Source organism: Microbulbifer sp. ABE4_465, from assembly GCF_056160765.1.
The window spans coordinates 1-57,671 of record NZ_JBSWXV010000009.1 but is presented as its reverse complement, the minus strand read 5'-3'; the positions used below and the strand labels follow the sequence as shown (position 1 = coordinate 57,671).

At 57.9% G+C, this 57,671-nt stretch carries 47 protein-coding genes (1 of these 47 running past the window's edge); 20 read left to right on the top strand and 27 right to left on the bottom strand.

Annotated features, from left to right (window positions below):
* The 3 genes from ACXAG1_RS13980 to epmB all read right to left on the bottom strand — a co-directional run.
* Nucleotides 1-420, bottom strand: partial view of an EAL domain-containing protein gene (locus tag ACXAG1_RS13980; RefSeq protein ID WP_475120029.1) — the 5' portion only. 1,662 nt of this gene lie to the left of the window's left edge; only the first 420 of its 2,082 coding nucleotides appear in the window; its start codon is at nt 418-420; its stop codon lies off the left edge, out of view.
* 280 nt (nt 421-700) lie between these two features.
* Nucleotides 701-2,584, bottom strand: a complete 1,884-nt coding sequence (locus ACXAG1_RS13975) for a hypothetical protein (RefSeq protein ID WP_475120028.1) — start codon at nt 2,582-2,584, stop codon at nt 701-703.
* Nucleotides 2,585-2,862: 278 nt separating this feature from the next.
* Nucleotides 2,863-3,912 (bottom strand): EF-P beta-lysylation protein EpmB, encoded by a 1,050-nt coding sequence (gene epmB, locus ACXAG1_RS13970; protein ID WP_475120027.1) that lies wholly within the window; start codon nt 3,910-3,912, stop codon nt 2,863-2,865.
* 107 nt (nt 3,913-4,019) lie between these two features.
* Here epmB and efp point away from each other — a divergent pair, with 107 nt between their 5' ends.
* Both efp and epmA read left to right on the top strand, forming a co-directional pair.
* Complete coding sequence (gene efp, locus ACXAG1_RS13965) at nt 4,020-4,592, top strand: elongation factor P (RefSeq protein WP_475120026.1); 573 nt, start codon at nt 4,020-4,022, stop codon at nt 4,590-4,592.
* 182 nt (nt 4,593-4,774) lie between these two features.
* Nucleotides 4,775-5,728 (top strand): EF-P lysine aminoacylase EpmA, encoded by a 954-nt coding sequence (gene epmA, locus ACXAG1_RS13960; RefSeq protein ID WP_475120025.1) that lies wholly within the window; start codon nt 4,775-4,777, stop codon nt 5,726-5,728.
* Between the two features lie 25 nt (nt 5,729-5,753).
* Here epmA and ACXAG1_RS13955 read toward each other — a convergent pair whose 3' ends face one another.
* The 3 genes from ACXAG1_RS13955 to ACXAG1_RS13945 form a co-directional block, all read right to left on the bottom strand.
* Nucleotides 5,754-6,620: a GNAT family N-acetyltransferase gene (locus tag ACXAG1_RS13955; protein WP_475120024.1), complete on the bottom strand. Its 867-nt coding sequence runs from the start codon at nt 6,618-6,620 to the stop codon at nt 5,754-5,756.
* Nucleotides 6,621-6,683: 63 nt separating this feature from the next.
* Nucleotides 6,684-7,502 carry a serine O-acetyltransferase gene (gene cysE, locus ACXAG1_RS13950; protein ID WP_475120023.1) on the bottom strand — a complete coding sequence of 273 codons (819 nt, stop codon included), beginning with the start codon at nt 7,500-7,502 and terminating at the stop codon, nt 6,684-6,686.
* Nucleotides 7,503-7,520: 18 nt separating this feature from the next.
* On the bottom strand, nt 7,521-8,528 hold the full coding sequence (locus ACXAG1_RS13945) for a serine/threonine protein kinase (protein WP_475120022.1): 1,008 nt from the start codon (nt 8,526-8,528) through the stop codon (nt 7,521-7,523).
* A 97-nt stretch (nt 8,529-8,625) separates the two neighbouring features.
* Between ACXAG1_RS13945 and ACXAG1_RS13940 the strand changes: the two genes are divergently transcribed.
* The gene (locus ACXAG1_RS13940) at nt 8,626-8,961 is read left to right on the top strand and encodes an antibiotic biosynthesis monooxygenase family protein (protein WP_475120021.1); all 336 of its coding nucleotides are present in this window, start codon (nt 8,626-8,628) and stop codon (nt 8,959-8,961) included.
* Here ACXAG1_RS13940 and ACXAG1_RS13935 read toward each other — a convergent pair.
* From ACXAG1_RS13935 to ACXAG1_RS13920, 4 genes are all read right to left on the bottom strand, one after another.
* Nucleotides 8,958-10,103 carry a beta-ketoacyl-ACP synthase III gene (locus tag ACXAG1_RS13935; protein ID WP_475120020.1) on the bottom strand — a complete coding sequence of 382 codons (1,146 nt, stop codon included), beginning with the start codon at nt 10,101-10,103 and terminating at the stop codon, nt 8,958-8,960. The two genes, ACXAG1_RS13940 and ACXAG1_RS13935, sit on opposite strands and share 4 nt — an antisense overlap.
* 272 nt (nt 10,104-10,375) lie before the next feature.
* Complete coding sequence (locus tag ACXAG1_RS13930; RefSeq protein ID WP_475120019.1) at nt 10,376-11,386, bottom strand: hypothetical protein; 1,011 nt, start codon at nt 11,384-11,386, stop codon at nt 10,376-10,378.
* A 197-nt stretch (nt 11,387-11,583) separates the two neighbouring features.
* Nucleotides 11,584-12,474, bottom strand: coding sequence for a hypothetical protein (locus tag ACXAG1_RS13925; protein ID WP_475120018.1), 891 nt, complete (start codon nt 12,472-12,474; stop codon nt 11,584-11,586).
* 170 nt (nt 12,475-12,644) lie between these two features.
* The gene (locus tag ACXAG1_RS13920; RefSeq protein ID WP_475091037.1) at nt 12,645-13,367 is read right to left on the bottom strand and encodes a double zinc ribbon domain-containing protein; all 723 of its coding nucleotides are present in this window, start codon (nt 13,365-13,367) and stop codon (nt 12,645-12,647) included.
* A 205-nt stretch (nt 13,368-13,572) separates the two neighbouring features.
* Here ACXAG1_RS13920 and bioB point away from each other — a divergent pair, with 205 nt between their 5' ends.
* From bioB to bioC, 3 genes are read left to right on the top strand one after another with little or no spacing between them, the layout of a single operon-like run.
* Nucleotides 13,573-14,652: a biotin synthase BioB gene (gene bioB / locus ACXAG1_RS13915; protein ID WP_475120085.1), complete on the top strand. Its 1,080-nt coding sequence runs from the start codon at nt 13,573-13,575 to the stop codon at nt 14,650-14,652.
* Nucleotides 14,653-14,666: 14 nt separating this feature from the next.
* A complete protein-coding gene (gene bioF / locus ACXAG1_RS13910) occupies nt 14,667-15,869 on the top strand; it encodes an 8-amino-7-oxononanoate synthase (protein ID WP_475120017.1) in 1,203 nt (400 codons plus the stop codon).
* Entirely contained in the window at nt 15,866-17,407 is a 1,542-nt protein-coding gene (gene bioC / locus ACXAG1_RS13905; RefSeq protein ID WP_475120016.1) for a malonyl-ACP O-methyltransferase BioC, read from the top strand. The genes bioF and bioC overlap by 4 nt, the downstream gene beginning before the upstream one ends.
* 6 nt (nt 17,408-17,413) lie before the next feature.
* On the opposite strand, the gene ACXAG1_RS13900 is transcribed toward bioC, so the two are convergent.
* The 7 genes from ACXAG1_RS13900 to ACXAG1_RS13870 form a co-directional block, all read right to left on the bottom strand.
* On the bottom strand, nt 17,414-18,247 hold the full coding sequence (locus ACXAG1_RS13900) for a cyclase family protein (protein ID WP_475120015.1): 834 nt from the start codon (nt 18,245-18,247) through the stop codon (nt 17,414-17,416).
* Between the two features lie 27 nt (nt 18,248-18,274).
* The gene (locus tag ACXAG1_RS13895; RefSeq protein WP_475091033.1) at nt 18,275-18,928 is read right to left on the bottom strand and encodes a DUF6515 family protein; all 654 of its coding nucleotides are present in this window, start codon (nt 18,926-18,928) and stop codon (nt 18,275-18,277) included.
* 145 nt (nt 18,929-19,073) lie between these two features.
* Nucleotides 19,074-19,946: an agmatinase gene (gene speB, locus ACXAG1_RS13890; RefSeq protein ID WP_475120014.1), complete on the bottom strand. Its 873-nt coding sequence runs from the start codon at nt 19,944-19,946 to the stop codon at nt 19,074-19,076.
* 383 nt (nt 19,947-20,329) lie between these two features.
* Nucleotides 20,330-21,523, bottom strand: coding sequence for a carboxynorspermidine decarboxylase (gene nspC / locus ACXAG1_RS13885; protein ID WP_475091031.1), 1,194 nt, complete (start codon nt 21,521-21,523; stop codon nt 20,330-20,332).
* Between the two features lie 111 nt (nt 21,524-21,634).
* Complete coding sequence (locus ACXAG1_RS13880; protein ID WP_475120013.1) at nt 21,635-22,828, bottom strand: saccharopine dehydrogenase family protein; 1,194 nt, start codon at nt 22,826-22,828, stop codon at nt 21,635-21,637.
* Between the two features lie 83 nt (nt 22,829-22,911).
* A complete protein-coding gene (gene speA / locus ACXAG1_RS13875) occupies nt 22,912-24,834 on the bottom strand; it encodes a biosynthetic arginine decarboxylase (RefSeq protein WP_475091029.1) in 1,923 nt (640 codons plus the stop codon).
* 348 nt (nt 24,835-25,182) lie between these two features.
* Nucleotides 25,183-25,899: a DUF6515 family protein gene (locus tag ACXAG1_RS13870; protein ID WP_475120012.1), complete on the bottom strand. Its 717-nt coding sequence runs from the start codon at nt 25,897-25,899 to the stop codon at nt 25,183-25,185.
* Nucleotides 25,900-26,135: 236 nt separating this feature from the next.
* Between ACXAG1_RS13870 and panC the strand changes: the two genes are divergently transcribed.
* From panC to ACXAG1_RS13855, 3 genes are all read left to right on the top strand, one after another.
* Nucleotides 26,136-26,984: a pantoate--beta-alanine ligase gene (gene panC / locus ACXAG1_RS13865; protein WP_475091027.1), complete on the top strand. Its 849-nt coding sequence runs from the start codon at nt 26,136-26,138 to the stop codon at nt 26,982-26,984.
* A 32-nt stretch (nt 26,985-27,016) separates the two neighbouring features.
* On the top strand, nt 27,017-27,406 hold the full coding sequence (gene panD, locus ACXAG1_RS13860) for an aspartate 1-decarboxylase (RefSeq protein ID WP_475120011.1): 390 nt from the start codon (nt 27,017-27,019) through the stop codon (nt 27,404-27,406).
* 149 nt (nt 27,407-27,555) lie between these two features.
* Nucleotides 27,556-28,476 carry a LysR substrate-binding domain-containing protein gene (locus ACXAG1_RS13855; RefSeq protein ID WP_475120010.1) on the top strand — a complete coding sequence of 307 codons (921 nt, stop codon included), beginning with the start codon at nt 27,556-27,558 and terminating at the stop codon, nt 28,474-28,476.
* Between the two features lie 70 nt (nt 28,477-28,546).
* Here ACXAG1_RS13855 and ACXAG1_RS13850 read toward each other — a convergent pair whose 3' ends face one another.
* From ACXAG1_RS13850 to ACXAG1_RS13835, 4 genes are all read right to left on the bottom strand, one after another.
* Nucleotides 28,547-29,899, bottom strand: a complete 1,353-nt coding sequence (locus ACXAG1_RS13850) for a spinster family MFS transporter (RefSeq protein ID WP_475120009.1) — start codon at nt 29,897-29,899, stop codon at nt 28,547-28,549.
* Between the two features lie 15 nt (nt 29,900-29,914).
* Nucleotides 29,915-31,075, bottom strand: coding sequence for an iron-containing alcohol dehydrogenase (locus tag ACXAG1_RS13845; protein ID WP_475120008.1), 1,161 nt, complete (start codon nt 31,073-31,075; stop codon nt 29,915-29,917).
* A 127-nt stretch (nt 31,076-31,202) separates the two neighbouring features.
* The gene (locus ACXAG1_RS13840) at nt 31,203-33,842 is read right to left on the bottom strand and encodes a TonB-dependent receptor plug domain-containing protein (RefSeq protein WP_475120007.1); all 2,640 of its coding nucleotides are present in this window, start codon (nt 33,840-33,842) and stop codon (nt 31,203-31,205) included.
* A gap of 74 nt (nt 33,843-33,916) precedes the next feature.
* Nucleotides 33,917-34,990 (bottom strand): alpha/beta hydrolase, encoded by a 1,074-nt coding sequence (locus ACXAG1_RS13835; protein ID WP_475120006.1) that lies wholly within the window; start codon nt 34,988-34,990, stop codon nt 33,917-33,919.
* A 467-nt stretch (nt 34,991-35,457) separates the two neighbouring features.
* Between ACXAG1_RS13835 and ACXAG1_RS13830 the strand changes: the two genes are divergently transcribed.
* A complete protein-coding gene (locus tag ACXAG1_RS13830) occupies nt 35,458-36,855 on the top strand; it encodes an NAD-dependent succinate-semialdehyde dehydrogenase (RefSeq protein ID WP_475120005.1) in 1,398 nt (465 codons plus the stop codon).
* 76 nt (nt 36,856-36,931) lie between these two features.
* Nucleotides 36,932-37,882, top strand: coding sequence for a LysR substrate-binding domain-containing protein (locus tag ACXAG1_RS13825; protein WP_475120004.1), 951 nt, complete (start codon nt 36,932-36,934; stop codon nt 37,880-37,882).
* A 133-nt stretch (nt 37,883-38,015) separates the two neighbouring features.
* Here the strand turns inward: ACXAG1_RS13825 and ACXAG1_RS13820 are convergent, their stop codons facing one another.
* Complete coding sequence (locus ACXAG1_RS13820) at nt 38,016-39,203, bottom strand: extracellular catalytic domain type 1 short-chain-length polyhydroxyalkanoate depolymerase (protein WP_475120084.1); 1,188 nt, start codon at nt 39,201-39,203, stop codon at nt 38,016-38,018.
* A 365-nt stretch (nt 39,204-39,568) separates the two neighbouring features.
* Between ACXAG1_RS13820 and ACXAG1_RS13815 the strand changes: the two genes are divergently transcribed.
* The 3 genes from ACXAG1_RS13815 to acs all read left to right on the top strand — a co-directional run bounded on the left by ACXAG1_RS13815 (nt 39,569) and on the right by acs (nt 44,777).
* Nucleotides 39,569-41,470, top strand: coding sequence for a GNAT family N-acetyltransferase (locus ACXAG1_RS13815; protein WP_475120003.1), 1,902 nt, complete (start codon nt 39,569-39,571; stop codon nt 41,468-41,470).
* Between the two features lie 2 nt (nt 41,471-41,472).
* Nucleotides 41,473-42,399: a histone deacetylase family protein gene (locus ACXAG1_RS13810; protein ID WP_475120002.1), complete on the top strand. Its 927-nt coding sequence runs from the start codon at nt 41,473-41,475 to the stop codon at nt 42,397-42,399.
* Between the two features lie 440 nt (nt 42,400-42,839).
* A complete protein-coding gene (gene acs / locus ACXAG1_RS13805; RefSeq protein ID WP_475091024.1) occupies nt 42,840-44,777 on the top strand; it encodes an acetate--CoA ligase in 1,938 nt (645 codons plus the stop codon).
* Nucleotides 44,778-44,959: 182 nt separating this feature from the next.
* Here the strand turns inward: acs and ACXAG1_RS13800 are convergent, their stop codons facing one another.
* Complete coding sequence (locus ACXAG1_RS13800) at nt 44,960-47,509, bottom strand: TonB-dependent receptor (protein ID WP_475120001.1); 2,550 nt, start codon at nt 47,507-47,509, stop codon at nt 44,960-44,962.
* A 372-nt stretch (nt 47,510-47,881) separates the two neighbouring features.
* Here ACXAG1_RS13800 and ACXAG1_RS13795 point away from each other — a divergent pair, with 372 nt between their 5' ends.
* From ACXAG1_RS13795 to ACXAG1_RS13785, 3 genes are all read left to right on the top strand, one after another.
* Nucleotides 47,882-48,361: a YciI family protein gene (locus tag ACXAG1_RS13795; protein ID WP_475091022.1), complete on the top strand. Its 480-nt coding sequence runs from the start codon at nt 47,882-47,884 to the stop codon at nt 48,359-48,361.
* A 30-nt stretch (nt 48,362-48,391) separates the two neighbouring features.
* Entirely contained in the window at nt 48,392-48,808 is a 417-nt protein-coding gene (locus tag ACXAG1_RS13790) for a RipA family octameric membrane protein (RefSeq protein ID WP_475091021.1), read from the top strand.
* A 92-nt stretch (nt 48,809-48,900) separates the two neighbouring features.
* The gene (locus ACXAG1_RS13785) at nt 48,901-49,284 is read left to right on the top strand and encodes a VOC family protein (RefSeq protein WP_475091020.1); all 384 of its coding nucleotides are present in this window, start codon (nt 48,901-48,903) and stop codon (nt 49,282-49,284) included.
* 56 nt (nt 49,285-49,340) lie between these two features.
* On the opposite strand, the gene ACXAG1_RS13780 is transcribed toward ACXAG1_RS13785, so the two are convergent.
* Nucleotides 49,341-49,892: a PadR family transcriptional regulator gene (locus ACXAG1_RS13780; RefSeq protein ID WP_475091019.1), complete on the bottom strand. Its 552-nt coding sequence runs from the start codon at nt 49,890-49,892 to the stop codon at nt 49,341-49,343.
* A 321-nt stretch (nt 49,893-50,213) separates the two neighbouring features.
* On the opposite strand from ACXAG1_RS13780, the gene alaE reads away from it, so the two are divergent.
* From alaE to ACXAG1_RS13765, 3 genes are all read left to right on the top strand, one after another.
* The gene (gene alaE / locus ACXAG1_RS13775; RefSeq protein WP_475091018.1) at nt 50,214-50,813 is read left to right on the top strand and encodes an L-alanine exporter AlaE; all 600 of its coding nucleotides are present in this window, start codon (nt 50,214-50,216) and stop codon (nt 50,811-50,813) included.
* 352 nt (nt 50,814-51,165) lie between these two features.
* Entirely contained in the window at nt 51,166-52,593 is a 1,428-nt protein-coding gene (locus ACXAG1_RS13770) for a hypothetical protein (protein ID WP_475120000.1), read from the top strand.
* A gap of 125 nt (nt 52,594-52,718) precedes the next feature.
* Nucleotides 52,719-53,072, top strand: coding sequence for a DUF4870 family protein (locus ACXAG1_RS13765; protein WP_475091016.1), 354 nt, complete (start codon nt 52,719-52,721; stop codon nt 53,070-53,072).
* Nucleotides 53,073-53,233: 161 nt separating this feature from the next.
* Here ACXAG1_RS13765 and ACXAG1_RS13760 read toward each other — a convergent pair whose 3' ends face one another.
* From ACXAG1_RS13760 to ACXAG1_RS13750, 3 genes are all read right to left on the bottom strand, one after another.
* Nucleotides 53,234-54,493: a DUF945 family protein gene (locus ACXAG1_RS13760; protein WP_475119999.1), complete on the bottom strand. Its 1,260-nt coding sequence runs from the start codon at nt 54,491-54,493 to the stop codon at nt 53,234-53,236.
* An 89-nt stretch (nt 54,494-54,582) separates the two neighbouring features.
* Nucleotides 54,583-55,503 carry a hydroxymethylglutaryl-CoA lyase gene (locus ACXAG1_RS13755; protein WP_475119998.1) on the bottom strand — a complete coding sequence of 307 codons (921 nt, stop codon included), beginning with the start codon at nt 55,501-55,503 and terminating at the stop codon, nt 54,583-54,585.
* A 14-nt stretch (nt 55,504-55,517) separates the two neighbouring features.
* The gene (locus ACXAG1_RS13750; RefSeq protein ID WP_475119997.1) at nt 55,518-57,521 is read right to left on the bottom strand and encodes an acetyl/propionyl/methylcrotonyl-CoA carboxylase subunit alpha; all 2,004 of its coding nucleotides are present in this window, start codon (nt 57,519-57,521) and stop codon (nt 55,518-55,520) included.
* Nucleotides 57,522-57,671: the final 150 nt, after the last annotated feature.

Here is a 57,671-nt window from a genome sequence, read left to right as displayed (position 1 = left end):
GTGGTAGCGGCGATCGTGCTGGCGCGCCTGGCGGCGCTCCTCGAGTGCCGTGAGCTCGCGCTGGATCACCAGCAGCAGGTGCTGATCTTCATCGATGGTGACCACATCGCGGGCGCCGGCCTTGAGACCTTCCACCACCGGCTGCGAGCCCTCGCGCTCGGTCAGCAGTATGGCCGGGACGTCTTTCTGTAGCTTGTTGATGGTGCGGATGGCGGTGGCGGCTTCCAGCTGCTTGCCCTGTTCGGCGGCGATCAGCAGGTCCCAGGTGTGCTCTTGCAACAGCTTGGTGAGCGCGGCTTCGCTGGCGACGTGCTGGGCGCGGTTCGGGCGGCCGGCGTTCTGCAGCATGCTCACCAGTCGCTGGGCCTCGGCCGGAACATCGTGGATTAGTAGTAGGCGGATGGTGTTGTCGCTGCTCATTGTGTTCCTGTTGTACTGCGTCGCGGCGGTTTGTTTTTGCTATCTGAAGACCGCTTCCGTGCAGCTGCCCCTGGCTCTTGTTATGCGAGGGTGCGGGGTGATCCAGTACCGCGAACCCGCTAGTGTAGTTCGTGGTATTTAACGTGAACAAGTGCACGTTGGCCACTATGGGATATGGTTCCAAATTCCTGCGACAAAGCGGTGACTTCAACGAAATTACTCGTCAAAGGCACTGGTCGCAAGATCTATGCCGCTGTCCTGCAGCCCCGCTGCACCGCGATCACGAAAATTCGAAGATGGCGAAGCTGCCTGTGCGCAGGGTCTGCTGGCTCAGGGTGACGGTGCGGGACTGGCCCGCGGCGACGATGTCGACGGTGTCTCCTTCCTGAAACAGGGGGGTGGGTAGCAGCAGTTCCGGTGGATGACCGGCGTCACCGGTAAGGAGCCCTGCCATGGGATCGGTGCGGCGCCCGTCCCTGGTATAGCGATGTACTCGCACCGCACTGGAGTGGCCGCCCAGCAATTCCACTCCCGCCCGGCACTGGTCCGGGAGCCCAAACTGCCAGCGCACCATTCCCACCTCCCAGCGCTCTTTTACTTTCAGGGCGATCAGATTGCCACTGTGCAGGCGTCCCTGGGTGCTGGGAGGCAGGCGCAGGCCGGCGCCGCTGTCGCTGGTATTGAGCAGGGTTGCAGGTATGGGGGCATAGCGCTGTTGCGGCGCTGTGGCTGCGGGGCCTGTGCCGCGGGAGACCGAAGGCGCGCTGGGCAGCGCGCCGCTATTGCCGTAAGCGCTCTTTCCGTAGGTGTAGTCGTCCGAGATGGAAACCTCGTAGTCCCTGCGCGCGCGGCCGGTGCGAAAATCGATGGAATCGACTTCCATTACCAGACTGCTGCCCTGGCCGGTGTCATTGCTGAATGCGGAAGATAGCGGAGCGGTCTCGCCACCCTGCTTCAGCTGATAGCAGATGGCGCTGATACCGATCACTACCTGGCAGCGTATGTCCACCGGGGTGCGCAGACTCGTGCGGGCCTTTTCCCCGGCCCAGATGCCCTGCACTTGGGTCAGCATATCCATGGACAAGTTGCCGGGTCGGCGCAGGCGTCGCTGCAGCTGAGACAGCGGTCTGGTCAGGTCTATTGGCCAGCCCAGGGGCATGGAAAAGTGTCGCAGGTCCACCCGGCTGCGCTGCAGGCGCACCGCGGGAATCGGTGGCTGATCCAGCTTGATGTTACACAGCAGGGTCTGCGCGGATTTTTCGGCCTTTTCCAGTAGCGCTGCCCTGCCGGCCCAGCGATCGCAACACAGCCATAGCTGGAGCTGCTCATTCTCCGCCAGTTGCAGCGGGTTGGCACTGGCAAACAGGGCCGCTTGCAGGTAGGGCTGACAGAGTCTCTCCCAGCGATGGAGACGACGTCGCGCACTGGGGTTTTGCGGTTCCAGAGTACTGCCCGCTAGGGGATCCAGCACGCGCCGCTGAGACAGGTCGTGCTGACGGGCAAGGAACAGCAGGCGGTGTATGCCCGCCCAGCTGCCCTTGGGAGGCGCAAGATAGAAGTAACTGCTGATCTGGATCAGGCGGCGGTAGCTGTCGATCCCCCGATGCAGGGTCCTGGCAAGGCGGCGACGGAAGAACAGGGTGTGCGGCTCGGCAGAGAGCTGGCCGCAGACACTGGTGTAGGCCTGGGCCATATGCTGGTAGAGGATGACCGCGGTGAGCAGGTCGCGGCGCTGTTCCTGGGTTTGGTTGTGGGGCGCGGCGTCACTCTGTGTCAGTTGCCCCAGAGCCAGAACGCCACAGTGCTCGGCGACGACCGGGCGCAGGACTTCCAGGCTTGCCAGGCGCAGGCGTACCGGCGCTCGCCAGCGGGCAATCTCTGCCAGCAGGCTGCGCAAGGTGCCCGCGTTGCGCTGGGCCCGCTGATCTGTGGGGTTTTCCCGCAGGTAGCTATGTAGCCAGCGTTTCAGTTGGCGATGGTTGCGGCAGCCACAGGCAAGCCTTTCCAGGTCGAGAACCGGTGGTGGGATTGGTGTGGCATGTGCGGCGCGTGTTTGGGCGCCCTGGCGAGTCGCGGGGTTATCGGGTCTGGTGTCAGATGTTGCCCTGGCTTCGCTGCCGGGGTGGGCCCGTTGCCCGAGTTCAGTATCTACTGCGTCCTGCATTGTACTAACCGGAGTTGCTATACGCGCAGTATACGGAGCGGCGTAATTTGCACAAACGCACCAGTTGAAAATTGCGTCCAAAATGTCGACTAAATCGCGAAAAAACTTATGAATATGCGCGAACAGGTTGCCTGTTGGCTCTTTTGGGGTGGCTCTCCGGCGGGCTGGGGTGGATGTTTTGTGCGCAGGCGGACACCCGTAAGCAAGCGCGGAGCCGCCGGTGAATGGTTGGATGGCTCGCCGCTATTGCCGTGGCGACAGGTGATTTGCGGGAGGGATTACAGCGGAGTTTTGGATTTTTCCGCCGGTATTTCCCGCACCAGGCGCGGCACCAGATAACCCGGCAGGCGCTGGCGGGCGGCTTCGACCAGTTCGCGGGCGCGATCGTCGTCTACTTCGAAGTGTGCGGCCCCCTGCACCCGATCGAGTTGGTGCAGGTAGTAGGGCAATACACCGCTGGCGAACAGCTTTTCCGACAGCTCGGCGAGGGCATCTTCGCTGTCGTTTACACCCCGCAGCAGTACCGCCTGGTTCAACAGCGTGACACCGGCGGTGCGCAGTCGCGCCAGTGCTGCTGCGACCTCTTTATCGATCTCATTGGCGTGGTTGCAGTGCAGTACCAGTACCGGTTTCAGGCGGCTGTTGGGGAGCCACTGCAAGAGCTCGTCGTTGACCCGCGACGGCGCGACGATGGGCAGGCGCGTGTGAATGCGCAGCTTGTCCAGCTGCGGTATCTGTTCCAGCTCTCCAGCCAGCCAGCCAAGTTGCTTGTCGCTCATTACCAGTGGATCGCCGCCGCTCAGGATGACTTCGCGCAGGTCCTTTTGGCTGCGGATATATTCCAGGGCCTGTTGCCACTGGCTGCGGTTGAGGTGGTTGTCGCTGTAGGGGAAGGCGCGGCGGAAGCAGTAGCGGCAGTTGACCGCGCACTGGCCGGCAGTAATCAATAGCAGGCGGCCGCGGTATTTGTGCACCACTCCCGGCACTGGATTGGCGTTGGCCTCTTCCAGCGGGTCGTCATTGAAGCCGGGGTTGGGCTGCAGTTCTGCTGCCGTGGGCAATACTTGCAGCAGCAGCGGGTCCTGGGGGTCGCCGGGGCGGATACGCTTGAGGAAGGGGCGCGGTACCCGCAGTTGGAAGGTGTCTGACGCGGCGGTCAGTGCTGGCAACTGTTGCGGGGCCAATTGCAGGAGGTCGAGCAGTTCCTGTGGGTCGGTGACCAGGTCGGCCATTTCTTCCTGCCAGCGGCGCGCGGGCGCGCTTTCGGCTCGGTCGCTGGCGATTTCGACGCGGCTGATTTCACGGGCGGGCTGGCGGTGCTGTATCATAGCGGGCTGTTTTTTGGCGCGGTGGCTGGTTACTGCTCAATTGCCCCTGGCGGGCCGCGCGAAGTTTAATCAATTTGACGGCGTTATGCTGATATTTCGAGGAGCTCATGGGTACATATTCCACTAACGAATTCAAAGGCGGCCTGAAGGTGATGCTGGACGGCGACCCCTGTTCCATTGTGGACAATGAGTTCGTGAAGCCCGGTAAGGGCCAGGCGTTCAACCGTGTGAAGCTGCGCAACCTGAAGACTGGCCGTGTGTGGGAGCGCACTTTCCGTTCCGGTGAAAGCCTGGAATCTGCGGATGTGATGGACCGGGATATGGAATATCTCTACAACGACGGTGAGTTCTTCCACTTTATGGAGCCGGAGACGTTTGAGCAGCATCAGGCGGATGCGAAGGCGGTTGGCGATGCGGCGAAATGGTTGAAGGAGCAGGATGTTTGCGTGGTCACTCTGTACAACGGTGCGCCGCTGGCGGTGACGCCGCCGAACCATGTGATTCTGGAGATTACCGATACGGATCCGGGTGTGCGTGGTGATACGGCCCAGGGTGGTACCAAGCCGGCGACGCTGGTGACCGGTGCGGTAGTGAAGGTGCCGCTGTTCCTGGAGATCGGTGAGACCATCAAGGTGGATACCCGCACTGCGGAATACCTGGGTCGCGCTAAGGAAGACTGATCTTCCTGATCTGACGATTTCGAAGGGCGGATACTCTGGTATTCGCCCTTTTTATTTGGCCTCCGCGGGATGCACTTGGTAAATATTGTGGCGGCAAAGCACTGGGCAGGGGTTTTCCTTCGCATCAGCGTTTTGTGAGTGTTGGCAGCTAAACTGGTACATCTTTTCGATTGATTGATCCCATGTCTAAATCTCTCTGGCGCCCTACCGCCCCTCTGGAAAACCTCCGCCGCCGCGCCACCTTACTCGCGGACATCCGCCGTTTCTTTGCCGAGCGTCAGGTGCTGGAAATGGAGGTGCCGATTCTGTCTCGTCGCGCTACCAGCGACCCGCATATCGATTCCATCGTGGCCGATTGCAGCGGTGCGCCGGCGTTTCTGGCGACGAGCCCGGAGTTTGGTCTGAAGCGGCTGCTGGCGGCGGGGATTGGGGATTGTTATTACCTGGGTAAGGCGTTCCGCAATGGGGAGGCCGGGGGGCGGCACAATCCGGAGTTCACGATGCTGGAGTGGTACCGGGTGGGCTGGGATGACCACCGGTTGATGATTGAGGTGGGGGAGTTTCTGTCGTGGGTGCTGAAGATTTCCCATGTACGCTCGTACAGTTATCGGGCGCTGTTTCTACAGCATCTGGATGTGGATCCCCATCGGGCGTCGTTCGAGGAATTAAAGGTGGTGCTGGCGCGGGTGTTGGAGATTTCGTTTGAGCCGGCGGGGCGGGATGAGTGTCTGGACCTTTTGATGAGCCACCATATCGAGCCGGCTATGGGTGAGGGCATTACCCTGGTTTACGACTTTCCGGCAAGTCAGGCGGCTCTGGCGCGGGTGGAGGAGGATGAGCTGGGAGTGCCGGTGGCGCGGCGGTTTGAGGCGTATGTGGGTGGCATGGAGCTGGCGAACGGTTACTGGGAGCTGACGGATGCGCCGGAGCAGTTGCGGCGGTTTGAGGCGGATCAGCATTATCGGGAAGACAACGACAAGCCGGTAAATCCGTTTGAGGAGCGGTTGGTGCAGGCGCTGGCCGCGGGGATGCCGAATTGTGCCGGCGTTGCACTGGGGGTCGACCGGTTGCTGATGCTGGCCTGCGGGGCGGGGCGGATCGATGAGGTCATTGCGTTTCCGATCGAGCGGGCCTGAGCCCGCGCAACTTTCTACTGGATAATCAGGCGGATTTCCGATTTTCATCCAGCTCGTTATCCGGCGAGTGATGATTTGTGGCCGTGCGCGCACTGCCTCGCTCGGGAATAAATTCGTAACAGGTGACTTCACCGACGGCGTAGAAGCCGGCATTCAACCACAGGCCTTGCTGATCCTCGCCGACCAGTGCCACCGCGTGCTTGTGGTGGCTATTCATCACTTCTTTTACCAGCTGCTGGAACATGGCGGTGCCGAGACCGCGGCCGCGGTGGTCGGGTAGTGTGCACAGGTCGTAGAAGCCGAGGGCGTCTGCGGAGGAGAACAGGCATCCGGTGGCGACGGGTTTGCCGTCCAGCAGGCCCAAATGCAGTTTCAGGCGGCTGTGTTTGTGCTCCGGCAATTCTGCCAGCTGGTGGTAGAACTTTTTGATCTGCGCGGTCTCCCGCGGGCAGTCCTGCATTTCCGCAATAAGGTCGCCGTAGACGATGATGTCCTCGGCGGTGCTGACGGGTTTGATTTCCAGACCTTCGGGGGGTGTTTCGTCGCTTGTCAGCTGTTTTACCTCGGCCGCCATGGCGATCTGCGGTGCCTGACGGCTGAGATTCAGGGCCTCCAATTCCGCGTCATCCAGAGATTTGCTGGCGCAGTGCCAAAGGGAGAAGGGCGCGTGGCGCTCGGCGAAGTAGTCCACCACAAAGCGCTGCAGGATGCGCGGTTGCATCACCGAGTTGCTGACCACCTGGTTAAAGCGTGAGGACAGCAGACCGCTGTCGGTGCGCAGCAGGCCGGTAATTTCCTTGGTCTGTTTGGGGTTTAAGAGATCGGCGCAGTACCCGGCTTTGTTCTCCAGGTTGCGGCATACGAGGTTTTTAGCGCTGAGACTGTATTTCATGGTTACAGAATAGTCCTGCCAATCGTTGGCCGTATCTATTGTTCGCAACCTGTGACAGCAGAATCAGCGCAATTGATCCACCTTGGAGATGGCGCACTGGTCCATGGAGATGGCGGGCTGTTCACAGCTGGCGGTGCCGATGACTTTGGCGGGCACGCCGGCCACCAGAGATTTCTCCGGCACCGGTTTCAATACCACACTGCCCGAGGCAATCTGCGAGCAGCGGCCGATTTCGATATTGCCGAGGATTTTGCTGCCGGCGCCGATCAGTACACCACAGCGTACCTTCGGGTGGCGGTCGCCGGATTCCTTGCCGGTGCCGCCAAGGGTGACCGATTGCATGATGGATACATTGTCTTCCACCACTGCGGTCTCACCGATCACGATACCGGTGGCGTGATCCAGCAGGATGCCCTGCCCCAGTTGTGCCGCCGGGTGAATATCAACGCCGAACACCACCGAGATGCGGTGCTGCACAAACAGCGACAGCGAGCGACGGTTCTGTTGCCACAGCCAATGGGCCACTCGCCAGGCCTGCAGGGCGTGGTAGCCCTTGAAGAACAGGAAGGGCTCGTAGAGCGAGTGGCAGGCGCTGTCGCGCTGCTCGATGGCGGCGAGATCCGCGCGCGCGGCAGTGCCGATGGTGGCATCGGAATCGAGCGCCTCGTCGATCACCTCGCGGATCAGCAGCGCCGGCGCCACCGGGCTGTCCAGTTTATTGGCCAGGTGAAAGCTGAGCGCCGCTTCCAGGGTGTTGTGATTGAGAATCGTGGCGTGCAGAAAGCTCGCCAGAATGGGCTCGCGCTCCACCTGTACCGATACATCCCGGCGGATGCCTTCCCAGATCAGGTCCTGGGTCACGTCGGCTTTGGCTGTTTCCATCAGAGTTTGCTCCTTCATTCAGACCGCACCGAGGGTCAATGGCGGTTCCTGCAGGGCGGACAATTGCTCCCGCAGTGCCAGAATATGTTCCGCCCAGTAGCGCGGCGTATTGAACCAGGGGAAGGCCATGGGGAAGGCCGGATCCTCCCAGCGCCGCGCCAGCCAGGCGGCGTGGTGCATCTGGCGCAGGCAGCGCAATGGTTCGATCAATTGCAGTTGTGCCGGGTCGAAAGGGTAGAAGGTTTCGTAGCCTTCGACCACGGTGTCGAGGTAAGCGGTGGCCTCGGCGCGGTCACCGGAAATCAGCATCCAGATATCCTGGATCGCCGGGCCCTGCAGACAGTCGTCCAGATCCACAAACCAGGGGGTCTCGTCGCGCCACAAAAAATTGCCGCTGTGGCAGTCGCCATGTAGCCGGATGGTCGGCCAGTCCTGCTCCAGCACCGGGGTAATCTGCTCGATGATATACGCGGTAGTGGTGGCATAGGCCTCCACGTTTTCCCGCGGCAGGAAATCGCCGCCGAGAATAAATTCGCGGCTGTCGATGGCAAAGCGTTGCAGGCTCAGCGAGGTACGGTGCTTGAAGGGACGCGCCGCGCCCATGGCGTGAATACGCCCGAGCATGGTGCCCACCTGTTCCAGGTGCTCGAAGTTATCCAGCTCGATCTGGTGCCCGCCGCGGCGCGGAAACAGGGCAAAGCGGAAGCCGTGGGCCTCGTGCAGGGTTTGGCCATCGAACACCAGCGGTGCCACCACCGGAATTTCCGCATCCGCCAGCTCCAGGGCAAACTGGTGCTCCTCGTTGATCTGCGCATCGCTCCAGCGACCCGGGCGGTAGAACTTCGCGATCAGCGGCTGCGCCTCGTCGATACCCACCTGATAGACGCGGTTCTCGTAACTGTTGAGCGGAAAAATACGCGCATCCGAGAGCAGCCCCAGGCTCTCCACGCAATCGATCACCCGGTCCGGGGTGAGTGCATCATAGGGATGAGATGAGGCTTGAGAGGAAGTTGACGATTCGGTCATGGCGGTGCTCCAGTGAGCCTCGCAAAGCTCGGATTGGCAGGGGGCGCTATGCTAACGCGGTTGCCAGTGGCGGGCCAAATCAAAAAAGGAGCGGGCAGTGAAGTACATTTTTGAAGTCAAAATGAAACAGGGCCACAGTGCCGAGGAGTATGCAGAAGCCTGGGTGCGCGCCTCCGAACTGATTCAGCAGGCTCCCGGTGCCATGGGTACCGAACTACACCGCAAAATCGGCGACCCGGACAAGCTGATCGCCATCGCCCGCTGGCAATCCAAAGCGCACCGCGACGCCATGGAAAACAATCACAGTCCGGAAATCGAAAAGATCATCAAGAGTGCCGCGCCGTTTGTGGAGATTCGCAGCCTGGGCGGGTATGAAGAACCGGAGTGGGTAGTGCTGCCGCCAGACGGCGGCAGCGGAAACAGATCTGATTAGACGGCGATTTTTTCCAGCGCCAGACTGCCAATGGAATAACCCGCACCGAATGAGCAGATCACCCCGGTGCTGCCCACGGGCAGATCGTCGCTGTTGCGGTTAAAGGCAATTACCGAGCCCGCACAACCGGTGTTGGCGAATTCATCCAGCACGATCGGCGCGCGCTCTGGTGTGGCGTCGTCGCCCATCAGTTTTTTCGCAATCAACAGGTTCATATTGATATTCGCCTGGTGCAGCCACCAGCGACTGATTGCATTGGGCTCGTAACCCAGTTCCTGAACCTGAGTTTCCAGGTGCGCCGCCGCCATTGGGCAGACTTCCTTGAACACCTTGCGGCCGTTCTGGCGGAACAGCTTGCCCTCGCCGAACGGATCCACATCCGCGGCGCGGGAGGTGTAGCTGACGTTGGAGCGGATATTATTCGAGAAAACGGTCTTCGCCTTGGTGCCGAGAATTTCCCACGCGGTTTCCGCGTTGCAATTGTCCTTGCGCTCCACCACCGTGGCCACCGCCACATCACCAAAAATAAAGTGGCTGTCGCGATCGGTGTAGTCCACCTGTGGCGAGGCCAGTTCCGGGTTGATCACCAGTACGGATTTAGCGGAGCCGGAGCTGATCGCATCCACCGCACGCTGCAGCGCGAAGGTCGCCGAGGAACAGGCCACTTCCATATCAAACGCAAAACCGTCGATGCCCAGCTCGCCCTGGATTTCGATGGCAATCGCCGGATAGGCCCGCTGCAGGTAGGAGGCACCCACAATCACCGCATCGATGTCTTCCGGCTTTTTGTTGGCCTTCTCCAGCGCCAGCTTCGCCGCCTTCAGACCCATCTCCGCCTGCAGACACAGCTCTTCATCGGCGCGCTCCGGCAGATAGGGGCGCATACGCTCCGGATCGAGGATGCCTTCCTTGCTGATCACATAGCGGTTCTTGATGCCGGAGGCCTTCTCGATAAATTCCGCGGAAGAATAGGGTTTCGCCTGTAGTTCGCCGGACTCGATGGCATCGGCATTCTCGCGGTTATATTTCTCCGCAAAGGTATTGAGCGCCTGCACCAGCTCTTCATTGCTGATGGATTCCGGCGGCGTCCACAGCCCGGTACCGCTGATCACGATGCCGCGGGGCATTTTGAATTCACTCATGTTTCTGGGTCCCATCATCCTGTGCGTTACACCCGCGTGGGCCCTGTTCTTGGCGGGCCGGTTCGGGCGAACTCTATTTATAACGTTAGCAGCCGGTGGATTTTTGCGCAGCCGCCAAAAAGGGCGACTATTGTGGCGCCTGGAGTCACATTGGTCTAGAAACGAGCACGGGAGTACCGGTTGGTCAGGTTGGGGATCTGGCTGAGATGTGGGGGGAATTGGCCATGGCCGCTAAGCAGATACTTGGCGGCCTTTGAGTAAGTGGATTGAAGCTAAGCTGCCCAGTTCTGGTTGCCTTTGCCCAGAGTGTTCTGGCAAACGCCCTTGAGGCTGCGAGCGTGGCCACTGAGATCGTTATAGACGCTTTTCCCGATAATGTAACAACCGAGCCCAGCGGCGATGGTGCCAGCGGGACCCGCGGCTTGCATGGTGAGGTTAATGGCTTTTGCGAAAGTGTCGAAGCCGAAAGTGCCTACTGCACCACCCACACCAAGTTTAGCGATTATCGGTAAGAATCTATCTGAGTGCGCGCCATTGGTTTCGCGGTCCCATAGGTCATTTGTGTTCCGGTTAATACCTGCCAGGTCGAACCCTACCTGCTCGCAGAGTGTTTCCAGTTCTTTGGTTTTAGTGCCTTTGCCGCGAGGGTTGGAAAAGTACACGACCTGACGAGCGCGGACTTTTGAATCGTTTTCTGAATGCTGAAGCTTGGGGCCAGTTTTCAAAATCTTCATGGCGCGGACTAAAGTGCCAGCACCCTCGCCGTGAGCGAGCCAGTGTACGCGGGATTTCTGTCCCATGGCCTGCTGAAGCAAGGACGCCAGTTGATTGCTTTGGTGGTCGCTGCGGTAGCCACCATTTTGCCAGAAAAGGGAGTAGTGCTTGTTAGGTTTATCGATGGCGTGGCCGCGCAGCTCGCCAGCGTAGGCGTTGCGAATATGGTCGATTAATTTTGCGCCTGCTCGCTCTTTGTCATCAAACTTTCCTGCTACTGCGGCGTAATGGGCTTCCTTCCAGCGATGACGGAGATCTAATTTTGTATTTTCGATATTGTCTGTGAACCAACCTTCTCCCTTTTCCCCCGCTGAATATTTGACACGATAGAGACCTGTAGATTGTTGGTCACCTGCGGCCTGATATTTCTTATCCACATCCAAGTTTAAAAGCTTTACGTTCCCGTGCTCATCAATAAGGTAATGAATGGCAAACCCAGGCTGCGCTAAATGAGCGGGCTTATTCGAGCGACCACCAGCACGAGAGTTCAAGCTATATGCGGCGCGCATAATGGATCCTAGATAGTAGTCGCCTTCATGCGACTTCTTTATTGCCATCCAGTCAGCATAGTGGTCACTATGCACATAGATATTTCGGCTGGCATTTGGGTTGGAATGTTTCGGGATTAGTATTTTTCAATGATTATCTGGGGAACTCATAACTTGATCCTTGTTGAATGAATCCTTCGTTGCAGTCAATTAATGTGTCAGGGAGTAAATACGGGGTGTGGGCTACCGGGTTTGAGAATAACTATTTCCGGCTCATTGTTTTTTCCAGCGCGCCACTCAGGGTATTGCCATGATTCTGGTTCGCGATTCTCGCTAGCTCTGGCGTCGGGCCATTTTTTCTGTGCTTCAGATAGCTGCTCTATTGCTGTAGGAGCAAGGTCTAACTGAATCGAATTCAATGTCGAATCTCTGACATTATTCATATTTTTGAGGCAGTCCTCTGCTGGCGCGTAGCCAAAATAACGGAACGAAATACTTAGGCAGTAGCGGTGTTCGAGAGGAAGAACTAATACACTAGTTCGAGATGCTAGCTCGAAAGGTTCGGGTTCAGAGGTGCAGTCTGAAAAATCACGGTGGGATTCAAAATAGATACCCGTTACTCCAGATTTTCGCTGTAACTGCCAGTTGAATGGTCCATTTTCTTTTGGGAAAGTTGGCTGTGCAGGTCCACCTGTACCAAAGTAGAGGGCTCGGTCGATTACTTGCTCTAGATGTGCCGGATTGAAACAGCTCATTCCTTCCGGCATGGCGTCTTGGCGTGAAATAGGCATGCTAAACGCTATAAAGCCATAGGGGCGAGAGCGCCAGGGGGGGCCGAAGAATTCCCAGTGGCGATTTGCCTTTGGCCCATGGTAGAAGGACGACCCACTCCGCTGCCATTCCGGTAACTCCTCATCGGTATAAAACATATCCGGGTCGTGTAGGTTGATGTGGCGTGGCGGAGGCTCCCGCCGGAACCCTTCGGAATCACTATGCGGTGGCAGCAGCATGGTTAGGCGGCTGCCGGAAATGTCGATCTCGATTTTCTCCCGCTGATTCAGGCCGGGAACGTAGGGGTGTTTGCGCGAGGCGAAGAGTCGTTTGAGCATGGAGAAATTTCGGGTTTGGCCTGATTGATAGGTTCATCGGATGTAACTTTACCGGAACATTCATAGGGATCCTAGCGGCTGGGAATTACCTGTTATTACAGGGTTTTAACTGGGACACCTGTGAAAATTATTCGGGTGTTTTGCGTGCGGGCTAAGGGTAATCCGGTTCTCTATGGCACTCGCGCCAATGCAAATGTACTTATGTTCTTTGCACCAGCATCCAGCAGCGACTGCGCCGCCGCCTCCACCGTAGCACCGGTGGTAATCACATCATCCACCAGTCCGATATGCAGTCCCTGTACCTTAGGATGCGCCTTAAAACTGCGAATCAGGTTTTTGCGCCGTTGGGTACGTTTCAGCTTCTGCTGGCTACCGGTGGCGGTGATCTTGCGCAGGGCGCGGGCGTCTACCGGGATGCGCCAGTGTTTGCCGAGGATATCCGCGATCAGCTGGGCCTGGTTGTAGCCGCGTTCGAACAGTTGCTTGCGCCAGTGCATGGGTACCGGCACCAGCAGGTCCGGGCGTTGATCTCCTTTTATCTGCGCTTTCAGCTGTTCGGCGGTGAGTTCGGCGAGGGTGCGGCCGGCGGCGAGGTCGCGGCGGTATTTGAAGCGCTGTACCAGTTGCGATATCGGATAGGCGTAGGTCCAGCTGGCGTAGCTGTTGGATTGGGGAGGGGGGTGTTGCAGGCAACCGGCGCAGGTGTGGTCGCTGGGGGCCGCCAGTGGGAGAGCGCATCGCTGGCAGGGGTGTTCCAGGCCCGGTAACTCCTGCTGGCAAGGGCCGCAGATGCCGAACTGCACCTCTTCTCCGCTACCGCACAGCAGGCAGCGCGCCAGGTGCCGGTCTACCGAGCGGCTGATAATCTGACCAAAAAGACGGTGTAACGCCACTGCAATCCTCCCTGATCGCAATTCTCCATTCAGCACCCGGATCGACACTTGTAAACCAGAGCTGGTTCTCTTGGTTGACAGCGAAGGGGGCACCGCTAAACTGACGAGCTTTACGGAATAACCCGGTTGTACGACCGATCACGACGCGGTGACCAGCGAGTCCCGCTGTCTGAGGAGAATAATCCCTGTGACTGCCAACCCGCAAATGTCTTCCGCGTCTTCGACCTACGGCCAGGTGCGCCACGACTGGACCCGCCAGCAGGTGCTGGACCTGTTTGCTATGCCGTTCAACGATCTGCTGTTCACCGCGCAGACGGTGCACCGCCAGCATTTTGACGCCAACCGGGTACAGGTGAGCACCCTCTGCTCCATCAAGACCGGCGCCTGTCCGGAAGACTGCAGCTACTGCCCCCAGAGTGCCCGCTACGATACCGGCCTGGAGCGCGAGAAGCTGATGAAGGTCGAGGCGGTGGTGGAAGAGGCCCGTGCGGCTAAGGCCAGCGGTGCCACCCGCTTCTGTATGGGTGCCGCCTGGCGCTCGCCGAAGAAAAAAGACATGCCTTATGTCACCAGGATGGTGAAAGAAGTGAAGTCTCTGGGTCTCGAGACCTGCATGACCCTGGGGATGCTCAATGACGAGCAGGCCAAGGATCTGGCGGACGCCGGTCTCGACTACTACAACCACAACCTGGATACCTCGCCGGAATACTACGGCGATATCATCACCACCCGCACCTACGAAGATCGCCTGAACACCCTGTCCAATGTGCGCGCGGCGGGTATGAAGGTGTGTGCCGGTGGCATTATCGGTCTGGGGGAAGAAGAGAAAGATCGCGCGGGGCTGCTGATGCAGCTGGCGAATCTGTCCGAGCAGCCGGAATCCGTGCCCATCAATATGCTGGTGAAAGTCGCCGGCACCCCGCTGGAAAACAACAAGGATCTCGATCCGTTCGAGTTTATCCGCTGCATCGCCGTGGCCCGCATCATGATGCCGAGGTCCCACGTGCGCCTGTCCGCCGGCCGCGAATCCATGAACGATGAGATGCAGTCCCTGGCGTTCCTCGCCGGTGCCAATTCCATCTTTTACGGGGAAAAACTGCTCACCACCGGTAACCCGGAAGCCAACAAGGATATGCAGCTATTCAACCGCCTTGGTATCAAGCCGGAGGAATACCACCAGCACGAAGACGAAGCGGCGGTGGAAGCGGAGCTGCAATCCCAGATTGCAGACCAACAAAATGAAACCCTTTATAACGACCACTTCTACGACGCCGCCAAGGCGTAAGTGCATCGGTTGTTGTGTCCAGCCTACAGAATTTTCTGAACACGCGCCTGGCCGAGCGCCGGGCGCAGCAGTTGTATCGCCAGCACAAAATTCTCGATGCCGCGCCGGGCCCGGTGGCGGTGGTCGATGGCCGCGAGCTGATCGCGTTCAGTAGCAACGATTACCTCGGCTTGGCCTCGCATCCTGAGGTGATCGCCGCGCAGCAGCGCGGCGCGCTCCTGGGCGCGGGGGCGACCGCCTCCCATCTCGTCAATGGCCATTTCGATATTCACCGGCAGCTGCAACACAAGATCGCCGAAGTCACCGGGCGCGAGGCCGCGCTGTTGTTTGGCAGTGGTTATATGGCCAATGTGGGCGCGATCAACGCGCTGGTGGGGCGCGGTGATTTTGTGGTGCAGGACAAGCTCAATCATGCATCGCTGATCGACGGCGGGCGTATTTCTGGCGCCCAGTATCTGCGCTTTGCCCACAATGACCTGCGCGGCCTGGAGCGGCAGCTCCGGCGCGCACGGGAAAAGTCTGACGGAAAAATCCTGCTGGCGGTGGACGGCGTCTACAGCATGGACGGTGATAGCGCGCCGCTCGCTGAAATGGCGTCTTTGTGTCAGCGCTTTGATGCCTGGTTGATGGTGGACGAGGCCCACGGCCTCGGCGTGATGGGCAGCGATGAATTTCCCTGTGCCGGTAGCGTTGCCGCAGCGGGGCTGGATCAGGATTCTGCACCTATCGTCATGGGTACACTGGGCAAGGCCGCTGGTAATGGCGGTGCCTTTATCGCCGGTTCTCAAGCTCTGATCGATTACCTCACCCAGTTTGCCCGCACCTATATTTACACCACCGGCATGCCACCGGCGGTGGCGGCGGGCTGTCTGCGCGCACTGGAATTGATGCAGCAGGAGCCATTGCGGGAGTCCTTGCAGCAGCGTATTGCTTACTTCCGCGAGCGCGCCGCCGCACTCGAACTGCCGCTGGAAAACTCCACCAGTGCGATTCAGCCGCTGGTGCTGGGCTGCGAAAAAACCGTAATGGATGTTGCCGAACAGTTGCAGAAAGCGGGCTACCTGGTCGGGGCCATTCGCCCACCCACGGTGCCCGCTGGCACCGCGCGCCTGCGTATCACCCTCTCGGCTGCACACACGGAAATTCAGATCGACGGAATACTGTCTGCACTGGTCGAGGCGCTGGCAGCAATCAAAGGTCGCGAGGTGGCGGTATGAACCTGGCGCTGATCCACGGTTGGGGCGGCGACGCGCGCTGCTGGCAGTCACTGCTCGTACAGCTGGAAGGATTGTTCGGGGAGACCGTCAATATCGAGCTGCCGGGCTTCGGTGCGCGGGCGCAGGAGTCCTGGCCGAATACCGACGAACTGCTTGCTCAACTGGAAGCACAGCTACCCGAGGATTGTGTACTGATCGGCTGGTCCCTGGGCGGAATGCTGGCAGCGCGAATGGCGGCGACAAGCAGTAAAGTTCGCGGCCTGATTACCATTGCCAGCAATGGTAGCTTTGTTGCACGGGACGATTGGCCGGGAATGGATGAAAGTGTCTTTGCAGAGTTCTGCCGCGCCCAGCGTGAGGCTCCGGAGAAAAACGTCGCGCGCTTTTGCGGCCTGGAGGCGCGCGGTGACTCGGAGATGCGCAGCTTGTTAAAAGCCCTGAAGGGCTGGCAGCCTGCGCCGATTCCGCAAAGCTGGTCGGATGCACTGAACTGTTTGGGTGAGCTGGATAACCGCGCTTTACTGGCGAATCTAAAAATCCCCGCGTTGCATATTTTCGGCGATGGGGATGCATTGGTGCCGGTCGCTGCAGCGCGTGAAATTGAGGTCCTGAGCGCGCAGGTCGAAATCATTCCCAATTCGGGTCACTGCCCGCATCTGACTCGTCCGCAAGAAATTACCGGGCTCATCAAGGGCTTTGTTGCGCCACTAAACCATAACTCAGCACCACTGGAAAAATCCTCGGTGGCGCGCGCCTTCGGTCGTGCGGCCGCAAGCTACGATGCCGCGGCCCATTTACAGCGCGCGGTTTGCCGCGAGCTGTTGAGCCGCGCCGGAGAAAGCTGGTCGCCGAAACGGATTCTCGATCTCGGCAGCGGCACCGGCTACGGCAGTGCGCTGTTGCGCAAACGCTTCCCCGATGCGGAAATCATCGCCCTGGATATCGCCCCGCAGATGCTGAGCTACGCCCGTGAGCATCGCCCGGCGGCGAATGGCTACGTGGCGGCAGACGCGGAGCAGTTACCGCTGGCGGACGGAACGATCGATCTGGTGTTTTCCAGCTTTGCCCTGCAATGGTGCTACGATTTGCCAATACTGTTTGCCGAGATCCGCCGCGTAATGAGCCCTGCTGGCAACACACTGATTTCCACCCTGGTGCCGGGCACCTTGCGAGAACTGGAAACGAGCTGGGCGGCGGTGGACGATGCGGTACACGTAAACCGTTTCCTGGAAGTCGACGACTGGCGCAGTGCCTGCGAAAGTAATCATCTGGATTGCGCAAGCAGCACCGAACAGCGCGCCTTACACTTCAATAAGCTCAAAACCCTGATGCAGGAGCTGAAAAGTATTGGCGCCCACAATGTCAATCGCGCAGCGGGCAAGGGACTGCTGAGCCGGGAAAAGTTGCGCACGCTGACCGAAGCCTATGAACGGCAGCGCACCCCCGCAGGCCTACCGGCCACGTATCAGGTGCTGTATCTGCAATTGGCACACCGTGACGCTGATGCGGCTGCATTGGGCGTAGCCGCATCCGTTTAACGGCCGCTATTGGGGAATAAACGCCACCACCCGAGTCGGGCCACCACTGCCACCGCGAATTTTCATCGGCAGTGCAATCAGCGTGAAGCCCTTGTCTGGTAAAGACTTGAGATTCGCCACATTTTCCAGAGCGGGAATGTTCCGTTTGAATAATTCCCGGTGGGTTTTGAAAAGCCTGGATGCACCGTAATCAATGCTCGGCGTATCCAGCCCCACCGCTTTCACCCCGCGCTTCTCGGCGAGAAAAATCGCCGCCTCCGGCGATAGCCCCGGGAAGTTCAATTTTGCCACTGCCGCGTCACCGCGCTCGGCGGTGCCCATATATTTTTCCGCATCCGGCCAGTACTGCGCATTGCCGGTATCGAACAGCACGATGGTGTCTTTTGCGATAGTGCCGTGCTGATTTTCCCAGCGTTCAATATCCGCGACGGAAATCAGGTAATTGCGGTCCGCCTTATCTTTTTTACCGACTTGATCTGCCACGCGGATCACGATCCCGGGGCCAATCAACTGCTCAAGGGGTATTTTGTCCACGCTGATATGGTCGCGGGCAAAGTGTACCGGTGCGTCGACATGGGTACCGCCGTGCTCAGCGGTCGCCAGATTGTAGGCGGAGTAGTAATAACCTTTGTCTGTCTCCCCGGCGAACACTGTGCTCTTGGCAAACTTATCGGCCGTCGGCCAATAGAGAGTGTCGTCGGCGAAATCGTGGGACAGGTCAATCCAGCGGCCCAGGGGAAAAAGGTCGGCCAATGGTGGGGAAGAAAAAGCCGTGGTGATCCACGTGGTTGCCAGTAGGGTGATTGCCAGGAGTCGGGACGTCCGTGTCCGCAGGTGCATAACAGTTCCTTGTTGATTTATTCGCGATTAAACCTGCACCACCACATACACCTCGCGGCCATCCCGCTGGGTGGGCATAAAATAGTGGCCGCCGTAGCGGTAGTACTGGATGCCGTTGATTACTTCTGCGCTATAGCCAGTGGGCAGGGTCTCCACCACCTGGCCAGGGCTGTAGGCGGCCCCGTGAGCTACCGGTCCCGATGTGGTTGTTGTGGTGGTAGTAACGGTGGTGGTGACTGCAGCCGGTGCAGGAACCACCACGTAGCGGTTCACCGGCGGTTGCCACTGATAGTAGGCGCCCCCGTACTGATAGTAGGTGAAGCCACCGACCTGAACCCGCACCGCACTGGCGGGCAACGTCAGCACCGCAGCTCCCAGCGGTGCCGCCACGGTCACGTAGCCCCGGGGGCCTGGGCGATAGAAGGCGCCGCCACCGTAGAAATAGGGCCGACCGCCCACGTTCAGGTTTACAAAGCCACCGGGCAGTACCGGAACCGTCACACCGATGCCAATTCGTGGACCCCGGTAGCGCGGGCCCCAGTAGCCGCGATGATGATGGCCCGGGCCGTGATAATGGCCGCGATGACCGCCGTGTGCGGAAGCTGGTGGTGCGGCAAAGGCCATCGACAGCAGGGCTGCGACGCCTACGCCGAACGTCAAAATTTTTGCCGTTTTGTTCATTGAATCCCCCGCGAAGCGAGCACTTACTATTGAACAAATAATAAACGCATCTGGCGATGCGCGCTACGGGCGGCGCCCAATCGATCGTTAAGAATTGTCATTTCAGCGCATCGGTGGTGGTGACCCGTGGGCCACTGCACTGCCCTCAACGTCGATTGCGCTGGACGATACCCATCAGTTTGTACAGCAGCTGTGCCGCGCCAAATTCGTAGGCGTGGAAGCCTTCGATGGGGGCGAACTCCAGCAGGTCAAAGCCGATGATTTCCCGCTGCTTGGCGACAGACTCAAACAGGTTCAGGGTTTGGTACCAACCGAGACCGCCGGGTACCGGGGTGCCGGTGGATGGGAAGACCGATGGGTCCATGCCGTCGATATCCAGGGTGAAGAACACCTTGCTGGGGAAGTCTTCCGGAAGTTCGATGGACTGGATCTGGGTGGGCACCAGCTGGTGGGCGTCCAGGTAGCGCACGTTGTACTGTTTGCGGGCTTCCATCTCTTCTTCGCAGTAGGCGCGGATTCCGAGCTGGTACAGCGGGATACCCGCTTCGCACACCAGGCGCATGACGCTGGCGTGGCTGTGTTTGTGGCCTTCGTAGCGGTCGCGCAGGTCGGCGTGGGCGTCGATCTGCACCACGCCGAAGTCGCTGATCCCGGCGTCCAGGTAGCCTTTGATGATGCCCCAGGTGACGGAGTGTTCACCGCCGATGCCCACGGGCATTTTTCCCTGTCTGAGAATATCGGTGGTGGCGCTGGCGATATTGTCCATGACTGTTTCGGCGGGGCCGCTGACGTCTACCGGGTCGCGGGTGTAGATGCCGAGTTCACAGGGGGACGAAAAGTTATCGAAGGTTTCCAGCTGGTGGGACGCTTCGATAATCGCCGCCGGGCCCTTGCCGGTACCACCGCCGTAGGAGACGGTTTCTTCGTACGGTATCGGCAGAATATGGAACAGGGCATCTTCGGGCTTCGGCTGCTCGATTTCGGAACCGAGGAAAATGTTGGGGTCTTCTTGGTGCATGGGTTCTTTGTAACCGTTTGTGGCGGCGGAGTGGCGGGTGCAGGTTTTCAGGACCGCTGTGAACCCATCCCTGGGCGCTGCGGCGCAAACATCCTGTTTGCGACGCTCCTGAAAACCTGCACCCGCCACTCCACCTTCGCTTCAAGTATTCAGCTCCGTGGTATTTGAGTACGTATTCCTCTCAAGTACCTTACGAAGCAGTATGGCTAGATATTAAGGTGAAGTGCCGGGTGAAAGGTTTCAAAAGCGTCGGCGACAGGGACGTCGCCGACGCAGCGTACAGGGATGTATTCCCAGGGGGGCGCCTAGCTCGGTTTTGAAACCTTTCACCCGGTGCTTCACCGCCACCGTAGTTGCTTCAGAGCTCCTGCGGTGGGTGGGCGTCACGAGAGGCGACTTTTAAAGTCCTCGTACCCGAATTCTTTGATCATTCGCAATTCGTCGGTATCCGAATTCCACAAAGCAATGGAAGGTAAAGGAATGCCGTTGAAGGTATTGGTTTTGACCATGGTGTAGTATGCCATTTCTTCAAACACAATCCGGTCGCCGATTTTCAGTGGATCGGCAAAACTGTATTCGCCAATTCTGTCACCCGCGAGACAACTCTGCCCGCCCAGCTGATAGGCGTGGGGGAGTTCCTCCGGCAGTGATGCACCGGTGATTTCCGGGCGGTAAGGCATCTCGATCACATCCGGCATATGGCAGGTAGCGGAGACATCGAGGATCGCCTGGTTCTTGCCGTTCCAGGCCAGGTCGACCACCTCGCCCACCAACACACCGCAAAATAGCGCAACCGCTTCGCCGGGCTCCAGATACACCTGCACATCGTGCTTCTCGGAAAAAGCTTTCACGGCACTGATCAGTTCTTCCACCTGATAATCGCAACGGGTGATATGGTGGCCGCCGCCGAAGTTGATCCATTGCATTTGCGGAATCAGATCGCCAAACTTTTCTTCCACCGCCTTGATGGTGCGCTCCAACGGCTTGAAGTCCTGTTCACACAAAGTGTGGAAATGCAGGCCGCTAATACCGGTTAAGTCTTCGCCGTCAAACAGCGAGCGCACGATACCCAGGCGCGAGCAGGGCGCGCAGGGATCGTAGATCGGGGTGTGACCTTCCGAGTGTTCCGGGTTGATGCGCAGGCCGAACTGCAACTCCGGGCGCTTCTTCTGCGCTTCCAGGCACAAAGACTTGTAGCGTTTCCACTGGGAGAACGAATTGAAGATTACATGGTGCGCGAACTCGAGGATGTCTTTCAGTTCCTGCTCTTTGTAGCCGGCACTGAAAACGTGTACCTCTTTGCCCTTATCCTTGCCGCCGTACTCTTCGAAGCCCAGTCGCGCTTCGTTGATGCCGCTGGCGCAGGTGCCGGAAAGATACTCCGCGACGATGGGCCCGATGCTGAACATCGAAAACGCTTTCAGCGCGGCGAGCACCTTGGCGCCGCTGCGCTTTTGCACATCGGCGAGGACTTCGAGATTGTCGCGCAGGGCGATTTCGTCCACTACGAAGCACGGGGTGGAAACGCGGGTGGGGTCGAATTCGCCGAAGTAGTCTTTGCGGGGAGTGAGGTCCATAGGTGGGAGGTGTGGTTCCTGAAAGTCTATCGCGTGGAATACTGGACCCCGGCCTTCGCCGGGGTGACGGTGATCGTCATACCGGCGAAGGCCGGTATCCAGATGGAAAGGTTAAACGAACGGTTTGTCCAACCAGGTTTCCTGCCAGGGCAGGCCGTACTTGTTCAGGTCGTCCATAAAGGGATCCGGATCCAGCTGTTCCATGTTCCACACGCCGGGCTTCATCCACTTGCCTTCCATCATCATCTTGGCGCCGATCATGGCCGGCACACCGGTGGTGTAGGAAATGGCCTGGGACTGCACTTCCTTATAGGCCTCCTGGTGATCGCAGATGTTGTAGACGTAGTAGATTTTCTCTTCGCCGTCTTTCACACCCTTGATGATGTTGCCGATACAGGTCTTGCCCTTGGTCAGCGGGCCGAGGCTCGCCGGGTCCGGCAGCAGTGCCTTCAGGAACTGAATCGGCACAATTTCCTGGCCCTGGAATTCAATCGGCTCGATGCTGGTCATGCCCACATTCTGCAGCACTTCCAGGTGCTTCAGGTAGCTGGCACCGAAGGTCATCCAGAAACGCGCGCGCTCGATTTCCGGGAAGTGCGTGGACAGGGATTCCAGCTCTTCGTGATACAGCAGGTACAGGTCTTTCTCACCGATACCTTCCGGGAACTCGAATACCCGCTTTTCTTCCATGGGCTTGGTGGTCACCCATTTGCCGTCTTCCCAGTAGCGACCATTCGCGGTGATCTCGCGGATGTTGATCTCCGGGTTGAAGTTGGTGGCAAACGGCAGGCCGTGATCACCGGCGTTACAGTCCAGGATGTCCAGGGTCTTGATGCGGTCGAAGTGGTGCTTCTTGGCATAAGCGGTGAACACGCTGGTGACACCCGGATCAAAACCACTGCCCAGCAGCGCCATCAGGCCGGCTTTCTCGAACTTGTCTTTATAGGCCCACTGCCAGCTGTACTCGAACTTGGCCTCTTCCGGCGGTTCGTAGTTGGCGGTGTCCAGGTAGTGCACGCCGGTTTCCAGGCACGCATCCATAATGTGCAGGTCCTGGTACGGCAGGGCCACGTTGATGACCATGTCCGGTTTGACCTTTTCGATCAGCGCGACCATTTCCTTGACGTTGTCCGCATCCACTTCCGCGGTATCGATTTTGCGCGGCAGCATATCGGCGATCTTGTCGCACTTGGATTTGGTGCGGCTGGCGAGCGTAATATTCTCGAATACATCTTCAACCTGCGCACATTTGTGTGCAACCACCTGACCGACGCCGCCGGCGCCTACAATCAGAACGTTGGCCATATTTTTTCTCCCTGATTCTGATGTTGGGAAAACCAATGAATTGTTATTTAAAGCTATTTTGTGAGCGACGGAATTTCTGCCCGCTATTTCTCAAAATAGGTGTAACCACTCATGCTCGCGGTGTAGGTATGCAGAATATCCTTCCGCTGCTGCGGCGTGATCCGCTTCTCTTTGACCGCCCGCTCCGCCAGTTTGCGGAAACGCTCAAACAGATCCTGGGGTGAGTACTCGACGTAACTCAACACGTCGGCAATGCTGTCCCCGTGAATTTCACGGCTGTAATCCACACTGCCATCTTCTTCAATGCGCACACTCACCACGTTGGTATCACCAAACAGGTTGTGCAGGTCACCCAGGGTTTCCTGATAGGCACCCACCAGGAAGGTCCCGAGGATGTATTCTTCGCCCTCTTTTAGCGAGTGCACCGGCAACGTCTTGCGCACATCCTGGCGGTCGATAAAGCGATCGATCTTGCCGTCGCAGTCGCAGGTGATGTCCGCGATAATCGCCGAACGGGTCGGCGCTTCATCCAGACGGTGCACCGGCACCAGCGGGAACAGCTGGTCGATGGCCCAGATATCCGGCAGGGACTGAAACACACTCACGTTCGCGTAATAAATGTCGGACAGCACCTCAGGTAAGGCCTGCAAGTCCACCGGTATCTGCTCCACCTCGTCCAGCAGCTTGCGAATTTTCTGCGCGCACTGCAAGAACAGGTTCTCCGCCAGCGCGCGGTCCCGCAGGCTTACCTGGCCGTGCAGATAGAGTGCGCGGATCTCGTCGCGGTAGTAGAGGCCGTCGTTGTAACTCTCCTGCAGATTTCGCGGCGTCACACTCTGTAGCGCGTGCTGCAGGTTCTTCAGCATCGGGTGCGCGTCTTCGCCGATCTGGTCTTCCTCCAGCTCGATAGGTTCGAAGCTGGTGGTATCCAGAATGTTGAACAGCAATACCGACGAATAGGCTACCGTGGCGCGGCCGGACTCGGTAATGATCACCGGATGCTCCACGCCCTCACTGTCCAGGGTGCCCATGATGGCTTCCACCACGTCCACACAGTACTCGTCCAGGGAGTAGTTCTTGGAGTGGGTATAGTTGGTTTTGGAGCCGTCATAGTCCACCGCCAGGCCACCGCCAAGATCCAGGTAACCCATGGCTGCGCCTTCTTCCACCAGGTCCGCGTAGTAGCGGCAGGCTTCCAGCACGCCAGTGCGGATGTCGCGGATGTTTGGTACCTGCGAGCCCAGATGGTAGTGCAGCAGCTTCAGGCAGTGCAGCATATTGTGGTCGCGCAGCTTGTCGACCATCGCGATCAGGTCGTTACTGCCGAGGCCAAAGATACTGCGGTCGCCACTGGTGGCATTCCAGTAGCCGCCCACCTTGCTCGCCAGTTTTACCCGCACGCCGATATTGGGTTCGACCTTCTCGCGCTCGGCACAGTGGATGATGGTGTCCACTTCCGAGGGGGTTTCCACCACGAAGAATACCTGCACGCCGAGACGCTGGGCCTGCAAGCCCAGATTGATGAACTCTTCGTCCTTGTAGCCGTTGCACACAATCAGCGCGTCGGTGTTGTCGAGGATCGACAGCGCCGCGATCAGCTCCGCCTTGCTGCCCGCTTCCAGCCCGTGACCGAACTGACGACCGGCCTTGGCGATCTCTTCGATCACCTGGCACTGCTGGTTCACCTTGATCGGGAATACGCCGCGGAACACATTCTTGTAGCCGCTGCTCTCGATGGCGCTGCGGAAAGAATTGTTGATGCGTGCGATCTGGGCGTCGAGCAGGTTTTCAAAGCGCACCAGCAGGGGCATGCCAAGGCCGCGCTCGGTGGCGCCGTGGGCGATATCCAGCAGGGAAACCGCATGCAAATCACCGGCTTCGTTCTTCACTTCCACGGTGATTTCGCCGGACTGGTTCAAATTGAAGTAGCCGGCGCCCCAGTTGCGGATGCCGTAAAGCTCTGCGGAGTCTTCGCAGGTCCAGTTTTCGATTTGTTGCTGTTTCATGGCGCCTTTTCAGTTGGAAGAACCTCTGGGGTTCTGAAAGCGTTCTCCGAATTGAGTTCCGGTGTGTTGTAAATGACTGTAAGGGACCGTACCAGGGGTCCGTTTGGGGCGCGAATCTTGGGGCCAGAGTGTGTGGAAAGCAATAACTATAGAAAAGAAATTTTGCCTTTTTTTAAAGCTTAAAATTAAATTTTTGTTCGGTTTTTTAGCAGGAATACTTCTAAGGCAGAAAGTGCCCGGAAACTGGCGTATCAAGCCTCGTTGTTCAGGCGAAAAAAAGGCGACTCAAGGGAGTCGCCTGGGAAAATAACCGAACGTTCATTCGGTTATTGGGGCTGGAGCGAACGATTAGATGAATCCGGGGTTGGCGACTACCAGGTACCCGCGGCGGGCGCGGTCCCAGCGGTAGTAGGTGTCATAGGCGACGTAATAGTTGAAGCCATTGAAGGTGACGCTCACTGCAGTGCCCGGCAGGGTGCGAACAAAGGCGCCGACCGGTGCCTGAGTGACCACATACCCTACACCGTGGGGGCGGTAGAAGATGCCATCGCTGTAGTAGTACCCGAAACCGCCAAAGCGGATGCTGACATAGCTGCGCGGCAGGCGTTTCCAGCGGTAGCCGTACCCATAGTGGCTGGGACGCCAGCGGTGCTTGTGTGGCCGGTAGTGAGGGCGATACTTGGGACGATGCGGTTTGTGGTGGCCGGCATAATAGGGTTTGCCGGGCTTGTGCGTCGGCCGGCCCGGCTTGTGATGGCCGTGCTTGCGGTCGCGGTGGCGTTTGTCGTGGTGACGATTCTCCACCTTGCGGTGGTTGCGGCGATCCCGGTCATCCCGGTTTTTTCGGTGGTCCTCACGTGCATTGGCACGATCCAGATGGCGGTTCACCGCGTCCCTGCGCCGGTTTTCAATGTCGCGAACCTTGGTGTGATGCCTCTCGCGCTGCTGTTTTACATATTTATCCCGCTGTTCTCCGCGGTGATGGCGATCGTCACGGTCCGCAAGGCTCGGCGCAGCCGCAAGGAGCAGGCCGGCAGCGGCAAAGACGCTGATCAATCTCTTCATGGTCGCTCTCCCCAGCCGCCGAGGCGGCTGTCTTGTGCCCTTGAAGTGGGCTTCTCGATAACTTGGAGTGCAGTTTGCCCCGCGTACACTGAATCCTTCCTGAACCACCAGCGGCGCTCCGGGGTGATGGCAAAAACCGAATGTGACCAATGGTTTCAACTGGTTCACGTCATTTGTTCCGCCGGACGCAGGGGGGTAATATGCCGCCCGTGTATACCTCTGGCGGAACCCCGTTCATGCAAGTTTTTCACCATGTGGCCAGCCTGCGCGAGGCGCTGGCCGAAGCCCGTCGCGCTGGCAAGACCATCGGCTTCGTGCCCACGATGGGTAACCTCCACGACGCCCATATCGAGCTGGTCAACCTGGCGCACCAGCACTGTGATGTGGTGGTGGTTTCTATCTTCGTCAACCGCCTGCAATTCGGATTGAACGAGGATTGGGACACCTATCCGCGCACCATGCAGGAAGACATGGCGAAGCTGCGCGCGGCCGACTGTGACTACCTGTTCCACCCGGAAGAAGCCGAGATTTACCCCAACGGCATGGACCAGCAGACCAAAGTGATCTGCCCGGCGATGACCGATGTACTGTGTGGCGCGAGCCGCCCGGGGCACTTTGAGGGGGTCACTACCGTGGTGGCCAAGCTGTTCAATATCGTGCAGCCGGACAAGGCAGTGTTCGGCATCAAGGACTTTCAGCAGCTGGCAGTGATCCGCCGCATGGTGGAAGACCTGTGTATTCCGGTGGAAATTGTCGCGGCGTCGGTGCATCGCGAGGACGATGGTCTGGCGATGAGTTCGCGCAATGGCTATCTCACCGAGGAGGAGCGCCCGAAAGTGGCGGTTCTGAATCAGTCGTTGAACTGGGTGAGTGATGAAATCAAAAACGGCCGCAAAGATTTTCCGGTGCTGGAAGAAGAGGCGCGTGGGAAAATTCAGGACGCAGGTTTCAAGGTGGATTACTTCTCCATCTGCAACAGCAAGGACCTGCAACCCGCCGCCCACGATGACCGTGAGATCACCATTCTGGGGGCGATGTACACCAGTGGTGCGCGGTTGATCGACAATGTTTCGTTGAGTGTTTGAAAAGTTGGTAGTAGAAATTTAGGAGTCAGGTTATGCAAATTGAGATGCTGAAGGGCAAACTGCATATGGCGGCGGTCACCCAGGCGGAGCTCTGGTATGACGGCTCCTGCGCGATTGATGAAGAACTGGTGGAGCTGGCCGGGCTGCGCGAGTTTGAGAAAATCGATATTTACAATGTATCCAACGGCGAGCGCTTCCACACTTATGTGATTCTTGCGGAGCGTGGCTCCGGGATTATTTCCATGAATGGTGCTGCCGCCCGCCGGGTGCAGGTTGGGGACCGAATTATCATCGCGGCCTATGCGCAGATGTCTGAGTCTGAAGCGGATACTTTCAAACCCAAGCTGGTTTATCTGGATGAGCAGAATCGGGTTGAGCGCAGTACCAATACCATTCCTGTGCAGCGACCAGAATTGGTCTAAATTTCCAGAGTGTGGCTGCAAACAATGCGGGCTATACCCGGCAAGCGCAGTTTTTGAGTCAGCATTGCTCTTGCCGGAATTGTGCCTCTGTGGCCTGATTGCCAGGTCGAAAGTTTGTCAGTAGTATCGTCGAAAAAAGAATCGGTGAAATGCTCGATAGACACCCCCCGCTCAATGCCATGTTGTGCTTTGTCAGCGCAGCACGCACGCTCAACTTCAGCCGCTCGGCCGAAGATTTGTGTGTTACCCGGTCGGCGATAAGCCGACAAATCCGCTGTCTGGAAGAATTTCTCGGGCTTCGATTATTCGAACGCAGCAACAAAAACCTGGCGCTGACGGAGGCCGGTGCCGAATACTTCGATGCAATTGCCCCCCTGTTCGCAGAGTTGAAAGCTGCAACCGATCGCCTGGTCACCGGGCGTGCCGAGCCAAGTTTTCGCCTGAATGTGTCGGCCACCTTTAACGCCATGTGGCTGATGAGCCGCTTATCCAGCCTCGAAGCACTATCTCCCGGCTTTTCAATTTCCTTTATTACAAACAGCGTCGATGCCAGCTATCCGGCACTGGATCTTGGTGGATCTATGGATGCTGCCATCCGCCTCGGCAAAGGCGAATGGCAGGACTGCCAGTTCGACAAATTGTTCGATATCCCTATAAAGATTATGGGTGCGCCGAAGTTGCTTGGTGGCACGGCGCCCTTTGAAGATTTGGAATCGCTGGCTGAATTCGACTGGCTCCACTACAAGCATCTCCCGGATCTTTGGTCGCAGTGGCTTACCGCAGCAGGTGTGCCGCAATTGAAGTCCAAGAAACGCAATATCATTCTGGATAATGTCGCGGTTGCCTCGCAGGCCGCCGCCGATGGTTTGGGACTGATACCCATGTATATGCCTCTGACAGCGCCACTGATTGCGGATGGAAGAGTGGCGTGCGCGCACAATTTTTCCATGCTGAAAGAAGAGTCTTATTACCTGCTGTATTCAAACAATCATACAAGTAATCCAGCGGTCGAGTTTTTTCGAAACTGGTTGCTTAAAGAAGTGAAAAAGTCAGAAGACACTCTTCTATAGTGACTTCTGACTTTTACGGCTGTCTATACAAACTTTCAGTTGCGCGGGGAAAAATCAGCAATCGCTGTGTTTAAACTGCCTCACTTTTTGCGAGACTCGTACGGTAGTGTGGCAGTGCTTGCCATAGCAGCAATGCGGAAATGGTGAGTGCACATCCCGGTGCGAGCACCAATGAATAGCGGAGCAAGCTCGGGTCTTGAAACAGGAAGTCCGTCGCCAGCGCAATGCTCAGTGGCCCCAGCCCCAATCCAATAATGTTCACTACAAACAGATACAGTGCAGATATCTGTCCGCGCATTCTGGCGGGCACTACTTCCTGAATTGCGGCGGGTCCCAATCCCATCATGAAATTGGTGAAGAAAGTGGATACGGAGAGCAGTATCAATACCCCGGTGAGTGTCGGCATCAGCGGATAGAGAAGCGTTGGTGCCAGCCCCAGCAATGCTGCGAACAGCGCTGTGCGCGGTTTCCCGTCTCGCCACCCCCGTTGCCCCAGCCAATCTGCAATGCGCCCACCACAGACAACACCCGCCGAACCAAAGAATAAAACGATCAGACCAAAGGCAAGGCCAGCCTCGGCAAAGCCCAATTGATGAGTACGAATGAGAAAGCTGGGTACCCACGCCACAGAACCGTAGCCCGCCAGTGATGCCAGCGCAGCGCCTAGAATCAGCAGCGTCAGAGTGCGGCGGTTCTGTTGTAGAAACTCCCAGACGTCTTTCAGAGGTATCGCGCTACCTGTCCCGCCGGTACGGCGCGGCTCTCGCAGCGCGAGAACAAACGGGACCAGTAGCAGGCCAGGCAGGCCGACTGCGAGAAACACCAACTGCCAGGAGCGGATTTCCCCGATGAGCGGAACCGCAACACTATCTATGTTCACGGCCCAGGCCACGACACCGCCACCGACAATCAATGCCAGCCCGCCGCCGATATAAATTCCCATTGAATAAACCCCAATCGCCGCGGCCAGGTTCTTGCGATCCACGCTGTCGGCGATCAGGGAGTAGGCGGCCGGAGACAGGGAAGCTTCGCCAACGCCAACACCCATGCGCGCGACGAACAGCTGCCAGTATTGGCCCGCCAGGCCGCAGGCAGCGGTGGCGAGGCTCCACAGGGTCAAGCCGGTAGCAATGAGCCCGCGCCGGCTTACGGTATCGGCAAGACGCCCCATCGGCAGGCCCAGAATGGTGTAAAACAACGCGAATGACAGGCCCTGCAGCAAGCTCACCTGGGTGTCGGATATTCCCAGGTCGCGCTTCAGTGGCTCCACCAGTAGGCTGAGAATCTGGCGGTCAATAAATGAGAAGGTGTAGGCAACCAACAGTACACCGATGACGTACCAGGCATAGCGACCGGACTTCGCAGCCTCGGCGCCGCCAGAGTCCGGGTTGGGCGCAATTGAATTTAAACTCTCAGTCTGCATTTTGGGGTCTCCGAATCAGTAGGCGGCGCGGTAAATCATCAGCGCATCGTGTTCAGTAAGTGCCCGCGGGTTGTTGACCAGAAGTCTCTCCTGCAACATGGCATCGCGTGCCAGCCCGCTGAGGCTGTGTTCCGGTACATTGACGGCACGCAACTGGTTTGGGAGTTCTAGCCTGGCAATCAGATGCTCTAGATACTCGATCAGATCGTGACTTCTCTGCAGGGAATCGGCTCCCGGGTTGTCGTAGTCTTCGATCAGGATAGGGGTGAGCTCTGAATACAGTGGCGCCGCCACCTGCAGGTTAAAGCGCATGACATGGGGCAATACCAGCGAATTACTGAGCCCATGGGGAATATGAAAATGACCGCCGAGTGGGTAGGCGAGCGCGTGTACTGCGGCTACCGGCGCATTGGCGAATGCCTGCCCGGCCAGCAGCGATCCCAGCAGCATAGCGCTGCGCGCTTCCCGGTTTTGCCCATCATAAACCGCGGTTTCAATGTTTTTGCTGAGTAATCTCAGGGCTTCTCGAGCGAGCATGTCTGAGTAAGGATTTTTTTTGATTGCACTGGTGTAGGCTTCAATGGCGTGGACCATGGCATCAATACCGGTGGCCGCCGTTACATGCGGCGGCAGGCCGAGCGTCAGATCCGCGTCTAGCAGTGCGATATCGGGTAACAGTTTTGGCGAGACCACGCCGGATTTTGTGGTTTCTCCGGTGGTGATGATGGCAATGGGGGTAACTTCCGAGCCGGTTCCCGCGGTAGTGGGAATCTGAATGAGCGGCAAGCGGTTGCCGCGAATATTACCTACACCGTAAGCTTCCTTTAGCTGAATCGGTGACTGACATAGCGCTGCTATGAGTTTGGCGACATCCATCGAGCTGCCGCCACCGAATCCGATGACACCGTCGACTTTATTGTCGCGGGCAAATGCGATGGCATTCTCCACCACAGACTCTGGCGGGTCCGCAACCACATCGGTAAATAGCCGACATTCAATATCGGCCTCGGTCAAAATGGCGATCGCTGACTGGTGCAGCCCTGCATCCACAAGACCCTGATCCGTTACCATTAAAACCCGCTCATTTCCCAGATTCACGCAAAGCTCGCCGAGCCTTGAAACGGCGCCGGGCTGGCAGACGATGGAATTGCACGAGTCAAAGTTGAAGTGCGACATGCGAAATTACCGAATTAAAAAGACGCAAGCGATCAATCTCTAACAAAAAGAGCGTCACTTGCGAAAGGGAGCCATTTGGATTTGCCTGCTTCCGGGAAGCTAGTGCTCCCCGGAAGCGCGTCGGTGATCAGAAGTTGTATTTCGCGCGGGCGTAGAATACACGTCCGAGTGGATTGTGCTGTTTCGGGTCGTAGCTCAAGTTCGCGCCGTTGTACGCGCGCGGCGGTGCTTCATCCAGAAGGTTCTGGATGCCAATGCTGAGTGTGGTTTCCGCATCCTCCGTCATTCCGAACGCGAAACTGCGGCTATATTGGGTATCCAGGGTTACAAAGGAATCCACGCCCGCCTGCTCAGTTTCTGGAACTGCCTGGCGCATCTCATAGCTGGAGATATAGTTGATGTTCAGGCCTGCGGTCTGTCTATCGGACATCCAGTTGATCGCGAGATTGGCCTTGGTTTTCGGCATCGAGCGCGCGAAGTTGTCATAGTTGAAATAGCCCGCCGCTTCCACGGTATTTCCCGCTTCATTGGTAATTTCATAGCTCAGGAAGTGCGCGATATTCAGTGCCGTAGACCACTGGTCATTGAGCTGCCAGATGGATTCAAAATCCAGGCCGGCTACATCAACACTGGAGGAATTGAAGTACTCGACATTGATGCCAGAAAGGTTGCCAAACTGGTCGCGCTGAATGTCGGTTCCATTCAGGTTGGCCAGCAGTTTCCCCTGGGCATTTTCTACGGTGATCAGGTTGGTGTAGTCAACGCGCCAATAGTCGAGCTTGAAATCCAGACTGTCAGTTGGTTGGAATATCACCCCGAGGTTGTAGTTTTCAGACTCTTCGGGCTTCAGCTCATCGGAACCAGACGCGGCTACACGAATAAATGCGACCCCACCCTTGGTTGTGCCATCGGCATTGAAATCCTGAATGCCGTTGAGGGTAACTGCCGTGGCATATTGCTGTGACAGCGAAGGCTGGCGGAATGCGGTACTGGCCGATGCGCGCAGTATCCATTGATCTGAAATTTGCCAGCGCGCGGCGAGTTTTGGATCAAAACTGTTATCGGTATCCAGGCTTTCATAGCGCAATGCGCCGGTGAGCTCAAGTGTGTCCGTCAGTGGTGCTTTAACTTCGGTAAATACGGCCGTGCCGTTGCGGGATTCATCGACATGCGATAAGCCACCCAGGAAAATCAGGTCGACAGGAATGGGGTTGCCATTGGCATCCTTTTTCAGCTCGTATACGTCATCGGTATCCACAGAGAAGCCTTCGCTGCGCGCTTGTACGCCTGCGGCAAAGCTCAAGGTTCCTGCGGGCAATTCCATAAGGTCTCCGCTGATTACCGCATCCCATATCAGCAAATCCGTTTCGCGGGTTGCCTCGGTCACATAGGAGAAATCATCGATCAGGCCCTGGCTATTGCTTGTCGGGGTGAACGGATTAAACCATTCATCGTTATTTGGTCCGCCCATTCCCGCCAGGCCGGCGAGCAATCGGGATTTGAGTGTGTCTTGCTGAAACTGTGTGTACTGGTTGGCGCTGTAAGTCAATGCGCTATCCCACGACAGGCCACCGGCGGTTTCGCCGGCCAACTGCAGCGACGTGCGCAGTGTGTCATTCTCACGCGCCGCAGTCGGGGGTTCGAAACCTGCACCGAGTGGGCGCCCCAACCAAATGACCGGTACGCCAAATGGGTTGCCGGGGTGACTTGCATCAATGATCGGGAAGGTCAAATCCGGATAGCTGGGGGACTGTGGATTGTCGGTAACTTCGCTGCTCGAATAGCCGATCTCCGCAAACAGTTCGATTCCGCCAGAAAACTCCTGGGTCAGATTGCCGTATACCTGGGCACGATTTTCTGTGTTGACCAGGTTGTAGTATTCACCGTAGTGAAAGCCACAGCGTACACCGCTGGGCTGCGGAATTAGCACACCTTCTTTATTGTCGGTACACCCGGCATCCGGTACTGATTCGAAGGGCATATAGGTGCCGGCATATGCACCGCTGGCGACATTGACCGGTGCGGCGGCATAAGGAAGAAACGAGTTGCCAAGCGAGCTGATCGCATTGTCGACAAGTTCCGGTCGATCAGCGCCACTGAGAGGGGTGCGGTCGAGGTAGTGTGCCGAAAGAGTGAAGCGTGTGTCTTCATCTCCTCCGCCCCAGACCATGCCAAAATTCGTATCCTGCTGGCCACCGTCACCGGTCCGGCGCACGCCGCCGTTGATCTCAACACCTTCAAAATCGCTACGCAGAATAAAGTTGACCACACCGGCAACGGCATCGGAGCCATACGCGGACGTGGCGCCCTCTTTCAGTACCTCTACCCGCTCAATGGCATCCACAGGAATTGTACTTGTATCGACAAATACGCTCCCGTCATTACTGAGAGCCCCGGATATTGTTTGTCGCCGGCCATTGATCAGCACTAGGGTCGAACTGAGACCCAAACCGCGAAGGTTGACGTTCGATGTGCCCTGGGTTGAACCCTGAGTAAAGGAGTCGGCCTGATTTTCCGAGCCTGAGATAAGGGGCAGTTTGGCCATGACATCGGCCACCGTCGTTGCGCCGATAGAATCAATATACTCGCGACCCACCACTTGAACCGGAACGGCCGCGTCGTCAGGTGACGACTTGATATAGGAACCGGTTACCATGACTTCTTCTAAAGTGCCATTCTCTTGTGCGGTGACCGCACAGGATCCGCTGACTATGGCCAGGGAAATGGCGGCACTCAGTGTTTTTCGGCTGGAAAATTTTGTATTCATCGCTATCTCTCTTTTTATTAAAACGGTTGTCGTTACTGCTACCTCAAGCGTTACTTCTCAATCTGACCCATGAGTTACCCTGGGTCATATATTGATTCGCTACTCCCGGCGGACACGCGCATGGCGCGCAGTACGGATGCGCACTCGGAAAGAGCGACCTGACACTGGGGCAAAGTGCCAAAGTTGATAAAGCCGTGAAACATATCCGTGTAGCATGAGTGGCGCACCGGGTTGCCAGCGCGTCGCAGCTTTTCCGCATAGGCGGCACCCTCGTCGCGCAGTGGATCAAACCCTGCGGTCAGCACAAACGCCGGGGGCAAATCACTGTGATTTTCTGCGCGCAATACGCGAAATCTCCAGTCGCTGTCGTGGTCCTTCGAAATGTAATGGTTGTGGAACCACTCCAGGCCTGCCTGGGTCAGCAGAAGGCCGTTGGCGAATTCTTGTCTGCTGGGTGTTGGTGTATTGCCTTCGGTACACGGATAAATAAGCAGTTGAAGACTGGGACGCGGGCGTTTTTGGTCGCGATTTAACAGGCAGGCCACTGCAGCCAGATTTGCCCCGGAACTGTCGCCGCCAATGGCAAGCCGGCTCGCATCCAGGCCCAGTGTGCCGGCGCGCTCGTAAATCCAGTTATAGGCGTTTTGGGTGTCGTAAACTGCGCTCGGGAAGGGATGCTCGGGAGCCAGTCGATACTCCACTGATATCACCGCGCACCCCGAAAGTGCCGCGAGCTGAGCGAGGCAGTTGTCGTAGCTCTCGATACTGCCCAGAACGAAGCCACCCCCGTGAAAGTACACCAGCCCTGCTAGCGGATACTCGTCGTTGACCTCCGGCAGATAAATTCGAGTGGGCAATGTGCAGTCATCGAGCTCGATCCGAATATCCCGCCGGAGGATGCCGCTTGGGTTGCCGTGATCCCAGGGGTTACCGCGGACCACGCGTTGTGCGCGAACCTGATCTGGAGTGTATTCCGGCATTGCCGGCAGGCTATTAATAACTTGCAGGATTTCACGTCCCTCAGGGGCAACTTCGATCGCCGCCAGCGGCGCGCCAGATATGCCGGCCGTACCTTCCCCAACGGGCTTGACGCCTGGACTCAGTAGCCAGTGAAGATCTTTATCTTGGGCAACTTCCAAATCAAACATGCGGGACACTGCTCCGAAAACCGGTGTTGTTATATGCGTTGATATAAGGCTGTTATAAAACTTGTTCTATGAACCGACGTTGGTGTTTATGCCCAGGGGCTTATAGAAATACGTTCAGGTTCAGCCGTGTATACACATGATGGTGTCGAGCAAGCGAAGGGTACAAGCGATTAAAACTGGACAGCTTGTTGCGTTGAGCGCGACAGCGTCTCGTGGAGCGTCAGTCCGTCGTTGCTGGCGGTAACTCAACCCCCGAGGATTGGGTGACTTGATGGTCCCTGGTGCATTTACGGCAACAGCTGTTGAAATTTGGTTGCTTGACCCCTGGGCGGTCAATTAACACTATTGATCCAGCCATAGAGGTCACGGTGATCGCGGCCGTGACAAGTACATTGACTGGATAAAACATGCTTCAACTTAATGACCCTTCGCTACTGCGCACCAAAGCATTTGTTGCGGGACGCTGGGTGGATGAGCCCGGCCGGGGCGAGTTTTCCGTATTCAATCCTGCTGACGAGACGGTAATCGCATCCGTAGCCGATACCGGGCGACAAACCGTGCGAGCCGCCATCGAGGCGGCCACAGTGGCGATGGCTGAGTGGAGGCGACGCACAGCGAAAGACAGAGCAAATATCCTGCGCAATTGGTTTGATCTGATGCTCGCGAATACAGATGATTTGGCGCTTCTTATGACTTGGGAGCAGGGTAAGCCGCTGGCGGAATCGCACGCTGAAATTCACTATGCGGCGTCCTTTGTTGAGTGGTTTGCGGAAGAGGGAAAGCGTGCTTACGGCGATGTCATACCGGCGCACGCTACCGATGTGCGCCTGCTGACGGTGAAGCAGCCAGTGGGCGTGGTCGCCGCAATAACGCCATGGAATTTCCCGAGCGCGATGATTACCCGCAAGGCAGCGCCGGCACTGGCCGCTGGGTGCGCATTGGTCATCAAACCTGCCGCTGAGACGCCGCTTTCGGCGCTGGCCCTGGCGGAACTGGCGCACAGGGCGGGACTGCCAGACGGCATTTTGAATATTGTTGTCGGCACCGATGCCATTGGCATGGGCGAAGAGCTCAGCTGTCATCCACAAGTGCGAAAGTTGACCTTTACCGGATCCACTCGCGTGGGGAAACTGCTCATGGCCCAGTGCGCAGGAACTGTCAAGAAAACGTCGATGGAGCTTGGGGGCAACGCGCCTTTTATCGTATTTGATGATGCAGATCTGCCGACGGCGGTTTCCGGTGTGATGGCTTCAAAATTTCGCAACGCCGGTCAGACCTGTATCAGTGCCAACCGCATTCTGGTGCAGGAGGGGATCTACTCCGACTTTCTTCAAGAGCTGACCCGCGCGGTAAAAAAACTCAAGCTGGGCGATGGCCGCGATCCCGAAACCGATATCGGCCCCTTGATTACCGGAGCGGCTCTGGACAATGTCGATTCCCTGGTTCGGAATGCATTGGATTGTGGCGCCAGAGCGATGGCTGGAGGTCAGGTCTCAATTCTTGGTGGCGGGTTTTATGAGCCAACGGTACTTGCCGGCGTTACCCCAGAAATGAAGCTGTTTCGGGAGGAGATTTTTGGTCCAGTGGCACCTGTTGTCCGGTTTTCTTCGGAAGCTGAAGCCGTTGCGCTGGCCAACGATACTAGCGCCGGGTTGGCCGGCTATGTGTATACGCAAAATATTTCCAGGATTTTACGCATGACCGAAGAACTGGATTTTGGCATGGTTGGTGTGAACGAAAGTATGATTTCAACAGAAGTGGCACCCTTTGGCGGTGTGAAAGAGTCTGGTGTCGGTCGGGAGGGCTCCAGGTATGGCATCGATGACTATCTTGAGATCAAATATGTGTGCCTTCGAGGTATGTAGTTTTTTGTAGAAGTTGCCATTTATGGAATTTAACCCGAACCCATAATCTTACCAAGATACCGTTTGAGGCGATGAAGTGGCCAGGCATTACCCACCGCTGAACGCGCTGTTGTTTTTTATTACCGCCGCGCGCACCCTGAGTTTTACCCGAACGGCCGAGGAGTTGTTCGTGACCAGATCCGCCGTTAGCAGGCAGATCAAGGGGCTGGAAGATTTTCTCGGCACAAGCCTGTTCAATCGCGCAAAGTCAGGGTTGGAATTGACCCCGAGTGGCGTGAGCTATTCTAATGCGCTATCGCTTTGTTTTGCTGATATCAAATTGGCCACCGATACCATTCTGGGGCGCGAGGGGGATGGAAAATTCAAACTGGGTCTGTCGGCCACCTTTAATTCCACCTGGTTGATCGGGCGCCTGAACCGACTTCACGATCTGCATCCAGAGCTGGCCGTCGCCTTTGTTACCAACGCGTTGGATACCACGGAAGAATCGGTCGATTTCAGCAGCGGGGAAATGGATGCGGCGGTACGATTGGGAACAGGAAATTGGCCCGGGTGTCAGAGCGATAAGCTTGTGGATGTGCATATTCAACTGGTTTGCGCGCCTGAATTGCTGACAGCAGCTGGGACTGGCTTGTCGTTGCCCGAAATAGAGCAGCACCCATGGTTGGGGTACAAACACCTTCCCGAATTGTGGCCAAACTGGCTGGCCAAGGCCGGTGGTGACGCTTCGGCAATTGCCCGCAAGCGGATAATGGCGTTCGACAATGTTGCGGTGGCCGTGCAGGCCGCTGTGGACGGGCTTGGGATTATTCCCATGTACCGGCCGCTAGTCGACCCCTTGCTGGACTCCGGGAAACTGGTTGTTGCACACGAATTTACGATGCTTTGTGATAAAGCATACTATTTTGTGTGCCCCACCAGTTATACCGCCCACAAGCCGACGGTTTTGTTTCGAAAGTGGATCCTAGCTGAAGCACAAGATTTTATGCATCGACGGCCGGCATTGCGCAGTGCGCATGAGCGGTAATTTTTCTGGCTGGGTTTACTTGATTTTAGCTGTGCATCGAAATTCCCATGCGGAATATTCCGCCCCCGGAGCCGCAATCGAGCGCTCCGGAGGTATCTGGTTAGAATTGTAGCCGACGGATTAGCGTGCTCGGTTACGGGCAGCTACCCGCTTCAAAGTATCCTTCGCTGGTTTCCGAGACGGTGTTGTAGGAAAAGGGCCCGGAGAATGTGAGCTCTTCACCACTGCCTTTCGCGTAGTAGTGATACACCCAGTTGAAGTACCAGACGGTTGCTCGTTGCGGGGTGCTGTTGTAGTGGTATGTGTTGGCGGTTGTGTATTCTTTGCAGGTCCAGGCATCGCAGGCTAAATCACTGCCGCTGCAATTCTGGTCAATCCCGTCATCGCAAATTTCCGTGGCCGCCGGGTTGATGCTGGCATCCTGGTCATTGCAGTCACTGTTGGAACTGAATCCATCCCCATCGCTATCAATACCCGAGGCTCCGCCAATTCGACGATTGTTGTCAAAAAACCATTGGGTTACGTAGTTGGGGTAGTCCACTTTGGTGTGGACGAAATAGCCGGAGTTTCCGCCATTTCCAGTAGACCAGTCGTGTCCCATGCCGCTCACGGATATTCTGGATACACGAGGTCCCGTGGTGTCTGAGAAAATGACCTTGGTCCCGCCGCTTGCAATGCTAGTGGGCGGCCCCTCTGAGGTAGCACCGTATACTAGGCTCATGATATTAGCACCGTGCTGATTGAAGCCTGGGTCTACCGTCGAATCTGCATTTCCGTGAATGGTTGAATAAATCTGTGTCTCCAGATGTGAATTGTTGCTTCCTGCGAGATTGGCGCAGTGTGCTGCGGCATTTGCGTCGGAATAGTTCCAGGGGACGCTGGAGTACTGGTAGGTGGTGGTGCCGAGGCCGGGCCCCGCTGAGCTGCCGACGCCGGCAAAAATATCTGGCGCGAGGCAGGCAATCACATTGGCTTGGCCTCCGCCGGAGGAAAATCCGGTAATGTAAACCTGGTTCGGGTCAATATTCAGTGCGGCGCGGCCCGTCAGCTCAATGGCCAGATTGATAATTTCATTGTTGTGCTTGTTGCTTCGGGTGTGGTTCTCGCCATAGTAGTCCCAGCAGCTTATGTTCGATGCGCCCAGTCCCGGTACATCGGGCAGGGCGATAACCATTCCGAACTGATCCGCGGTGGGTTCCCAGTCCGCATGGTTTTTCATATCCGTATTGCTCATTGAGCAACCGTGAAGATTGATCATGAGTGCGCGTTTGTTATTGATTACTGGTGCTGTTGTCGGCAGATAGATGTGTACGGAATCCATGCCTGCCAGATAATGTTCGGTGGTCCAGTTGCCAGCGTGAGATTGGTTAGAAATGAACAGGCTGAATACTGTGGTTATAAATAGGACGCGGCAGAATTTCCCGCTTCCGTTGAGCGATCTCGGTTTCATTATTCTCACCATGCTTATAAGGTATTGTTATATTAACAAGCGTGTAGCAGCCGCGACTCTAAACATCCTGGTTACATTGCGTTTGTGACTGCTAATTGATGCTTGTCAATTCACAGGTTTTGGTCAAGTGATTTAAAATCACCGGGTGTCGACCTGAGATCACCATTGGGAAATTATTTTGGCCACAGCACCGATTACCATAGAATCACCCAATTGTTAGGAGCCCGCTAAATTCTATGTCGTCCCTGACAAGCCCCAAGACCAACGAACCTCTCGCCTGGGATCAGCTGCTAAAGAGCGGCTGCCGGATATTCCTCGGCTCTCACGCCGCTGTCCCCAATGAACTGATGGCCGACCTGGTCGCCAATAGTCGTGGCCTCAATGATATTGAAGTGACCCACGTCTTTACCCTGTCGGATAATTTCTGGGCCCAGCGCAAGTACGCCGAGCTGTTTACTGTAAACGCCCTGTATATCGGTGGCACCGCCGTGCGCAATGCGGTGGCGGAGGGGCGGGCGGACTATACGCCGACGTTTCTTTCCGAAGTGCCAAAACTGTTCAGTGATCATGTGCTGCCACTGGATGCCGCGCTGATCATGGTCAGCCCACCGGATGAACTGGGTTACTGCTCCCTGGGAGTGAGTGTCGATGTCGTGTCGTCCGCGGTGAAAAATGCCAGCACGGTCATTGCCCAGATCAATCCCTGTATGCCGCGCACCAACGGCCACACCTTTATCCACCGCGACCAGATCGACGCCTGGATGACCGCCGAGGCTGCAATCCCCGAATCACCGCCGCCGGAAATGGATCAGGCGGTCGAACAGATCGGGCAGTATGTGTCGGTACTGGTAGAAAATGGCTCCACCTTGCAGATCGGCATGGGCAAGGTGCACGATGCCGTGCTGCGCTACCTGGGCAATCACAAAGACCTGGGTGTGCACTCGGAAATGATTTCTGACGGCGTGGCCCAATTGATGAAAAGCGGTGTGATCAACAACCGCAAGAAAACCTATCACCGGGGAAAGACCATCACCAGCTACTGCATGGGTTCGAAAATGCTGTACGACTTTATCGACGGCAATCCCCATGTGGAGCTGTATCCGGCGGAGCATGTCAGCTCCCCGGTAAAAATCGCCCGCAACGACAAAATGGTCGCCATCAACAGTGCCATCGAGGTGGACCTGACCGGGCAGGTGGTTTCCGATTCCATCGGTAGTCGCCTGTACAGCGGTATCGGCGGGCAGGTGGATTTTATTCGCGGTGCAGCCCTGAGCAAGGGCGGTAAACCGATCATCGCTTTGCCGTCTACCGCGAAGGATAAAGATGGCAGGCTGGTCTCCCGCATCGTCGCGTCGCTCACCCCCGGTGGAGGCGTAGTGACCTCCCGCGCCCATGTGCATTACGTCGTCACCGAATATGGTATCGCCTCCCTGCGGGGGAAAAGCGTGCGCGAACGTACCCTGGAAATGATTCGAATCGCCCATCCGGATTTTCGCCGGGAACTGCTGGAAAAAGTGCGGGAATTCTACTGGGTGCCGGAATACCAGGAGCAGGCGCCCACCACCGTGCCGGAGCTGGGCCCGGTGGATCAGAAACGCTACACCTTTGACGGCATCCGCTATACTCTGCGTCCCCTGCGCCCGTCCGACGAGCGCAGGCTTCAGGAGTTTTTCTACACCCACAACAAAGAAACCCTGATGATGCGTTACAACCACCATGTCACGCAGATGTCCCGGGAAAAATCTTGCAGTCTGGTGAGTGTGGATCAGCGTAAAGATCTTGCCCTGTGCTTTACCGATCTCGACGGGGCCAGCGAGGTCATCCAGGGTGTTGGCCGTTATTACTATTACCAAGCCGACAACAGCTGCGAAGTAGCGTTCGTCATCAAGGAAAGCCGTCGCGGCAAAGGGATTGCTTCCACTCTATTGGAAGAAATGGAAAGCATCGCGCGCAAGCGGGGCATTCAAAAAATGTTTGCCTGCGTGCGTCGGGACAACAAGCCCATGCTGAAAATTTTTGAAAGTAACGGCTTCACCACACGCATGGGGGACTCCATGGACGAGCTCTATCTGGAACTGGATCTCACCCAAGACGAAAACAAAACAGACCGTGATGGCGACAGGGACGCGAGGAACTGACTATGGCGACCGTTGGATTTTTCTCAGACCCCGCCTGCAGCCGCCACGATATGGGCGAAGACCACCCGGAGTGTCCCGCGCGGCTCGATGCCATCCAGGACCAGCTGTTAAGCAGCGGCATGGAATACGTGCTGCGCTTCTTCGACGCCCCCCAAGCCACCCGCGCGCAGCTCGAGCGGGTACATACACCGGAATACGTCGCCTCCCTGTTTGATCGCGCCCCCAGCGAGGGCATCGAAGTCCTCGACGAAGATACCCGCATGACCCCCCACACTCTCGCCGCCGCATTACACGCCGCCGGCAGTGGTATCGACGCCGTGGATCGCGTCATTGCCGGGGAAATCAACGCCGCTTTCTGCGCCGTCCGCCCACCGGGCCACCACGCCGAGCGGGACAAAGCCATGGGCTTCTGCCTGTTCAACAACATCGCCATCGCCGCCGCCCACGCCCGCGCACAACACGGCCTCGATCGCGTCGCCATCCTCGACTTCGACGTCCACCACGGCAACGGCACCGAGGACTTTGTCGCCGGCCGCGAAGGTTACCTGCTCTGCTCCAGTTTCCAGTCCCCCTACTACCCGTTTAGCGGCACCGGCGACCTGCCCGACAACATCGTCAACTCCCCCCTCGAAGCCGGCGCCGGCGGCGATGCCCTGCGCCAAGTCGTGACCACCCAATGGCTGCCCGCACTGGAAAAATTTCAACCGCAGATGCTGTTTATCTCCGCCGGTTTTGACGGACATATCGAAGACACCATGGCGCAGCTGCGCTTCAAGGAAGAAGATTATTTGTGGGTAACCGAAAGACTGCGGGAGTACGCGGACAAGAATTGCGAAGGCCGAATTGTTTCCGCACTTGAGGGCGGTTATGCCCTGTCTGCACTGGGGCGCAGTGTGGTTGCGCATCTCAAAGGTCTGATTGGTAATTAACCGAACAAATACCCACAAGCTGATGAGAAGGTGGAGTGCCGGGTACGGGTTTTCAGGAGCGTCGCAAACAGGATGTTTGCGCCGCAGCGCCCAGGGATGGGTTAACAGCGGTCCTGAAAACCCGTACCCGGTGCTTCACCGCCACTAGACCTCTAAGTGGCCACCCCAAACCAAAACCAGAACCAACAAAAAGGCACCAGAATCCAACCCAAAGGTGGGAAACCGCAAACCCTGCACGCTATGATGAAATGAAAGGAGAGGTGACAGCGTTGTCATTTCTTGGCCGCCAGTGGTATAACTTATCGGGATAAATGCCCCAGGGTCCGCACGCGGACGCACCCGGGCAAACAACTGCGATGAATGCGCCGAAGCGATTGCTCACTTACAGCTCGCTTAACGGATGGCGCAGCAGCCCGATAATACTAATAAGGGAGAAAACGATGTCTGAAGTGCACACCTACCCGGTGCCCGAAACCTTCGCCGCCGATACCCTCGTCAACAAAGACGACTACCAGCGCATGTACCGCCAGTCGGTAGAAGACCCGCAAGCATTCTGGTCCCAGCAGGCCAACGACTTCCTGCAGTGGAGCAAGCCGTTCACCAAAGTGGTGGAAGAAGATCTGAAAAAAGGCCATGCGGCCTGGTTTGCCGACGGCGAACTGAATGTCTCCGTCAACTGTATCGATCGCCACCTTCCCACTCGCGCCGAGCAGACCGCGCTGATCTGGGAGGGCGACGATCCCGCCGACAGTAAAAACATCACCTACCGGGAATTGCACGAACAGGTTGGTCGCCTCGCCAATCTGCTGAAAGCCCGCGGCGTGAACAAGGGCGATCGCGTGTGCATCTACATGCCGATGATCCCCGAAGCCGCCTACGCCATGCTCGCCTGTACCCGCATTGGTGCGGTGCACTCGGTGGTCTTTGGTGGCTTCTCCCCGGACTCCCTGAAAGACCGTATTCTCGACTCCGACTGTCGCCTGGTGATCACCGCCGACGAAGGTGTGCGCGGTGGCAGAAAAGTACCGCTGAAAGCCAATGTAGATAGGGCGCTCGCGAGCTGCCCGGACGTACACACCGCCATCGTGGTCAAACGCACCGGTGCCAACATCGATTGGGACAGCAAACGCGACATCTGGTACGCCGAATCCGTCGCCGAACAGAGCACCGACTGCGCACCGGAGCCGATGAACGCGGAAGACCCGCTGTTTATCCTCTACACCTCCGGCTCCACCGGCAAACCCAAGGGTGTATTGCACACCACTGCCGGCTACCTGCTCGCTTCCACCATGACCTTCAAATACGCCTTCGATTACAAGGAAGGTGATGTGTTCTGGTGTACCGCGGATGTGGGCTGGATTACTGGCCACAGCTACATTGTGTACGGCCCGCTGTGTGCCGGTGCCATCTCGCTGATGTTTGAAGGTGTGCCCACCTATCCGGATGCCTCCCGCTGCTGGCAGGTGGTGGAAAAACACAAGGTGAATACCTTCTACACCGCCCCCACCGCAATCCGCGCTTTGATGGGTGCCGGCGACGACTTCGTCACCAAGTGCGACCGCAGCTCGCTGAAACTGCTGGGCACCGTGGGTGAACCGATCAATCCGGAAGCCTGGGAGTGGTACTACGACGTGGTGGGCGAAAAGCGCTGCCCGATCGTGGACACCTGGTGGCAGACCGAAACCGGTGCACACCTGATCACGCCGCTGCCCGGCGCCACTGCGCTGAAGCCGGGCTCCGCGACCAATCCATTTTTTGGTGTACAGCCGGCACTGCTGGACGAGAAAGGCCAGGAAATCGAGGGTGAAGGCGAAGGTGCGCTGGTGATGAAGGCCAGCTGGCCGAGCATGATTCGCAGCGTGTACGGCGATCATCAGCGCATGATCGACACCTACTTCTCCACCTTCCCCGGTTACTACTTTACCGGCGACGGCGCGCGCCGCGATGCCGATGGTTACTACTGGATTACCGGGCGTATCGATGACGTGCTGAATGTTTCCGGGCACCGTCTGGGTACCGCGGAAATCGAGAGCGCCATCGTGCTGCACGAGGATACTGCGGAGGCGGCGGTGGTGGGTTATCCCCACGATATCAAGGGCCAGGGTATCTACTGCTACGTGACTCTGAAAAATGGCCGCGAGCCGTCGGAAGAGCTGCGGAAGGAACTGATCGACCTGTGCGTACAGGAAATCGGCCCCATCGCCAAGCCGGATATCATCCAGTGGGCCCCGGGACTGCCGAAAACCCGCTCCGGCAAGATCATGCGCCGTATCCTGCGCAAGATTGCCAGTAACGAGCTGGATTCACTGGGGGACACCTCGACCCTGGCGGATCCGTCCGTGGTAGACGAGCTGGTGGATCATCGGGCCAATCGTTAAGTACCGCTGTTGCACACTTGTTTCGTTAATTTCTAACTAAGTGGCGGTGGCGCTACCGGGTACAGTCTTGTGAGACACGCCGTGAACCCATCCATGGGGGCTCTTCCGCGAGGTCCCTCTCGCGGAAGGTCTCACAAGACTGTACCCGGTATCGCCACCTTCGCCCTTAACTTCCCGTCTTATTAGAAGGTGTAGCTGAAGCCCAGCTCGTAAGTAGAACCGAACTCGTCGTACTGGGACAGGCGACTCTCGTTGCCGAAGTAGTAGAACTCCGGACGGTCGTTGAGGTTCATGGCCGCCGCGTTGATGGTCAGGTTGTCGTTGACCTCATACTTCGCGGTCAGGTCCACCTGCATGAAATCGCTGGTGTAGCGATCGTTCAGTGCGCTGTCACCGAGCTCGTCCAGGTACTTGTCGCGGTAGTTGGCGGCCAGGCGGATATCCCAGGCACCCTTGTCGTAACCGAAGGCCAGGTTGGCGGTGTTGCGGGCCTGCTTGACGTAGGGAGTGGTGCGGTCGCCAAAGGCGGAATCCGACGGCAGGTCGGTCTCCCCATCGGCAAAGGTGTAGTTGACCATCGCCAGCAGGCCGTTGTCCCAGGCGTGCTGCAGCGCCAGCTCCGCACCCCAGATGCGGCTGTCGTCCGCGTTGATGTAGGTTTCCATACGGTCCCACACGCGGTCGCGCAGTTCGGCGTCGCTTGCGCTCACTTCGACGATGGCGTCCTGGATGTCTTTGTAGAAAAGACCGCCGCCGATAAAGGTGCCTTCACCGACGTAGTACTCGTAGCTGACATCCAGGTTCCACGCAGTGGTCGGATCCAGGTAGGGGTTACCGCCCTCGATCTCGTTGTCTTCCAGGTCGATTTCCGCACCGGCGCTGGCTTCACCGAAGCCCGGGCGCACCAGGGAGCGGAACAGGCCGAGGCGCAAAACCTGGTCGTCGGCCAGTTGCAACTGCACATTCACCGACGGCGCGAGGAAACCGTAGTCATTGTTGTAGGCCACGTCGCCGGCATAGGCCTCGCCGTCGAACTGTTTACCGCGGTAGGTGGCGCTGGTGTCTTCGTAACGCAGGCCGTAGACGTAGGTGGCGAAGTCGGTATTGGTGGTAGCCATCAGGTAGCCGGCGAAAACATCTTCTTCCGCATACCAGTCTGCAGCGATGGATTCTTCTTCCTCGTCACCACTCATTTCATAGAGGTCCCCCGGCGCACGGCAGCTGGTGCCGTCGGACAGCGCAAAGCTGCCGTTGCCCAGGGTCGGGATCAGGTCGCGCACGCCGTCAAAGGTGGGCGAGGGGCCGTGGTTGTTGCCGAAGTAATCGCCGATTACGCGGTTGTCGTGCTCCGCCAGGGTCACATCGTCGATGGGCTCGTAGCCGCAGAAATCGAACTCGTTGTCCTTGTCGCGCTGGCGGTATTTGATGCCGTACTGCAGCTCGGTAACATCGTTCAGCTCCAGGTTCATATCCACACGCAGGCCGAAATCCTGGTCTGTGGAGAGGGCGGTTTCACTTTCCAGCGCCTTGAGGAAATAGTTCTGCGGGTCGTACAGCTCGGCGGCGTAGTTCAGCACCGGTTTTTTCGGGTCGCTGTTGTCGTAGGTCATCGGCGTATCGAGTTCGATACTGCGGTAGATGGCGTTCCACTTGTCAGTGTCGTCCTGCTCCGCCTGTGAGCCGAAGATTTCCGCTTTCAGGGTGCTGCGCTCACTCAGCTGGAATTCACCGCCGAACTGGGCGGAGCTGATGCTGCGCACCTCAACGCGCGGGCGGGATTCGGTATCCATGCGCTGGGTCGGGTAGGTGGCGATGTCACCGTCGACAACAGCATCGTCTTCCAGGGAGCGGGTTTCCCACTTGGCGCGATCTTCGGTGTCGGTGTATTCGTTGTGGAAGAAGCGCGCGAAGTAGCTGTTGCCGCTGTCGGCCTGGTAATCGAAGTTCAGCACCACACCCTGGCGCTCGCGTTCCAGGTCGTAGTAGCGCATTTCGAAATCGGAGTCGATGGCTTCGTCGCCCCAGCCACCGGTTTCGTTATTGCGCGCGACGATGCGACGGGTCTGGTCGCTGACCACCATGGCCACGCCCAGCTCGCCGTCCTGCAGGCGGAAGCGGTTGGTGGCGGTAACGGCGAGCTTGGGGTTGTTCGCGTCTTTGGTCAGCTCGTTGTAAGAGGTCTCGGCTTTGACCTTGCTGTGGAAGCCGTCGTATTTGAATGCGCTGATGGTTTCCAGATCGATGGCGCCACCGATGGTGTCCGCGTCCAGGTTGGGCGTCAGGGTTTTGTACACGGTCATGGAGTCGAGCATGTCCGAGGGCACGCCGTCCAGCATTACGCCGCGGCGGTTTTCCGGAGAGGCGGTGCTCACGCCGTTGATGGTCATGGCGTTCAGGTCGGTGTTCATTCCACGCACGGATACGTAGCGGCCTTCCCCCTGGTCGTTTTCTACCATGATGCCGGGCAGACGGCGCAGGGATTCGGAGACGTTGGTATCCGCAAAATTGCCCATGGCGTCAGAATCTACAACGCTGGATGCTTTATCGGAAGTCCGTTTTTTCTCCAGTGCGTTGGCCAGTGCCGCGCGGGAGCCTCCGTAGACCTCGACTTCTTCCATGCTTTCGACACTTTGCTGTGCCGTTGCAGAACCGGAAGCGGCAAGGCCGATTACCAGGGCAAGTAGTGTCTTTTCGCCGGAAAATCTTGGGAATTTGCGTGTGTTTTGGCGCATGGTAAGAGTCCTTAAATTATATTGTCCTGAACGTTTTTGTTGATTTACCGGCCGGGGAGAGTAGGGCGTTTTTATTGCAACGGAGTGAAAGTATTGTGAATGACCGATTGCGCGGCCCAGGGTCATCTGTATGGATTCATGCTGACCTACGGCGCACGGGGAATTTCCCCGAACCGTTTCATCGGGGGAGGGGAGCCAATTTGGAATGACGGGCAGGCTTGATCGCGGGTTAGAGCGCGGTGGACCCAAGGGGTTTTTGTTGGGGGAATACTACTGAGCGTATACTGAGGCGCAGTAATATCGATGTAATGGCCGTACAGTAAGGAAGGCGGCCTCGACGCCGCTGTTAATAACAATACGCGAGAAAACTCAATGCTACTTCAATCATGGGGCCGGGCCGCGTTGCTTCTGGCCTGTCTCAGCTTGTGGGCCGGCGCCAGTGTGGCGGACTCCGGCAACGATAAAGCCAATCACGATCCGCAGCTCGCTGCTGAACTCGGTGCCGATAAATATGGGATGCACAAATATGTGCTGGCGCTGCTGAAGGCGGGCCCCAACCGCGATCAGGATAAAGTGGCTGCAGCGGAGTTGCAGCGTGCCCATTTGGCAAACATTCAGCGATTGGCGAATGAGGGTGTACTGGTGCTCGCCGGCCCCTTTCTGGACGGTGGTGAACTGCGTGGTATTTATATCTTCGATGTAGATACCGTGGAAGAAGCGCGCAAGTTGACGGAAACCGACCCGGCAATTCAGGCTGGGCGCCTGGTCATGGAGTTGCACCCCTGGTACGGTTCCGCGGCGGTGAAAACCGTTAATGGTGTTCACAGCAAACTTGCTCAACAGTCTCCCTAATCACCCAATAATCAATACAGAGTCCGACGCGTGAACGAACAGCAGTACCTGTGCGACCACTACCGTTTTAACGCGGAACAGCGGTTAAAAGCCTTCAATTTTTTTGTAGTCCTGTCCATGTTTGCCGATGGCGGTGTCTTCACTGCCGTGGAGAAGGGATTTCACCCTCTGATTCTGGTATTGCTCGGCGGTTTTGTGGTGATTGTATCTGCGGTGTTTTGGGTGATGGATATGCGCAGCCGTCAGCTGCTGAGCCTGGCGGTGCCGGGGCTGCGTGCGGCCGAAGCGCAGTTGCCGGAAGCGGCACGGGTATTCACCCGCGATGTCCATTCACAGGGCAGCTGTATCCGCTATACGGTCGCCATTCGCGCCCTGATACTGGGGCAGTTTTTCTGCGGTAGCGCCGTGGTCATTTACGGATTTCTGGCGTACTTCACCGTTGTATAGCATCTCCCCGCGGGGCACTGCCAACGGCTTTTTTAGCTCCTATCTATACTGAGTTCTTTCAGTGGGAAAATGTTCGCGCCAAGGGGGCTACCATGCTGGATCATATTGGTCTGATCGTGCACGACTACGACCGCAGCAAAGCGTTTTACCAGGCCGCTCTGGTACCCCTTGGGTATGAGTTGGTCATGGAAATGGGCGACTGGGCCGGGTTTGGTTGGGGCGGTAAACCCCAGCTGTTGATCAAGGGCGGCTCCAGCACATCACCCGCACTGCAACTTGCATTCAGCGCGGAAGACCGGGACACCGTGCACCGGTTCTACAAGGTCGCGCTGGAAGCCGGTGCCTCGGAGAGTGTGGGTAATGGCGCTCCGGGACTGCGCCCGGAAATTCACGATAATTACTTCAGTGCCTTTGTACTTGACCCTGACGGGCACAAGATCGAAGTTGTGTGCCATATCCCTGCGGACGCCTTTTGATCCGATAACCACAGCGGGCACACTTTCCACCATCCATATGGCCGGGTATTACGCGCTCAGCGTCGCGGCCTGATTTCCTCGTCCAGGCGAGCCAGCAACTGCTCTGCCCAGCGAATCCAGGTTTTCTCCGTTTCAATGCCCAGCAACAGTGGCTGATGGGATATCCACAGTCTCTGTTGCTGTTCTGCCGGGCGTCGGTAGAAACGGGCATTCTGTGCCTCGTAGGTGGCAAGTTTGTCCCGGTGTTGAACCAGGTGGTTGGCGAGCTCTGCGCGCATCTGCACCGCAGACAGGTGGTGGCCGGCAAAAACCTGAATCAAGAATGGGTCGCGGATCTTTTGTGCAGCGGCGGGCTGTGTAATCCAGGATGCCAGCGCATCCCGCCCGGCATCGGTCAGGCTGTAGATCTTTTTGTCGGGGCGGCCATTCTGGCGCTCCTCGACACAGTCCAGCAGTCCCTCGTGGTGCAGCTTGTGGAGCTCCCGGTACATCTGCTGATGACTGGCGCTCCAGAAGTGGTTGACACTGCGCTCGAAACGGCGTTTCAGGTCGTAGCCACTGCCGGGCTCGATATCCAGTAGGCTGAGCACGGCAAATCTAAGGGACATTGTGGATCTCGACAGTCAAATCAAAGGGCGATGTATGCGCAAAGTTGCATAGCCCCGTAGTGTACGGTGCCTTCCCTGAAGGAGGTAGTTTCAGGGGCGGAGGACGATATACTCCGGGCAGCCCTATTAGGATGTTAATTGCGGATATTTACTTGAGGTAGGATGCTCATGTTGGGTGTTAATGAAAATATAATATGAAGGGACTGGAAATTACGGTTTTGGTGGATATAATCGCAGCCGCCACCAAAAGTGGCTGAATAATGTTCAATAGCAGTAATCCGCCGTGGCCAAAAGCCACCGAACGTCAGGTCCAGTGTCAGCATGTCGCCCCAATCTCTGTCTCAGGCTACCGAAGCCATTCCTGTCTCCCCGCCGGTGATGGCGCTGGAGGACGAAAAGCCGGTTGAGACATCCCAGTGCACCAATTCCCAGCTGAATCAGCGCCGCAACCGTCGCACCCGCTGGAGTGAGTGGCTCCTCGATGTGTTCGCCATGAACAGCTTCTCATGGGCAATTGCGATACCCATCGAGTTGATGCTGGCGGGAATGAGCTGGCGGGAACACCTGAAGGTTCGACTGCTCGCGGTGGTGTTCAACACCTTGATCGCGCGCCCGTTCAGTCTCTACCGAAACTGGATTGTGGGGCGTTTTGGCCGTGGCAGCGCGTTGCACAACTATGGTGTGGATACCTTTGTATTCCTCAGCTTCCAGCTGCCTCTTTACACGGCCAATATGCTGCTCGGAGGTGCTTCTGCGGGTGAAATCGCCACTGCCTGCGCGACCTTTGCTCTGATCGCGGGTGTACTCGGGCGGCCCTACGGTATGTACCTGGATTGTCTGCGGCGACTGTGGAGCCGGGGTCTGGGGCACCGCAATGGCGCGGATTGCGACCCGGCTGCGGCCGAGTTGGAGCGGGCGTAATAGCTTGTAATGCCCGGTAGTTGACTTGCGCATGGGTCCTGCCTTCAAATGCGCCCAGCAAGAACTCCGTCGCATTTTGAAATTTTGGCGTAGAATAGTCTTATGCGGTGCCTGGTTTGGTGTAAGGCCATGCCAGTACCGGGCAGGATGCCCTGGTCGCCGCCAGACACAAGTCTAAAAGCGCACAGTGTGCGTATACAGGATACGAAAGACTTGCCGGGCCGCCCAACCCGGCGAGATATCCACCCTGAGTAAGTCACTTCCCGTGGAATTCCCGCGAGAAATCATTCCGACAGGGGTATGGGCCGGGTTGCAGGAATAGCCCGAACTTTTAGTGGTTACAAGGAAGATAATGACCATGACCTACTGCCGTACGGTGAGTAGCACCTGCGATGGTGCCAGCGCCAGAGCGATCCGCCGGCTACCTACCCAGTGTTGGGTAGTGGGTGGCCGTATTATTGTGGCTGTTGCCGCGCTGACCCCCACCTTTGCCTCTGCCTTTCCCGGGCAGGCCATACTCCTCGAGAATCGCCTCCCCCTGATTTGGATTCTGCTTACTGCGGTCGCCCTGGTTGCCAGTCTTCTGGTGAGCATGCGCCTGCGTGCCCGGCTGCAAGCCGCGCAGGATGCGGCGGCTGCCAAGGTTGCAGACCTGCAGGCGGAAAACGCAAAGCTGTTCCGCCAGGTGCAAACCCGGGTGCACGAGTTGATGGAGCGCGACAAGCAGCTTGAGGAGGCGAGGGTTGCTGGGGAACAGGCGGAGGAAGAACATCGGGACTTCCTGTCCCTCAGTGGGCACCGTATGCGCAAGCCACTGGAAACACTGGTAAGCACCATGAGTCTGCTGTCCCGTGGCGGCGATGATGAGACCCGCCACCTCGCAGAGGCCGCGCTCGGACAGTGCCGTGCGTTGCGCAGTACCATTGAAGAAATTCAGCGCGCTGGCCAGGGCAGTCCTCAGGGGCTTGGGCCTGCTGCAGCGCCCCCCGTGTCGATCGAGGAGGCGCAGCGTGAGCTGTATATATTGCTGGTGGAAAACGACAGCCACCCAAGTCTGCGCCCGCGCCTCGAAGCCAGTGGCCACAAGGTGCGCCGGGAAACCAATGGCATCGATGGCGCCGAGGCGGCGCTGAAGGCGAAATACGATCTGGTACTGATCGATGTGCGTTTGCCGCTGATTGACGGTGTCGAGACTGCGCGCAAGATTCGCGGGGATTTTGCCAATGAGAGCCTACTGATCTTCGGCATGCTGGACAGCGTCAACAAGGGAGATCGCGAGCGCTTCGCCGGCCGCGGCCTCTCCGGTGTTCTCCCTTCCAACCCCTCGGACACACAATTGGTGCAGTTGTTGAGTTGGGTGGATCAGAAAACCCAGCCGAAATCGACGCCGAGCAAGCCTGCGCGTGCCAGCAAGGTGCTGAACTCCAGTACCCTGGAGCGCCAGCGAGATACCCTGGGACATCTGGCATTCTCCGAATTGCTTGGCGACCGCCTCGCCAACTTGCCGAAGAAGATCACCGCGCTTACCAGTGCTCTGACCGGCCGCCACTGGCTCGATGCACAGCACCAGGCCCAGGCGATTGCCGCTGAAGCAGAGAGTGTTGGTTTGGAAGTGGTCGCTGCGCGCTTGAAGGCGCTGTCTGCGCGGCTGTCCATCGACAGCGAGCGGGATTATTGTCGCCACCAGCGCACGGAAATACTCGGGCTGATGCGTTCCTCAATCCAGCAGCTGAAAGCCTGGCGGGAGAAAAATGTGCATACCGAGTGGGCACTGCGCTAGCTTGCTACAGGGTGCGAGTGCGACAGGCAACGGGGTGGCCGCGACAACTTGCGTGCCCGTGTGCTTATCGGTGGCGGAATTAGCACTTACACTTAAGCGTTGAATAATCGATTGGAAACTGAACCATGTCCGAGCATTATCCCGCCGAGCAACAATCCGAACGCGAGCGCTCCGGGCGCGACATCGCCACTCTGGTATACCTTATTCAGGCGATCAGCATTTTCACCGCGGTGCCGTTTTTTGTTGGCGTGATTATCAACTATGTGAAGCTGGGGGATGTGCGCGGCACCGTTGCCGAGTCACACTTCCGTTGGCAGATTCGCACCTTCTGGTACAGCCTGTTGTGGTTTGTGATTGGCTGGGCAACCGTGTGGATTCTGGTGGGCTTCGTGGTCTGGGGAATCAGCTGGGTGTGGGTGTGCTATCGGGTGATACGCGGCTGGTTGACCCTGTCGGAGAACCGGCCGGCCTATTCCTGAGGCGGTACGGTGACAGAATTTTGATGTTCCGGTTTTAGTAGTACCGGTTTTAGTAGTACCAATTTTAGTAGTACCGATAAACGGTGAGAGAAACCGTTGGAGCGGCCAATTGGCCGCTCTTTTTTTGCCTGCTGGCTGGCGGTATTGCCAGTGGCTGGTCGTTAGATTCCGCCCATCAATGCCAGTACAAACAGGTCGGCGGGCAATAGCTGTCCATTCACTTCGAGATTGCCGTGATCCAGTTGCAGGTGCATGGTCAGCTGGCCGTCCTTTTCCTGCATAAACCCGTATTGTTTCAGCGCACTGGCCTGCATGATCAGGGGTGACTGCATCAGGGCCTGCTCCGCAGCGGAAATATTTGCACTGCCGTTCAGGTTGTCGAGCCAGAACAGTTTGCTGTTCTGTACGTTGCGGTTGCGTGGCATGCCCTTCCAGTCCACGTCCAGCTGCAGCTGTAACGGGCCATTTGCGGTCTGGATGTCCAGCTGTTGCTGTGCCTGCAGTGGGCGCTGGAACACCACCGGCCAGCTGCGCTGGTGGGAGGGAGTCAACATCAGGTTGTAGAGAAAGTGGTGCAGATCGTCGTAGCTGATGGATGGCAGGTTGATCTGCTGAGTCATGCTGCTGGCCGGTGTGGAAGACTGGATCTCGGGCAATTTGATCCCGGCCAGAACCTTGAGGGTGCGTGGTGCCACCAGTTCACTGGCGTACTCCAGCTCCACGTCCCGCAGCTCGAGTGGGCCGTTGTCGTTATTGGCGCGCACCAGCGGCAGTGTGGCATGCAGGGTGCCGGCACCTGAGGGTGCCAGGGCAAATTCGCCCTGAGCGGACTGCAGGTACAGTGCTTCGCGGTGGCCGTCCATGCGCACAAACTCGCCCAGCTCAAAGCGGCTGTCTCGCTGCTTGCCCTGGTAGTCCGTCACAAAGCGGATCTCGCCCCCCTTGAACAGGATCTGCTGGTCCGCCACGACACGCTCGATGGGCTGCAGAAACAGGGTATTGATCACCCGGTTGTTGGCAGCCACCAGTGTTTCCAGCACGACAGGGCTGTCGTCCACACTCGTGCCAATAGGACCGTAGTAGGCTTCCAGCTGATGGCGCAGCACCGGTTCCAGCTGTTTGCCGGTGAGGCGGGTTTCCGCATAGAGGGCGCCCACTCTGGGGCCGCTGCGGGTAAACAGAACCGGGCCGTGCTGGATTTCACTGAAGGTTTCAGTGGCGCCCTCTTTCCCTTTTAACAGGGTCAGCGCCTCAGCGCCGAACCAGCCGCGCTGGTAACCGTTCAGGTCAATATTCGGCTGCTGGGCGAGTTGCTGTTGCAGAGCTTCCTCGACCTTGGGGCCAATCAGGCCCGGTGCGATGAGCGCAGCCAGCAACAGCACGGCGGTGGTGGTAATCAGGAGTATACGTAAGGCTTTCATGTGGTCAAAAATCGGGCGTCGTAAACGAGGGGCCCGATAGTATCAGATCGCGATGAATCTGGTGACCTTGTGCGCAATACCGCCGCGGCTCAGTCGCCGTCGATGACGCCGGGCTCGCCGGCAATGGCGCGGGCAACTTTAGAGCCGCTGTCGCGCCCCAGTGCCCGTGAGATAAAGTTGCCGGCCCTGGCCAGACGGGCGAGGTCGACGCCGGTGTGAATACCCAGTCCGTCCAGCATGTAGAGCACATCTTCGCTGGCCACATTGCCGGAGGCGCCGCGGGCATAAGGGCAGCCGCCGAGTCCGGCCACCGCGGAATCCACCACGGTGATTCCGGCTTGCAGGGCGGCGTAGATATTCGCCAGCGCCTGGCCGTAGGTATCGTGGAAGTGCACCGCCAGCTTTTCCATGGGCACCTGTTGCGCCACGGTCTCGATCATATAGCGGGCCTTGTCCGGGGTGCCGACGCCGATGGTGTCGCCGAGGCTGATTTCATAGCAACCCATATCCAGCAGCGCTTTACTGACCTCTGCCACCTTCTCGGCCCTGATGTCGCCCTCGTAGGGGCAGCCGAGTACACAGGACACGTAGCCGCGCACCGGAATGCCGTCGATGCGCGCCTGCTCCGCCAGCGGACGGAAGCGATCCAGGCTTTCCTCGATGGAACAGTTGATGTTTTTGCGGGTGAAGCTCTCCGACGCCGCACCAAATACCGCGACCTCGTCCGCCCTGGCATCCCGCGCGCGCTCGTAGCCCACCATATTGGGGGTGAGGGTGCTGTAGGTGACGCCGGGCACGCGGCGGATACCGGCGAGCACTTCCTCGCTGGCCGCCATCTGCGGTACCCATTTGGGGCTGACGAAGCTACCGGCCTCAATCACCTTGAGACCGCTGTTGCTCAGCAGGTCGATGAGTTGCACCCGGGTCTCTACGGAGATGGGTTGTTTCTCATTCTGCAGGCCGTCTCGCGGGCCTACTTCGACCATTTTTGCTCGCTCCGGAAGTGCCATCGAAAATACTCCAGTTAGCCTTCGGCGGTTTCTGCGCTGAAGTCGATCAACAGGCTGCCGCCATCCACCAGCTCGCCGGCGGCGCAGAAGAATTGATTCACGGTGCCGTCTGCCGGCGCACGCAGGGTGTGTTCCATCTTCATCGCCTCCATCACCAGCAGCGGCTGGTCTTTGCTGACCCTGGCTCCGGGCTCCGCCAGCAGGGTGACGATGGTGCCGTTCATCGGCGCTTCCAGGCCGTGGGCGGCATCGGCGCTTTCGCCGGTGTCCGGCGGAAGGATTTTAAAGTCCACCTGCTCGCCACTGACAAATACCGTGCCCTCATTTCCATGAGCCACGCTGGAATAGTTCACCCGGCGCCCGTCGAGCACCGCCACATTCTGACCGTGTAGAGCGGCAACGGTGCCGCTCTGATTGTCCACGGCGGCGCTGCACTGCCAGCGCAGGTTGTCTTCGCTGCCGGAGAAACGGATTTCAATCTCACGGCCGTGCACTTCGATTTTTTTACTGCGCCAAACGGTGAGGCCGTTGCGCCAGTTGTTGCCGCTGTGCCATGGAGAGAAAGGGTCGGCTTTCGGCGCGGAGCGGTGTTGCGCACGCGCTTCGCTGTGGAACAGAAAGGCGGCAATGGCGGCACACTGCTGGGAGCGCAGCTGTTGTTCCTGCTGCAGGATTTCCTGTTCGTGATCTTCGATAAAGTGCGTATTGACGCGACCGTTCACGAAGGCGGTGTGATTGATGACCCGGCGCAGAAATTCGATATTGTGGCGCAGTCCGGCAATCTGATACTGCTGCAGGGCGCGGTCCATTTTTGCCAGGGCCTCGCGGCGGTTGCGACCGTGCACGATCAGTTTGGAAATCATCGGGTCGTAGTGCACGCTGATTTCGTCGCCGGTCTGCACGCCGGTGTCCACGCGCACGGATTTGTCTTCCGCGGGCGGTTGGTGCCGCAGTAACTTACCGGTAGCCGGCAGGAAGTCGTTGTCCGGATCTTCCGCGTAGATACGCACTTCAAAAGCGTGCCCGATAATACTGAGTTCTTCCTGGGCCAGTGGCAGGGAGTCACCAGCGGCCACCGACAGCTGCCAGGCAACCAGGTCCTGGCCGGTAATCATTTCGGTAACCGGGTGCTCTACCTGCAGGCGAGTGTTCATCTCCATAAAATAAAACGAACCGCCGGCATCCAGCAGGAATTCCACGGTACCCGCGCCCACGTAACCGATGGCGTGGGCGGCGCGCAGGGCGGCCTCGCCCATTTTCTTGCGCGTCTCGGCGGACAGGCCGGGCGCCGGGGCTTCTTCCACCACTTTCTGGTGGCGGCGCTGTACCGAGCAGTCGCGCTCGAACAGGTATACGCCCTTGCCCTGCTTGTCACAGAACACCTGGATTTCCACGTGGCGCGGATTCACCACGTAGCGCTCGATCAACATGATGTCGTCGTTGAAGGCGTTGCGCGCTTCGCGCTTGGCGGCGTCCAGTGCTGCGTGGAATTCGTTGGGGTTGTCGACCCGACGCATACCCTTACCACCGCCACCGGCGGCCGCTTTGAGCAGTACCGGGTAGCCGATGCGGTTGGCGTGGCCTTCGAGAATGCCGGGGTCCTGGTTCTGGCCGTGGTAGCCGGGCACCAGGGGTACATTGGCCTCTTCCATGATCCGCTTGGCGGCGGATTTGGAGCCCATGGCGTCGATGGCGGCGGCGGGTGGGCCGACAAAGATGATGCCGGCTTCTTCGCATGCGCGGCAGAAGTGGGCATTCTCGGAGAGGAATCCGTAGCCGGGGTGGATGGCGTCGGCGCCGGTGCGTTTGGCGGCGGCGAGGACTTTGTCGATGTCCAGGTAGGATTCTTTGGCCGGGGCGGGGCCGAGGTGTACGGCTTCGTCGGCCTGCTGGACGTGCAGGGCGTTGGCATCTGCGTCAGAATAAACCGCGACGGTGGCGACGCCGAGGCGACGCGCGGTGCGGATAATACGACAGGCAATTTCGCCACGGTTGGCGATCAGCAGTTTGCGAATCATAGCTGGCTCTGTTTGGTCTTTTCCGGGCTCTATTCGAGCTCTGTTCCGGCTCAGTGGCGGCCGGTCACCGGGTGTCGGTTTTCAGGACCGCTGTAAACCCATCCCTGGGCGCTTCGGCGCAAACATCCTGTTTGCGACGATCCTGAAAAC

Excerpts from the sequence above, each read along its gene's own strand:
- ACXAG1_RS13945 (WP_475120022.1), bottom strand. The coding sequence starts at position 8,528 with ATGACCGAATCGTCAACTTCCTCTCAAGCCTCATCTCATCCCTATGAT.
- ACXAG1_RS13840 (WP_475120007.1), bottom strand. The coding sequence starts at position 33,842 with ATGAATACAAAATTTTCCAGCCGAAAAACACTGAGTGCCGCCATTTCC.
- ACXAG1_RS13895 (WP_475091033.1), bottom strand. The coding sequence starts at position 18,928 with ATGAACAAAACGGCAAAAATTTTGACGTTCGGCGTAGGCGTCGCAGCC.
- ACXAG1_RS13935 (WP_475120020.1), bottom strand. The coding sequence starts at position 10,103 with ATGAGTGAATTCAAAATGCCCCGCGGCATCGTGATCAGCGGTACCGGG.
- ACXAG1_RS13815 (WP_475120003.1), top strand. The coding sequence starts at position 39,569 with ATGTCGTCCCTGACAAGCCCCAAGACCAACGAACCTCTCGCCTGGGAT.
- ACXAG1_RS13845 (WP_475120008.1), bottom strand. The coding sequence starts at position 31,075 with ATGTCGCACTTCAACTTTGACTCGTGCAATTCCATCGTCTGCCAGCCC.
- ACXAG1_RS13900 (WP_475120015.1), bottom strand. The coding sequence starts at position 18,247 with ATGCACCTGCGGACACGGACGTCCCGACTCCTGGCAATCACCCTACTG.
- cysE (WP_475120023.1), bottom strand. The coding sequence starts at position 7,502 with ATGGAAACAGCCAAAGCCGACGTGACCCAGGACCTGATCTGGGAAGGC.
- ACXAG1_RS13765 (WP_475091016.1), top strand. The coding sequence starts at position 52,719 with ATGTCCGAGCATTATCCCGCCGAGCAACAATCCGAACGCGAGCGCTCC.
- ACXAG1_RS13760 (WP_475119999.1), bottom strand. The coding sequence starts at position 54,493 with ATGAAAGCCTTACGTATACTCCTGATTACCACCACCGCCGTGCTGTTG.
- ACXAG1_RS13850 (WP_475120009.1), bottom strand. The coding sequence starts at position 29,899 with ATGCAGACTGAGAGTTTAAATTCAATTGCGCCCAACCCGGACTCTGGC.
- ACXAG1_RS13925 (WP_475120018.1), bottom strand. The coding sequence starts at position 12,474 with ATGCTCAAACGACTCTTCGCCTCGCGCAAACACCCCTACGTTCCCGGC.
- epmB (WP_475120027.1), bottom strand. The coding sequence starts at position 3,912 with ATGATACAGCACCGCCAGCCCGCCCGTGAAATCAGCCGCGTCGAAATC.
- ACXAG1_RS13880 (WP_475120013.1), bottom strand. The coding sequence starts at position 22,828 with ATGGCCAACGTTCTGATTGTAGGCGCCGGCGGCGTCGGTCAGGTGGTT.
- ACXAG1_RS13810 (WP_475120002.1), top strand. The coding sequence starts at position 41,473 with ATGGCGACCGTTGGATTTTTCTCAGACCCCGCCTGCAGCCGCCACGAT.
- ACXAG1_RS13755 (WP_475119998.1), bottom strand. The coding sequence starts at position 55,503 with ATGGCACTTCCGGAGCGAGCAAAAATGGTCGAAGTAGGCCCGCGAGAC.
- ACXAG1_RS13870 (WP_475120012.1), bottom strand. The coding sequence starts at position 25,899 with ATGAAGAGATTGATCAGCGTCTTTGCCGCTGCCGGCCTGCTCCTTGCG.
- alaE (WP_475091018.1), top strand. The coding sequence starts at position 50,214 with ATGTCGCCCCAATCTCTGTCTCAGGCTACCGAAGCCATTCCTGTCTCC.
- ACXAG1_RS13855 (WP_475120010.1), top strand. The coding sequence starts at position 27,556 with ATGCTCGATAGACACCCCCCGCTCAATGCCATGTTGTGCTTTGTCAGC.
- epmA (WP_475120025.1), top strand. The coding sequence starts at position 4,775 with ATGTCTAAATCTCTCTGGCGCCCTACCGCCCCTCTGGAAAACCTCCGC.
- ACXAG1_RS13820 (WP_475120084.1), bottom strand. The coding sequence starts at position 39,203 with ATGGATTCCGTACACATCTATCTGCCGACAACAGCACCAGTAATCAAT.
- nspC (WP_475091031.1), bottom strand. The coding sequence starts at position 21,523 with ATGGACCTCACTCCCCGCAAAGACTACTTCGGCGAATTCGACCCCACC.
- ACXAG1_RS13780 (WP_475091019.1), bottom strand. The coding sequence starts at position 49,892 with ATGTCCCTTAGATTTGCCGTGCTCAGCCTACTGGATATCGAGCCCGGC.
- bioB (WP_475120085.1), top strand. The coding sequence starts at position 13,573 with ATGTCTTCCGCGTCTTCGACCTACGGCCAGGTGCGCCACGACTGGACC.
- bioC (WP_475120016.1), top strand. The coding sequence starts at position 15,866 with ATGAACCTGGCGCTGATCCACGGTTGGGGCGGCGACGCGCGCTGCTGG.
- panD (WP_475120011.1), top strand. The coding sequence starts at position 27,017 with ATGCAAATTGAGATGCTGAAGGGCAAACTGCATATGGCGGCGGTCACC.
- panC (WP_475091027.1), top strand. The coding sequence starts at position 26,136 with ATGCAAGTTTTTCACCATGTGGCCAGCCTGCGCGAGGCGCTGGCCGAA.
- efp (WP_475120026.1), top strand. The coding sequence starts at position 4,020 with ATGGGTACATATTCCACTAACGAATTCAAAGGCGGCCTGAAGGTGATG.
- speB (WP_475120014.1), bottom strand. The coding sequence starts at position 19,946 with ATGCACCAAGAAGACCCCAACATTTTCCTCGGTTCCGAAATCGAGCAG.
- ACXAG1_RS13795 (WP_475091022.1), top strand. The coding sequence starts at position 47,882 with ATGCTACTTCAATCATGGGGCCGGGCCGCGTTGCTTCTGGCCTGTCTC.
- ACXAG1_RS13835 (WP_475120006.1), bottom strand. The coding sequence starts at position 34,990 with ATGTTTGATTTGGAAGTTGCCCAAGATAAAGATCTTCACTGGCTACTG.
- ACXAG1_RS13930 (WP_475120019.1), bottom strand. The coding sequence starts at position 11,386 with ATGCGCGCCGCATATAGCTTGAACTCTCGTGCTGGTGGTCGCTCGAAT.
- ACXAG1_RS13975 (WP_475120028.1), bottom strand. The coding sequence starts at position 2,584 with ATGCAGGACGCAGTAGATACTGAACTCGGGCAACGGGCCCACCCCGGC.
- acs (WP_475091024.1), top strand. The coding sequence starts at position 42,840 with ATGTCTGAAGTGCACACCTACCCGGTGCCCGAAACCTTCGCCGCCGAT.
- ACXAG1_RS13800 (WP_475120001.1), bottom strand. The coding sequence starts at position 47,509 with ATGCGCCAAAACACACGCAAATTCCCAAGATTTTCCGGCGAAAAGACA.
- ACXAG1_RS13785 (WP_475091020.1), top strand. The coding sequence starts at position 48,901 with ATGCTGGATCATATTGGTCTGATCGTGCACGACTACGACCGCAGCAAA.
- ACXAG1_RS13750 (WP_475119997.1), bottom strand. The coding sequence starts at position 57,521 with ATGATTCGCAAACTGCTGATCGCCAACCGTGGCGAAATTGCCTGTCGT.
- ACXAG1_RS13770 (WP_475120000.1), top strand. The coding sequence starts at position 51,166 with ATGACCATGACCTACTGCCGTACGGTGAGTAGCACCTGCGATGGTGCC.
- ACXAG1_RS13955 (WP_475120024.1), bottom strand. The coding sequence starts at position 6,620 with ATGAAATACAGTCTCAGCGCTAAAAACCTCGTATGCCGCAACCTGGAG.
- speA (WP_475091029.1), bottom strand. The coding sequence starts at position 24,834 with ATGAAACAGCAACAAATCGAAAACTGGACCTGCGAAGACTCCGCAGAG.